This is a genomic window from uncultured Acetatifactor sp. (assembly GCF_948601915.1).
Lineage (GTDB): Bacteria > Bacillota > Clostridia > Lachnospirales > Lachnospiraceae > Acetatifactor.
Genome location: NZ_CAPDXS010000004.1, coordinates 1 through 57,671, shown reverse-complemented (window position 1 = coordinate 57,671; position 57,671 = coordinate 1). Strand labels below are relative to the sequence as shown.

Below are 57,671 nucleotides of genomic sequence, written 5' to 3'. Positions count from 1 at the left end.
GGCCTGACCCAGTTCGACCAATACGTGGACGAAGACACCGACACCGTGATCTATGCATTCAACAAAATCGTCACGCTCCTGCTTGGCTGCAATCCGAACACCATAGAGCTCCTGGGCCTGAAGCCGGAGCATTACCTGTACCTCAATGACAGCGGGCGGCTGCTTTTGGACAACAGGAAGCTGTTCCTCTCAAAGCGGGCCATCCAGTCCTTTGGCGGATACGCGGACGCACAGCTCCGTAGGCTCCAGAACGCCCTTGCAAGGGACACATTCCCCCAGAGCGAAAAGGAGCAGCACATCCTCAATTCCGTAAGGAACGCCATGCACGACTTCAACCACCGCTACAGGCATTTCGAAAACGGCAGCTTGGAACTCTTCATCGATAAAGCCATGAACCCGGAGCTTGACACGGAAATCTTCGTAAATGCCAGCATGACTCACTACCCGCTCAGAGACTACGAATGCATGTGGAACACCATGGCCAATGTAGTCCGGGACTATGAGAAAATAGGAAAGCGGAATAAAAAGAAGGACGATTTGCACCTGAACAAGCATGCCATGCATTTGGTTCGGCTGTTTATGATGGCACTAGACATTCTGGAAAAGGGCGAGATTCATACCTACAGAGAAAAAGAGCACAATCTCCTGATGGACATCAGATCCGGAAAATACCAGAAGGAGGACGGGACATTCCATGAGAGCTTCTACGAAATGCTCACGGATTTTGAAAAGAGACTGCACTATGCCGCGGAAAATACGGACTTGCCGGAAGAACCGGATATGGAAAAGGTGCAGGAGCTGGTGATGACTATCAATGAAAGAGTGGTTCGAGATGAAATATGAAGAATTCCAGGGGCCGGTGGAAGAGCTGGTCCTCCTGAAGCTAAGAGAAATAGAAGAAAAAGAGAACATCAGGGTGCTGCACGCGGTGGAGTCCGGCAGCAGGGCCTGGGGCTTCGCGTCCCCCGACAGCGATTACGATGTGCGGTTTATCTATGTAAGGGACAGGGATTTCTATCTTTCCCTGCGTGATACAAAGGATTTTATCGACTGGGAGCTGAATGAAGTGCTCGATATCAATGGCTGGGACATAAAGAAGGCGCTGCAGCATTTCCACAAGTCCAATGCCACTCTGTTTGAATGGAGCAATTCGCCGGTGGTATATTACACCACCGAGGAGTGGCGGAAGCTGTACAGCCAGGCGGCAGGGAACTATTTTGCCTGTAAGCCATCGCTCTACCACTATTACGGAACCGCCAATAAGAATTATCATGATTACCTGCTGGACAGCATGGTGAAGTACAAAAAGTACTTCTATGTGCTCCGGCCGATCCTGGCCTGCAAATGGATTGAGGAGCGGAAATGCCCGCCGCCGGTACTCTTCGAGGAACTATGCCATGCAGTCCTGGAAGATGGGATGAAGACGGCAGTGGAGGAGCTGTTGGCCAGGAAGATTCAGATGTCCGAATCGGACAAGGCGCCGAGGATGGAAAAAATCAACCAATATATAGAAGAAAAGCTGGCATACTATAAAGAGCTTGTGGAATCCATGAAGGATGACCGGAACCCGGATTGGGAACCTTTGGAGGCCGCGTTCAGAACACTGGTGTACGCCATGCGCTGATGGAAAAAGCGCAGGATGCGATTTATGACGCATAACGATTTCACTTGCCATGAACCAGACTGCATAACGCTGACTGGTTTAAGCGCATGATTACATTAGGCAGCATTCAATGTTATATGGCATATGCCCACAGGCAGCCCCGCCCTGCGATAATCAACGAATCCGATTTTGCAGCATACTATATAGTAATTTTGCGGTAATAGGGCACGCAGAGCCGTCCCTATTATCAGCTTAGGAGCAGAAGTATGTATCAACTTGATAAAAGGAGCAATTTCGCGTTTCCGCCCCAGTACCAGGACAGGATAGAAAAACGACAAACCTGCAGAAGCCGCTATTTCCCGCCCCGCAGTATCACATTCGCGGTAAAGACGCCGTCCCCATAAAGGAAGCGGCTGTACCCCCCGTTCCGCTCCGCAGTATGGCGCACGGCCTGCAGGCCCACCCCCTCCCCTGGACGCTTGGAGGAGAGGAACACGCCGTCCTTTTCCCGGATCTTCCCATCATAGGCATTCTCCACGGACAACAGCACCATGTGGCCGGAATGGAGACGTGCCTGTACCTTGGTCTGCCGTCTTTCCGGGGCAGTCCGCAGACCTGCTTCCATGGCATTTTCCAGCAGATTGGACAGCACGGAACAAAGGTCGGTCTCCGGTACAGGAACCTGGGGAGGCAGATCGAGCTCGATTGTGAGCGGGAGGCCCTGTTCCCGGTAAAACGCCGCGAAATACCCCGCCACGCCGTCCACGGCCATATTTTCGCATAGACATAGGCTGCCGTCCGGGATGCTGCCCTGGACTTCGTCAAGGTATCCCGCCAGGCCCTCCCAGTTCCCCTGGGCGGCGAAGCTCTGGAGGATGTGGAGATGGTGGCGCATATCGTGCCTGGCATGGCGCGTCTGCTCAATGGCGGCGCGGAGGCTGTCGTACCGCGCCTGCTGCATGGACAGGAGATGGTTCTCCCGCCGCAGGCGGTCATTGCGGTTCAGGCTGGATGCCATGAGGTAAAAGAGCACATAGAACGACAGGAGCAGGATCAGGAGAGCAAGGCTGAACAGGAGATAGAGCTGCCTCAGCCGTCCCTGTTCCAGAATCCACGGATTCCTGGGGACCATGGAAAGGTTCAGACCGACGAACAGAAGCGGCACGATCCAGAACACATACCAGGTCTGGGCAAAGGCTTCCTCTTCCAGAAGCTGCCTTGCGGCATGGGTGGTGGGATGCCATACGGCCAGGACGGACAGGCAGCATACCACGAGCCAGAACAGGGCGCCGCTTAAGGAAAGGGGCAGCACGGGCTTTCCCGGATTCAGGATGCCGCTCACCGCAATGGCGGCGCTGCCCAGGCAGCAGAACACGCCGCATACGGCAAGGAAGACGCTGACAGACTTCCACCGGGTGATCTGCAGCGTATGGATATAGAAAAAACCCATGACGGCAACGGCAGGGAAAAACAGCCAGACCGTATCCACATGGAAAAAGCAGCCGACGGCGCCGCCTGCCAGGCAGAGGAGGAGCGCCAGAGGGACAGCCACCGCTGTCAGGACAGCGGGACGTATCCGCAGATACTGCTTCATGGGCAGATAGGCCAGCAGCATGCCCGGCAGCAGGACCATCAGCTCCAGTACAGGACGTAAAAATTCCCCCATCTCTAATTCCCCTTTCCGAAGAGGAAATCGCCGAAAGCCATCCTTGCGGCTTTTGCAAGGTCGCGGCTGACAGGAACCCTCTTCCCGTCTTTCAGGACAAAGTCCATGCCGTTAAAATCCGCCACATGCCCCAGGTTCACGATCACGCCCCGGCTGCACCGGAAGAAGCATCCGTCCCCAAGGCTGGCGCTGAATTCTCGAAAGGTCTGGCGGGTCACGGTTTCCTGTCCGTCCGCCCTGTATATATGTATGCGGTGCTGGTGGTGCTCCGCGTAAAGGATCTCCCGGTAGCGCAGACGGACGGCGCCGCCCGTGGCATTCACCTCAATATACCTGTCGTCAGCGGGAAGCCGCCTGACGATCTCGTCGAACAGAGCGGCCAGGTTCCCGTCCGTCCAGGGCTTTACCAGATAATGGAACGCCCTCACGCGGAAGCCGTCCAGGGCATGGTCGGTGGAGGTGGTGGTGAACACCAGCAGGCAGTCCCTGTCAAAGCGGCGCAGCGCCTCGGCCGTATCCACCCCGTTCTCGTCCCCCATGTAAATGTCAAGGAACACCAGGTCGAACCGTTCTTTCTCGGCAGCGGCGAGGAACTCCGCGCCGGAACCAAAGCCCCAGACCAGGGCATCCAGGGAAAGGCGGGAAAGCTGCCCATCCAGCCCGTCCCGCAAGGTCTGCCGTTCTGACGCAATATCATCCACGATGGCGATTCTCATGGAAAGCCCCCTTTACTCTGAAAAATCCTGACTCCCGTGCACCCACTGTATCATAGCATAAAACGCTGAGAAAAGCGAGGGCCATCTATGAAATGGCTCAAAATGGCTGTAGGAGGGTTTGGGCGATTCGGGACGGATTTTAACGATTCGTGCCGCCATTATGGAAAAAACGGGGCGAATCAGTATACTGGAACATAGCGGCATGGACCTGTCATACAGCCGCGCTCCCCAATCGACTACCTTTTTGAGTAGTGGCTTTTTCAAAAGGGGTTTGATAGAATTTATACCAAACAGCACATACATCAGGAAGGGAAAGGCCATGAACAATACGAAACTATACCCATTCGAGCGGAACCGCTATTATTCCGGAAAGATGCTGACCTCCTCTGATTTCCAGGCGGAGCAGACATATTTCAACAACAAGAGAAGATTCATCAACAGCCTGATGTACGGCAGCGGCGTGGTCTGCGGGTTCGGCGTGTTCAGCTTGGACGACTTGTCCGTCCTGATCGAGAGCGGGGTAGCGGTGGACGGCGTGGGACGGGAGATCATCATGGAGTCCTCGGTGGTAAAGAAGCTGTCCGCCATGGAGGGCTTTGAGTCCCTGCACAGCAATATGGCCAGCCTCTGCCTGCGCTACAGGGAGGACCCGGTCCACGCGGTATATACGATGAATCCGGGCACCGGGGAGGACGGCCAGGAATATGAGTACAACCGGATCAGCGAGAACTTCCAGCTGTTCTTGATGGAGCGGGAGGCGGCGGCCGGCGGATACCGGATGGAGACGGAATTTCTGACGGACACTGTCCTCTACGAGGACCAGGACTTTACGGTGCGGCTGGTGATGCCGGCCACGGTCTGCAAGGGCAGGAACGTGCGGCTGGAGGCCCGGGTGGAGAAGCATTCCCCGGCCCAGAAGTCCCTGAGCTACCAGGGGACGCTGCAGGTTCCGGTGTTCCTGACGCCGGAGGGGAAGCATGAGGTGGAGGTGGGGTTTTCGGATGTGTCCCTTGTGGAGGGGGAGAGCCTGACGAAGGAGTACTGGCTCACCGTCCAGGACGTGACCATGCTGGACACCACTATCCTGCAAAAAAGCGGCACGGCCAGGGTGCATGTGAACGGAATCGCCCAGGAGCTGCCCTCGGGGTGCTCGATCCGGGTCATGCTGGAGGACTGCCGCCCCCGGGAGCTGGTCAGCCGGGAGATCGGCCGCATGAGCCTGGAGATGAAGAGCATGGGGGAGGTCCGGGACTACATACGCCTGGCGGATCTAAAGCTGGTGCGGACGGAGAACGCCTATATCATAGAAGATGTCATCGAGAGGGGCGTGAAGGCCTATATCACGGCGCCGGCCCAGGAGATGCTCCGGAACGAATACCTGGAGTATTTCATCAAGGAGCCCACATTGGAGAAGGAGAGGGACTTCTATCCGCAGCGCCTGCAGAACCAGAATTTCGTGGCTCCGGGCAGCCGGATACCGGAGGTGGCCACAGGTGTCCTGGAGATCCCCTTAGGAGAGTCGGCGAGGAAAGGGGACATCCGCTACTCCGGCGAGATCATGCATGGCCTGGGCAGCGGGAATGTGTACGTGAGCATCGGCTATGAGTACATCACCGACGACCCGGCCTTAGGGAGCAGCGCCAGGAACACGATCTACGGAAGCCCGCAGCTGTTCCAGAAGGAGGGCTCCATGGCGGTGGACGCGGAGACGGCGGTGCGGGTGATGAACGACAAGGGGAGCTTCGTGGTGGCCGTACAGCTCCTGGAGAATGTGGACTATCTGGTGCTGACCTACCGCTGGGTGGCGATCCGGTTCCCGGCAGGCAATGACCTGGGGCTGATGGAGGACCACAGCGGGAAGAGCATCAGCGTGGATACGCCTACGGTGGTGATGGGCACAAGGGAGAGCCATTATTTCCATGTGCAGTACAACAATATGGACAGCTGCAGCGTGGCCTATGAGCTGACGGAGCCGGGGAGCGGCGAGATCACATCGGACGGCGTCTACACGGCGCCCGCAAAGGAAGGGGTCTATGAAATCCGGATCTACTGCATCGATGTGCCGGTGATCTGCACCTATGCGTATGCCATCGTGAAGAAGAAAGAGGCATAGGCATAAGCGTTTCGGGAAATCAAAAAAGGAGAACGGCAGAGATGTTCTATCAATCACAGAGGATGAAGCTTCGATGTGTCCGCATTGTGAAAAAGAGCAGGACGAACGACATCGTCATATGTGAGGATCTAAATACATCGGCCCGGAATCTGTACACGCTGCTGGCAATCAAGGAACATCAGACAGTCAAGACCTATCTGGAGGTGTTCGAGCAGGCGCACCTTACGGCACAGGACTCCTATATCGACAGCTTTTCGGATCAGGGAGCTTTCTGCATGGTATTCGCCTATCAGCAGGAGCGCCCTCTGAAGGATTTCTATATGGGGGAGTCCTACACGCTGGCAGAATGCGAGAATGTGTGCATCAGCGTCATCATGGCCTGCATCACCTCCAATCTCCCCTATCCGGTCCTGTATCTGATCCTGGAACAGGGACAGCTTCATCTGGCAAAGGACCACACGGTCTGTCTGGGCCATCAGATCGACCTGGAGGAACTGGACCCCGCCAGGACCGAGCGGGACTGCGTGGTACAGTGCGCGTCCATCCTGCGGGATCTCCTGCGGCCCAAGTCCTCCCAGAAGGCATTCAGCTACAGGCTTCTGGAAAAGAAAATCGCCAGGAAGAGCTACCGGAAGCTCACGGAGCTGTACAAGGATATCCGGATCACGGCGGCTCCCGGGAAAAAGAAGGGCATCCGGAAACGGATCGCAGGGTGGTTTCGCAGGAATCAGGACGGGATGTTCCGGTTCCTGCTGTATCTGTGCGCCGTGCTTGCCTTTTTCGTCATCGTCTCCCTGCTCACCCAGCTGATCGTGGGGGACATTCCATGGCTGCGTCTGTTTTTTAACGGATTCGAGACGATCGGGACAGAGACGCTCACCAGGTAAAGGTTGAAAGGATAACGCGTTATGAAGAGACACATTCCATACATAGTGGCGCTTGCGTGGATGATGGCGGTGGCTGTCCTTGCCTTTGCGGACGGCCTGAGCTGGAGCAGGGAGAGGACCAGGTCCGCCTATCTGGACGGGTGCGCGGTAGGGGACCGGATCTATCTGGTGGAAAATATGGAAAGGGACGGGATCCTCTACGTGATGGATTCCCAGGGGACGGTGCAGGAGGTCTCTTTGGCCTCCGCTGTGGAAAAGGGCAGCTTTTTTGCCAGGATCGACTATGAGGAGGCCCTCTACGGGCTCATGGTGAAAAAGGCGGCTGGGCAGGATGCGGCCCTGCAGTACCGAATCGTGGAGTTCGACGACCAGGGGCGGGTGCTGGCGAAGACGCCGGAATTCACCCTGCATCAGCCGGGGACATTGACCGGCTTCCACGCGGAAGCCCAGGGGTTCTACCTGACGGCAGTGCTGGAGGGCCAGACATCCGCGGGAGCTTATTTCGTGGAGAAGGAGGCGCTGGAGAGCGAAGCGGCAGGGGAGCAGGAGCAGACGAAGGAAGAGGCGCCCTCTGTGAAGAAGCCTGTGCAGATGGGCTACAGCCCCGTGGAGCATACCCTGATCGAGGCCAGGTATGAGGATGGGGCATTCCTCTACCACCTGGACGACGGAAGCGGGGTGGAGGACTTCCAGGCGGGGGAGAAGCTCCAGGGGGCTTTCTGGTACAGGAGCCTGTCCATGGGGCAGATCATGAAGGTCCGCAGGGAGCGGATGCTCCTGTACGGCGCCCTGCTGATCGTAGGCTACGGGGTGCTGTGGCTGTTCTTAAGCGTTCTCCGCAACCGGAGCCATACCGTATACGCGATCGCGGTGGTGGAGCTGGCGCTGCTTGTGATCACAGTGGCGGGAGCGGTGCGGGTGCCCCGGATCCAGGAGAGGGCCAGGGAAGAGGAGGCGGAGCGGTTCGGCCATTACTATGTCAGGGCCCTGGCCGAGGAGATGGGGGATCCGGCCAGGTTCCACCCGGAGGAAGAGGGCTTTTACCAGGGGGCGGATTACCAGGCCCTCCAGGCGCAGCTGTCCAGGTTCGTCCGCCATGATGACATTTCCAGAATCTTCGTGGACATCTGCCTGGTGCGCAGCGACGACCACAGGATCCTGGTCAGCGTCAGTGGCAGGAACGGCCAGATATTCGAGGAAGTGTACGGCGTGGGCACAGGGAAGCTGATCCAGAGCCTGGTAGAGGGCGGGCGGGAGAACAGCATGCTGATCGGCATCGATGGGGAGGCCCACCAGGCAATCGGGGCAGCCGCCTCGGAGGATCTGACCCCGGCGTATGTGCTGGCCGGGATCGCCAGGCTGGAGGAGGATGCGGACGCTTCTTTCAGAAGCCGCATATCGCCTTTCCTCTACAGCGCATGCGTGTTCCTGATCGGCAGCGCTGTGGCGGTCTGGCTCCTGCTCCTGCAGGGCAGGGAGCTCAAGAGGCTGGCCGGGGCCATGCAGGCGCTGGCGGGCGGGGAGACCCAGATCAGGAAGGAGGCTGTCCACGGGAAAGACGTGGACTTCATGTGGAACAGCCTGATGGAGATCCGCAAGACCATCAGCAGGATCAACTATACGAAATACCGGATCTTTGAATCCTGTTACCGCTTCGCGCCCAAGAACATCGAGAAGATCCTGGGCAAGGATTCCATCACGGAGGTAAGCAGCGGGGACATGGTGCTTTTGCACGGGACCATGGCGGTGATCTCCGCGGCGGGAGGGGAAGACGGGGAGAGGGGGCCTGCGGAAGAGATCGGCAGCTTCGTGTCCCTGATTGAGGAGCATCAGGAGAGGAGCGGGGGCTTCTTCGTGTCCGGCCACTGCGGCCTGGATATGATGAAGATGCTCTTTCTGGAGGAGTCCAGGGACACGGCGGCTTTCGGCGTGGCGCTGATGCAGGATTTCGCGAAACGCGGGGAAGAGGGCCAGGGAAGGGAAAAAGCAGGGATCTTGCTGCACTATTCCCAGTATACATACGGCGTGGCGGGCACGAAGAAGCACAGCCTCCCCTATCTTCTGTCCCGGGAGATGGAGGAGCTGGAGCGGTATGCGGGATGGTTCCGGTCCCTGAACCTGCCGCTGGTGATCACGGAGAGCGTGAAGGACAGGGAGCATCTGGAGAGCCCGTTGCGCTATCTGGGGTATCTGTGGATCGCCCGTACCAATGAGCGGATCCGGCTGTATGAGGTGCTGGACGCCTGCCCCCTGCGGGAGGGGAAGCGGAAGGCCCAGACCGATCCGAAATTCCAGAAAGGGATCGAGCTGTTCTATCAGCATGACTTCTATCTGGCCAGGAACGCGTTCAACGAGGTGCTGCGGGAGAATCCGGAGGATGCCATGGCCACCTGGTATCTGTTCACCTGTGAGAGATATCTGAATGAGACAGATGTAAAGGGCGATGTGTGCAGGCTCTGGCTGCCCGGGGCAGAGGCGTAAAACGCGCGGCTTCCTGGATGCGAAGCTTCCATGAGAAAGGAGGGAAGGACCGGTGGGAGACAATCTGTTTAAGGTGCTGATCACATCCGCCAAGGCGAAGGTCACGCCATTGGTGACGAAGGTCAAGCTCTGGACCAGCTGGAATTTCATCCGGACCCGTGTGATCTCAAAGATCCGGGACTTCTTTGCCTCTCTTCTGAATGTCAGGCCCAGGCACAAGAAGGACTACTATGAAGCTTTTGGCTGGCTCATCAGCAGGCGCCTGGCCATCGCCCTGGTGGTGGTAGTGGGCGTGCTGAGCCTCTACTATCTGTTCAGCGTCCATTCCGTCCTGCCCTCCGGCAAGACGGAGAGGGTGAAGACCTATGCGTATGATTCCATCCTGCTGCGCTTTGCGGAGGAGAAGGTCCGCATCCTGGGGGAATCCGGCTATCTGGCCTATGAGGGCCAGGTGGAGAAGGGCAGCGTCACCGGGTATGGCACTCTGTATAATCCCCAGGGGGGCATCGTGTATCAGGGGAATTTCCTGAAGAACTGCTACCAGGGCAATGGCACCCGCTATTATGACGACGGCACTGTCATGTACGTGGGGGAGTTCGAGCAGAATCTGTTCCATGGCAGCGGGAAGCTCTATCGGGAGACCGGGAGCCTGGCCTATGAGGGGGAATTTTCCCTGGGGAAGCGGGAAGGGGAGGGGAAGCTCTACGATGCCGGAGGGAATCCCGTCTACACCGGCGCGTTCAGCCAGGATGGGCTTCTGTACAGCGCCCTGCTTGGGAAGAAGGTGTCGGAGGTGTCCCAGGCCTACCAGGGAAGGCGGACGCTGTATGAGTGCGGCCAGGACTTCGCGGTGGTCTTGGAGGACATCGGGGCCATGTACGCCGGAACCGGGGAGGCGCAGACCCTGGACGGGGAACGGACGGTGGAACAGGTGCTGGTATTGCAGGACTCTTTCCAGGGGGGAGAGAAAGCCTGCAGGGACATCGGCGAGCTGAGGGAATATTTCGGGAAAGAGGACTATGCGGGCAATGCCGCCATCACGCTGCCGGAGGCCGTGGCCGTGGGCCGGGTGACCTCCAGGGGCACGGGGATCGGATTCAGGCGGGAAGTGGAGATGGAGCTTTCTTCCGAATATGAGGACTATTACCAGGTGGAGGGATATGACCAGAGCTATACGGTGTATCTGTATTCTTTCCACAGGGACGGGCTGATCTACCATTTCATCTGCCAGGACAGGGAAGAGGGATTCTCCTTTTATACCATTGAGCGGATGGGAGAGGGGGCCGTATGAGGAAAAGAGCAGTCTGCCGCAGATGGCTTGCGCTTCTTTTGATCCTGTCCCTGGCGGGAGGGCTGTGTCCGGGGGGCATCCTGCGGGTGCAGGCGGCCCAGGGCCAGCTCCTGACCCTGGACATGGCGAAGAAAAGCGGCGTGGCCAACAGCCCGAAGCTGGAGAAGCTGGAAAGCGAGCTGAACGTGAAGGAGGCTTCCCTCCGCCAGGCGGTGAAGTCCATCCAGGTGAAGAAAAAGAACATGTCCACCTTTCGCTGGTCGCCGCTTCTGTCGTTCAAGTTCCCGGAGAAGCCGGACCTGGCGGAGGCCTATGAGTTCGAGTTCAAGCCCATACAGATCCAGGCCCAGATCGATGCCATAAAGCATCAGATGACGGACCAGAGGCTGCAGGTGTATGAGGATGTGTCCAATCTGTATGTGGACATGGTGATCCTGGAGGAGAAAATCGCTTTCCAGGAGGAAAGGCTTGCGGTCCTGGAGCGCACGCTCCAGAAGAACCGCGCCAGGCTCCTGACCGGGGAGGCGGCCCAGGGGGACGTGGATGCCATGGAGCGCTCCAGAAAGGCCCTGAACGACCAGATAGCCTTGGACCAAAGGAACCTGGGCGCGGACAAGAAGAAGCTGTCGGAGCTGATCGGCATGGACGTGACCACGGGATACCGCTTTGAGGATTCTTTCGTGTCCTCCCGCATGGACAGGAGCAGTCTGAGCGGGCTGATCGAGTATACCCTGGACCATGATGAGACTTATTATGAGGTCTCTCTGGACGCCACCACCGCCCTGACGGCGCTGCGGACGAACTACCAGCTCATGGAGGGGCAGTACGGCGGCAAGATGTCCTATATCTCCGATTTCGTCAACCAGGTCATCGCGGGACAGAAGATCAGCCAGAGGGCTTTCAAGAAGCAGTATGAGGAGTTCCTGCAGGCCATCGACGAGCCCTGGCAGGGGAGCGTGAGGATCCTGTTCATCCGGATCCCCAAGGAGTGGTTCAAGGGGCAGATCTCAGGCATCCGCTATGTGGAGGATGAGCCCTATGCGCTGTACGAGGCGGCGCTGGAATATCAGGATGCCCTTTTGGAGAAGCAGAATGAGGAGCGCTCCTTAAGGCAGCAGGTGGAGGAGAGCTTCAACAACCTGGTCAGCATGCGCAATGCCTATGACACCCTGTCGGAGCAGGTGGCCCAGGGGGAGAAGAGCCTCCAGGCGGAGGCGGCGCTGAACCGTATGGGAGAGCTGACCTATGAGGAATACAGCACTTCCCTGTCCGCCCACGAGGAGCTGCAGCAGGAAAGGCATGAGGCGCTGGGGGACTATTCCCAGGCCCTGTACTCCTTTGACCGCCTCACCTGTGGGGGCGTGACCGCGCTTTTGGAGGGGACGGCGGCCGACCTGAACGCGGGGGACGGCGGGGAGTCCTACGTGGAGGAGTACGCGGAGGGCGCGTATTACTATATCGAGCCGATCGTTGAGCAGCAGGAATTCAGGGCCGGGGTCAGCATTCCCTCTGACTTTGAAGTGGAGATTACGCATTTCGAGCTGTGGTGCGACCAGATACAGATCGGGGAGCGCACGGAGATCGGCAGCGCCATACGGCATCTGGGGCTCTCCGTGGACGAGGTGGGCGAGGTGAAGCTTCGGTTCTACAATAACGGCCAGTTCGTGGACGACTGTATCATCGACCCGGAAGCCTACAGCGGGCCCCTCTCCATCGTGAGGGAGTATCAGGTCAGGGAGCAGGAGGCGCTGCAGATCGGTACCTACACTGTGGAGAGCCACCCGGAGACCGGGCTGGTGGGCATCGCCCTTTCGCCGGAGCTGTCGGAGGGGATCGGCTACTACCGGATCCGGAACCAGGAGGGCAGTTATCTGTTGGGAGAGGAGCTTTTGCCCATCGATGCGCAGTTTCGGCATCTGTCCTTGGTGCAGGGGGGCATGGAAGAGCTGGTCATCGAGTTTTTCGACGAGGGTTCCGGGCTCCTGTATACCGGGTATTTTGAGACTGGCGGCCAGAAGCTGATGAAGATCCAGGAGGGAACATGAAGAACAGGAAAGTATTTTGGGCAAGCTGCATATTGCTGTGGTGCTTCTGGCAGCAGACGGCCCTGGGGAAGATCTTTGATGAATCCCAGGCGGTTCCCTATGAGACATTCCGGGCATCCCATACGGTGGAGGACGCTACGCTGTTCATCGGGACCTACCTGATCCATGTCCGGGGGCTGACGGATGAGCTGTATGAAAAGGCCCAGGAGAGCGCCTCGGATTCCAACCAGATGAATGTGTACTACAAGTCGGAGCTGGCAGGGGGCGCCTGGATGGACATCACGGACGCGGGGGGACTTTCCGACCTTGCGGGGGAGGGAACCGTGGTGGAGGAGTCTGAGCTTTTCCCTCTCTGGGTGACTTGTTACACGGGCGCCGACGGCATCACAAGGGACGCCAGGGACGACCATGTGGTAAATATCTTCAGCGAGCCATCCCCCTACGATCTCTACAACCTGGCGGAGCTGGAGCCGATCAAGATTCAGTACAGCAATGCGTTCTCAGCCGAAAGCAAAGGCGTGGACCGGTATTATTATGAGAAGCTGCGGGACTTCTTCAGCCTGGATTTGCAGAATGAGATCACCCAGGAATGCGATATGCAGCTTGCGGGGCTGCAGAGCTGCTATGAGAGCCTCCGGGCGCAGGGAAAGGACGAACTGGCGGAGATCGTCAGCACGCTGATGGGCAGGATCGATTCCAGGAGGAGGGCGGAGATCTTCTACAGGCTCTCCCAGATGGACGGCAATGAGCTCAGCGTCCTCCAGGACATCTGCGGCGGCTCCCAGTATTATGGCGAGGACGAGACGGAGGAAGAGGGGGAGGAAGGCGAAGAGGACGAAGAGGACGGGAACGGTGAGGAAGACGGGGACGATGAGGACAAGGACGAGGAAGCGTCCTATGGGTACGATGACGAGCAGTTCGTGGAGAACAATTCGGTCATAGAGGCCATCGGTACTGCCATCGAGAACTGTCAGGAAAGCTATATCAAGCACAGCGGCAACATGCTGGAGGAGGGCGATACGGTACTGAAGAACGCCGAGCACGCCAAGAGCATGGCTGTGGTGGGGATGGCTCCCCAGGGCTTTGGCGGGGGGATGGAGGAATTGCTCTTAGAGCTTAAGACCCTGTACCACCTGGAGGAGGATGTGGTGGCGGACGCGGACGCGGAGCTTGCCCTGCTGGAGGGGGAGCTGATCGCCCAGGCGGATGCGAAGTATGCCCAGAAGCTTACGGAGGGGGCCTGCAGCGCCTATCAGACCGCAGTGGCAGGCGGCTCCAGCCAGTCGGCCAGGAATCAGGTGCTGGAGGATCAGAAGGCGAAGACCGATGCGGCCAGGCTGGAGCTTCAATATCTGCTGCAGGCCAAGACCAAAAGGCAGCCTGCCGGTCAGGCGGTGGAATTTTCCTATCAGCGGATAGGGCATGCGGAGACGCTGTACGGGCAGCTGCGGGCGGACGACTATCGGTCCAAGGCCAGCGAGAGCATCGACGCCCATATCCTCTGGCTGAAGTCCCTGGCCCGCTCTCTGGAGGAGGGGGACGAGGCCTCCTCGGACATGGAGAAGCTGGAGGAGGAGAAGGCGAGGCTTTTGGAGGAGCAGGCCGGGGCCAGGGACCGGAACGACCTGAGCACGGCGAAGAAATATGAGGCCATGATCGCCCAGGTGGACCGGGAGATTCAGGCGGAGGAGCAAAGGCTCCTGGCCATCCTCTCCAGCGCCTCCGGCTCCGCGGCCCAGAAGGCCAGGGCGGCGAACCAGGCCGGCAGCAGCTCCGTACTGAACCGGATCGGCCAGATTAAGGATGCGGCCCTCCTGGAGATCGCCGAGGGGAATAAGGACAATCAGGAGAGCATCATCAGCAAGCTGGACGCTCTGTCCGCTTTGGGGGCGGAGAGCGCCATCGCGGAGATCCAGGAAAAGCTGCGGGCTTCCGACAATGATTTCAGGGAGGCGGAAAAAGCGGCGGAGCAGGCCATCCTGGACAGCAGGGAGAGCAGCCTCCATGGCAGGTATGGGGGCGGGGAGGCTTCCGGTGCCGGAGGCGGGACTGGAGCCGGGACTGGGACTGGCGCGGGAAGTGGAAGCGGCACAGGAACCGGGTCTGGCGATGGGACTGGTACAGGAGCTGGGACTGGCACGGGAAGCGGCGCAGGAACCGGGTCGGGTGATGGAACTGGCACAGGAAACGAGTCGGGAACTGGCGGCGGAAGCGGGGCTGGCACAGGAAATGGGCCAGGAACCGGGTCTGGCAACGGAACAGGGACTGGCAGCGGAAGCGGCACAGGAAACGAGTCAGGAACCGGAACTGGCACAGGTGCAGGAACCGAATCTGGCAATGGGTCGGGAACCGGCGGCCTGGAGGGTGAGATCCCGGGCATTTCCGCCCTGGACGCCCAGGCCCTGGAGGCCCTGATAGAGGAGGCCCTGGGAGCGCCCTTTGAAGAGCTGGACGACAGCCGGAAAGCGGCGGCGGTGGCGGCGCTGGACCGCATGGGCCAGGCCGGGAACCAGACGGCGGCCCAGATGGCGCTGACCTGGCTGAATGCCTGCGTCAGTGAGAAGAACAAGTATGTATTCCAGAAGCTGAAAGGGGAGGCAGGCGAGCATCTGGCGCTGGACACCGTCGCCTCCTGCACCGGCTACCGCTATGTGTACAGCGATTCCAGGATGGAGGTGACGCTGTCCAAAAAGCTCTCCGTATACCGCTTCCGTGTGAACCAGGACCAGGTGCAGCTTCTGGACGACATCACAGAGAAGCTGGAGGGGGCCGTAAAACTACAGGGCGACCATCCCTATCTGCTGGAGGCGGACGCCAGGCAGTATTTCAATTGTGAGGCAGAGTATATCCATGGGACAGAGTATGGGATCTGTCTTGGACCAAAAGAGGAGGGCTTCGTGGAAAGCATCATGGAAGCCCTCCGGGAAGGGGGATGGTGATATGGCAGAATATCCGATCATTGCAGATGTGAGTTCTTATATCGTCCGGACCCTGCGCCAGAAGATGTGTCCGGAACCCATACCGTCCCCGAATAATATAGAGATCTCTTCCCCGGCGGACCAGGACGTGGATTACATCCTGGGACTGTATCTGTACGATATCCGGGAAGAGAGCGATGTGACCCAGCAGCCCTTTATCCAGAAGGGCAGGGTACAGCTGCAGAGACCGCCGAGACCATATGGCCTGTACTATATGGTATTTATCAACGGCTCCTCCCAGATGGGACTGAAGGCGCCGGATATACAGAAGATTATTGGCAGGGTGGCGCAGATCGTCAATGACAACAGCTCTGTGCTTCCGAACCAGCTGCAGTCCTGGCTGGACACCCAGGAACCTCCCATTGTACTGTCTCAGGCGAAGATAAGTTTGGAGGAGAAGGTGCGGGTGTGGCAGGCAATCAACAAGCCCTATCAAATCAGTCTGTTCTACAAGGCGGCGCCTGTATTCTTGTCCAGCGAGGTGGTGATCGACACGCCTCGCGTGGTGGATGCCAGTTTCGGTCTGCATCTTACAGGCGGGGAAGGAGGGGAAGCGTAGCGAATGAATGCATCGGTGATTCGTTTCCGGTTGGATCTGTTGGTCAGGCTGATCGACACTACCACCGGCGAATCCGTGGAAGAGAGGGATGTCCGCTTTTTCAGGGACAGAGAGGCAGTCCGCCCTGTTGCAAGGGGAAGCGGCAATTACGCGTTCTTGGACTGCGGACGGACAGACTTTTGTCTGGAGGTCCGGGTGTATGGATTTGAGCCTTTCCGGATGCATGTGCGGTACGAGACACTGGATGAGAACATGCCCGTTATCGAAGCGTTCCTGATTCCGTCAGAGAACGCGCTGGGGAACCGTCCGGTGATCGGCTTTTCCGGAAATCTTCCGGGCATCCAGTCTATACAGGCGGTAAACGTGAACGCGACACATTGCTGTATCAGCGGCTTTGACGAGCGGAAGCGGATCATGAAGCTGTTCGGCATGCACAGGCTGGGCATGGATGGAATCCACTACGGCCTGATCCACCCGGACAGGCAGGATTACGAGCCCTTTGCGGTTCAGAAAGAGATTGCGAAAGACGCGGTGAAGATCGAGCAGCCTTTAAAGGAGCCGTTCTCCGTGAACGCGCCCATCTCCCGGATCATACTCGGGAGCGTGACGTCCGCAGGGGATTATTGTATCCGGGTCCGGGACGACAGAGAGCATCTTCTGCACCTGGTCCGGTATGTGGTGGATGAGGAGGCGAGGTTCCGGCTGGTGGATTTCCGGCATTGCGGATCCGCGCTTTTGTGAGGGGAGGGCCTATGGCAGAGATTGTAGTGACCGGGGCATCGGCAGTGTGCTCCTTTGGAACCGCGCCGGGAACGGTCTGCGGGGGTTCCCAGGCTGCCTGCATGGTGGGGGGAAAGCCAGCGGCGACCATCCAGGACGCCCAGCCGTCCAGCATCACTCCCTTTGGGATGTGCACCTCCCTTGCGAATCCCCAGGTGGCGGCGGCCACAGCGGCCGCTATGGGGGTGCTCACTCCCCAGCCCTGCGCATTGGTGCCCGCGGGCACCTGGGCGCCCATGAAGCCGGGAGTACTGGTCAGCGGGCAGCCCTGCCTTACCAGGGACAGCACGTTGATGTGCGGCAATGGAGGCGGCATGATCACCATCACCGATCCCGGCCAGGTAATGGCCGTGATATCATAAGAAACTAAAAAACAGCGGAACTTAAAATAAGGAGATAGAAAGATGGCAGAATATTTTACACCTGGAGTATACGTGGAGGAATACGACAATTCCCCCCGGAGCATCGAGGGTGTCGGAACAAGCACCGCCGGTTTCATCGGCTTTGCGGAGAAAGGGCCGACTGTGGGGGCACCGTCCCTTGTGACCAGCTTTAAGAGCTTCACCAGGCAGTTCGGCGGATTCTTAAGCGAGTTCACCTACGGAGAATACCGGTATCTGGCCAACAGCGTGGAGCAGTTCTTCATCAATGGGGGGACCAGGTGCTATGTGTCCCGGGTGATCGCGCCGGATGCCAGGGCGGCCAAGAAGGAGCTGGGAATCCTCTCCATAGAAGCCGCCAACGAGGGAAAATGGGGCAACCGGATTCAGATTTCCATGGGCACGGTGACCAGGCGGAAGATGCAGCTCATCGCCCAGTCGGGCAATGGCTACATCGCCAAGACAGTGGAGGGCTTCCGGGAGGGGGACCTGGTAGTGGCCGGAGGGGAGTACAACCGGATCGCCACCATTTATGACAATAGCGTCACATTCGAGAAGCCATTCGAGAACGATGTGGTGGACACGGGTATCATCCCCAAGACTGTGCTGTACCTGGTGACGGTGGATGTGAGCATCCGCTACAACGATGAGGTGGAGAATTACGGGGAGCTGAGCTTTAACCAGTCATCCCCCAACTACATTGGCTCCAGGCTGGCGGGAAGCGAGCTGGTGAAAGTCACTGTGGGCCAGACGGAGCAGATCGGCAATCCGGTGGAGGAAGTGTTCGGACAGGGCAACCCGGGCGGGATCTTCAATCTGGAGGACGGCTTTGACGGGACGATGAATCTGGTGACGCCCGCCACCTTTATCGGCACGGACGCAGGCCCGGGCAAGCGCACGGGAATCCAGTCTTTCCTGGAGAACAGCACGGTGAGCATGATGGCCATTCCGGGCATCACGGATCCGGAGGTAATCGTGGCCCTGATCGCCCACTGCGAGAGCTTGAAGAGCCGCATCGCGGTCTTTGACATGCCTGGGGATCTGTACAAGACCAAGGACTTGATCGAATACCGCAATATCATCGACTCCACTTACGGCGCCATGTACCATCCCTGGATCCAGGTCTTCGACCGGTCTTCCAACAAGACCGATTACATACCGCCCTCGGGGGCAGTGCTGGGCGTGTACTCCAGGACCGACATCAACAGGGGAGTCCACAAGGCGCCCGCCAATGAGATCGTGTTCTGCACCGGCCTGAAGGTGAACTACACCAAAGCGGAGCAGGACATCCTCAATCCGGAGGGCGTGAACCTGATCCGGGCCATCCCCGGACAGGGCATCCGCGTGTGGGGCGCGAGGACGGCCAGCAGCAACAGCGCGTTCAAATATGTCAATGTGAGGAGGCTCTTCATCTACGTGGAGGAGAGCATCAAGGCCAATACCAACTGGGTGGTCTTCGAGCCCAACGACACGGCGCTGTGGCAGAGGGTCAGCCTGACGATCTCCTCTTTCCTGGACAGCATGTGGAGGACTGGGATGCTGGCAGGCTCCACGCCCAGCGAGGGATATTTCGTGGAGATCGGCCCGTCCACCATGACCAGGGACGATATCATGAACGGCAGGCTGATCTGCAATATCGGCATCGCGCCGTCCAGGCCGGCTGAGTTCGTGATCTTCCGGGTGACGCAGCACACGGCGGAGTCCGGGGGCGGCACAGAGGCCGAGGGGCGCCCCGCGGCAGAACTATAGCTACCTGATGGCGAAAGAGCCGGTGATGCTATGAAATCAAAAGAATTGCGATAAAGGAGAGATGAAAGATGGCGACGTATGAGAACAGTAAGGGTCTTGCCTATCCTTTGACTAAAATGAATTTCCTGGTGACCGTGGACGGGGTATCGGGAACAGCGGCGTTCAGCGAGGTGACAGGGGTTGAGGCCACCGTGGACGTGATCGAGTTCCGCCAGGGCAATGCCAACAGCCTGGCTCCGGTGAAGATTCCGGGACTGGTGAAGCACGGGAATGTGACGCTGAAGATGGGATACACCCTGGACAGCGCTTTCAAGACCTGGGTGCAGGAGTGCGTCAGCGAGGTGAGAGGCGAGATCCCCCGCAACAATGTGCAGATCGAGATGATCGACATCAACGGAGGCGCCCCCCAGACGCTGGCCACGGCCATCACGGGAACCAGGGTGTGGGTCCTGACCAATGCCTGGGTGACCAAGTACAATGCGCCTGACCTGGACGCAAAGACCAGCGATGTGGCGATCGAGAGCGTGGAGATTGCTTATGAGGAGCTGGTGATTCCCAACTAATCTGGTGCATCCGGCCGGGCCGGACGGAAATTTGAAAGAAAAGTAAGCCTGTATGTCCGGATGCCCGCCATGGGCATCTGGGCGTATGGAATATGGAGGAGGTAGGGGATGGAGACCGTATATGATTTTACGCTTCCCAGGGGATATCTGGACAGCGCCGGAGAGCTTCACAGAAAGGGCAAGATGCGGCTGGCCACGGCGGGAGATGAGATCAGCGCCACCAGGGATCCGCGGGTGCTGAGCAATCCCTCTTACCTGACCATCGTGGTGCTGGGAAAGGTAGTGACCCAGCTGGAGGGCGTGGAGATGGTGACGGCCAACCTGATTGAGAAGCTGTTCACGGCAGACCTGGCCTTTCTGCAGGATATGTACCAGCGAATCAATGACATCGAGCCGCCCATGATGGAGACGGTCTGTCCCGACTGCGGGAAGGTGTACAAGGTGCCGCTAAATTTTACAACAGGGGGATGAAGCTGTATCCGGAGGAGGAGCTTTATCGGGAGATGGCATTCATCTCCTACTATTTCCACTGGAGCAGCGAGGAGGTCATGGCGCTGGACCACATGGCCCGCAGGAGATGGTGCAGCGAGATATCCACGATCAACAAGAGTCTGTCCCCCGAAAAGAAGTCCAAGGAGAAGAGCATTCTGGACATGAAACCCACGCGTTAGACAAAGAGAGGTTGACAGGTTATGGCATTGGCGCAGGCGAATTCCGGCAATATACTGGTCCGGAACTATGGGAACAATCCGGCGGTGAACTTTAACTTCCTGCTCCGGGTGGAGGGGATCTACGATCTGCCCTGCAGGTCCGTGCATGTGTTCCAGAAGGAGAACGAGTACGAGCTGATTCAGGAGGGCGGGCTCAACGACTATGTCCACATGCGCCGCAAGCCCATATCCAAGCCCTTTACCTTTCAGGTGGAACGGTATGTGGGGACGGATATCCTGGACCCGCTGGCCAATGGGACGGACCTGGCCCTGCCGGTGATCCTGATGGTGAACCGCTATCGGATCTACGGGGATTTCCTCCCGGTGCGCATGTATGTCTTTACCGGATGTACGGTGATGGCGAAGGAGTATGGGGAGCTGAACGCGGAGAAGGGGGGACTGCTGGTAGAGACCACCACCATCGCCTACAGGGAGCTGGTGTGCATGGAGAATGTGGCGGGGAGCTTCCTCATGGAGGATCCCTGGAAATTCGACAGCACCAGCAAGGCGGGCAACGGCAATCAGTCCGCCAACCGTTCCCGGGACGAGGACTCTGCCGCCCAGATGGAGGAGCGGGCGAAGAGATGGATGTTCGCGGGGGGAGACAGCGCCCTGAAAGTGCAGAGGGTAGGGGGGCCTCCTGGGGAGGAGCAGAACGCCCAGCCGGATTTCCGGGGGATGAACGGCAGCACCACGGACAGCGCTCATGCCCAGAGGGAGATCCGGAAGGCCCAGATGGAAAATAAGGCCCACAGATGGAGCTTCCACAAGAATGAGGAGGGGGCTTCCGCGGATGGAGCAGGGGCATCGCCGGATTTCCTGGGCTCCCATGGAAGCACTACGGAGAGCGCTTACGCAAAGAAGGAAATACGGAAAAGCGCTATGGAGGAAAAAGCGAAGAAGTGGAGCTTCGGCGCGGGAGAGGGAGGAGAGGACGGCGCATCGCCTGGCTTCCAGGGCTCCAACGGAAGCACCACGGACAGCACCTATGCCCAGAATGAGATGCGCAAGGCCGCCATGGAAGAACGGGCACAGAGATGGCCCCCTAAGCGCAGCGCGGTGGACACAGCCAGATTCCTCGCCGCCCAAAAGACGGATGCGCAGGATTCCTGAACATGCATGATAGAGGGGGATGATGATAGATGCTGACTTTGAAGGCGCCGCTGGAACTGAAATGCAATCCTGCCATGATTTCCTCCCACGAAGCATTTTATCATAGGATTACTGGAAATTACGGACTACTGTCCTCGGGAATCAATAGGGAAGATCTCCTCCATGTAGTCACCGCCCCTCTGGAGCTTTATCTGGAGGAGGGAGGGGGCATCCAGATTGCTGAGAACACCCGCATCCAGAACAGCCAGGAGACCAAGCTGGAGATCATCAACAATTTCCTCAACCGGATCGCGGTGATGGAGGAGGCGAACCTCACCTATCAGGACCGCGTCTTCATCACCGATGTGCTGAACAAGCTGGGCATCCGGGAGGTGGAGCGCTTCATGGGGGAGGTATTCCGCCTGAAGCAGGAGACCCGGACCACGGAGCGGCTGATCAGCCTCTACTGGAACCATCTGGAGGAGCTGAAAGACCGGGTGGAGGCCTATCACAGCCGGGAGAGGGAACGGCAGACCATAGAGGAAAGGACGGTAGACAGGCAGGAAAGGATCACCCTCTATCAGGAGATTCTGGACCGTCTGCAGACAGGCGCCATCTACCAGATCCTGAACAATTTCCAGCTAAGCCACAGCGGGAACAGCCGCTACGTCACAAGGCAGGAGCTTCAGGTCAGCGAGCAGAAGCGGGTGGCAGTCCAGATCCTGCTGCAGAAGCTACGCCAGGAGGTGCGGGGGGAGGCCTTGCCCTTAGTGTACCGCCATGAGGACGGGTATCGTCAGTCAGAGCCGGAGGAGGAAAGCGCCATAGAGGCATGGGTGGGCAGCCAGATCTCTTCCTCGGTGCTGCTGAACCTGATTGACAATCTGTACCTGAGCCTTTTTGAGCGCCAGCAGCACCGGGCCGATCTATGGCTGTCCATGGAGGATGCCCTGTACCAGTCGGCGGAAAATACCCTCTATCGGCTCAAGACCGGATTCCATGTCCAGTGGCAGGTTGCCAACAGACAGAACCTGTGGAACATCCGCCAGCAGCAGTTGAAAGGAATGGAGATTCATCTGGCCCAGGCCCTCCTGGAGGCGGGATGGGAGGCACAGGAGCGCTTTACCCTGCTCTGGAATCAGTACGGGGAACAGACCTGGCAGCTTTTGGAGGATGGACACAGAAGCGCCGAAATCGCCTATGGGGAGGGCGGGGACGCTTCCCGGGAGGAGCTTCTTCCGGGAATGCCGGAGAGGGAAAAGGCGGATGGGGAGCCCATGCCCCATCCTGCCCAAAGCGGCGGGAAAGGGGCGGAGGCGGGGGGAGATTCCAGGATTGATGCCCCGGAACGGGCAAAAGGGACAGAACAGCCCAGGGGCAGAGCGCTTTCAAAGAAGCGGGAAGAGGAGCTGGCGAAAGCCGCCGGGCATGGGAAGAGGCAGCGCCAGGAGCAGGAGAGCGGCGTAGGCGCAGAGCGGGCGAAAGCGGAGATCCATTTCCTGCCAGGGGAAGCCGCCATCCGGGAAGAGCTGCCGCCAGGGCAGCCCGTCAGGGAGCTGATCCGCCTGGCCCAGGAGAGCCGGGAGCAGTTCTACCGGGTGGTGCAGCAGTATCTGTCGGCGTCCCGCCTGGAATACCGGGAAAGCATGGAGACGTTCCGGATCCGGGAAGATTCCGGGCTGTTGGAACAGATCACGGAAAGGCTTGGGGACGCCCAGTCCCCGCAGGAGATGCCTGGGGAGAAAGACAGGGAACTGGCCCAGGCCGCCGAGACAGTGCTTTTGAGATGGCAGCCAGGGGAGCAGGAACAGTTCTTACAGGGGAAAAGGGCGGAAGCCTCCCGGGCAGAAGAACCCGGAAACAGAATGGCCCAAACCCCCAGGGAGGCCACAGGACAGGAAGCTTCGAGAGAGTCCGTGGAGCGGTTCCCTCCCCAGGAAGCGGAGAGCGCGCAGGCCATGGAGATCCTGCACAGGATCGAGGCGCAGGAGAACCATTTTTATCACCCGGAGGAGGGTTCTCTGCCAGGCGGGACATCCAAGGAGGAATCCGCGGAGGCGCTGGAGCAGCAGATCCGCCAGATCAACCAGCAGAATCTGGAGCGGCTGGAGCGCTTCCGGGAAATGCAAAAGGAATTGGCGCCCGGCCCCGGGAGAAGGCCCGCCGCCCAAAGGGACATGCGAAGGGACAGCCTAAAGGCCCTGCAGGACCCCCAGGGCCTGCTGCGGGAATACGAGGAGGAACGGCGCAGGGACGCCCAGGAGGAACAGGGCCGCGCCCAAAAGCTGATGGAGCTTCTGCCAGTGCAGACCCGGAGGGTCTACGAGAGGCTGGAGGAGTATCTGGGGGCGCAGAGGGACGGCGCTCCCCAGGGGCCCCAGGCGCAGGGCGCGGTGGGGATGCTGCTCAGGGACATCCGCCAGGCCCAGACTGTGCACCGGGAGACGGAACAGACCCGGGAGGAGGAGCTTCGCCGGATACAGGAGAGCTCCGAGACCGTGCTGGAGAGATGGGGGGAGGCGGCCTCCTCCGAGGCGGAAGCCGTTCGCACCCTCCGGCAGGAACAGGAGAAGAGCCGGATCGCCCTGTTCCATAAATCCACCCAGCAGCAGATTGACCAGGAGATGCTGGAATCTCTCATGGAGCAGAACCGCACCACCCAGGGGAAGCGCCTGGTGGACCATGAGGAGGTACAGGACCGGCAGACAGTGAGCCGGACCGTGCACCAGCAGACCCAACAGGTGGTGAACAGGGAGACCGAGGATATCACCGAGATGATCCAGAAAGGGGTCCGGCAGCAGATGGGAGCCCTTTCGGAACAAATCTACAGCAGGCTGGAGAAGCGTCTGCAGAATGAGAAGAAGCGTAGAGGTTATTAAGATATGAATGCAGTGGTACAGGACGCAGTGAGCAGTTTGACCGGTAATCTTCCCAAAGCCATCCTCTGCGTCAGGGACTTGTCCCAGGCCCAGGGCGGGGAGAAGGGGGACGCGGCGAAGAAAGCATCCGATCTCCAGAAGCGGCTTCTGAAGAGCACCGAGGATGCCCTGAACGGCCTGATGGAAGATAACCGCGGGGGAAGCCAGACATTCCGCTCCCTCACAGGCAGGAACGGTGTCATGGCGGGAAGCGGCTATCTGGCCCTGGAGGTCCAGTATAATCCCTCTTCCATCAGCATGAGCACCCAGGCGGGCAAGCAGGTCCAGTACTCCGGCGGAAGCCTGGGGCAGGGCGGCGCCAACCAGATCACACAGATCGTGCAGCCCGTGTCCACCACCATGAGCTTTCAGCTGGTCTTCGACGACATGAATCCCCAGGACGCCTTTGTGCTGGAGAACATGGCCCCTACGGCGGGGAACCTGGTCTCCGGTACGGCGGACGTGGCCAGGAAGGTGAGAGGCGCCTACTCCGTCCAGGCCCAGATGGACGGGCTCATGTCCCTTTTGACCCAGCCTGTGACCAGGAAGGTGATCTTCTACTGGGCGAAGATGTGCTTTCAGGGGGAGCTGGTCAGCGTGTCAAGCCGCTATACCATGTTCAACAAGGACGGAAATCCCATCCGGGGCATGGTGGACCTGACCATTCGCCAGGGAGAGGAGTCCGGCTTTGACGTGGCTTACTGGGATGAGGCTTTCACCAGGACGTTCGGAGACCCTGGGACAGACCAGATAAGCGGGAAAATGGGAATGGCCACGAAAGCCATGCAAAACAATCTGTTGAATATCCATCTGTAGGAGGCGCTTATGGATGCCACATCCATTTTGAAAAATGCCGCTCAGAGCGCGGTGGGGCAAATCGAGAAAGCCATGATAGAGATCATCGACGAGAGGGGCGGGGAGACGTCCCTGGAGGGGCCCGTGTCCATGGGCGGCGGCTCCCTGGCGGCAGGCCTGTCCGCCATACCCGGAGGCCTGGAGGGGTTCAGGGATGCCGCCTCCTCCGCGCTGAAGGCAGGCGTCTCGGCCGTGGGAGCGGCTGCGGCCTCCTACCTGGGCGGGCCCACCAGGAAATGCTTCTATGTGCAGTTCAATCCAAGCGAGCTGTCCCTGTCCGGCTACGGAGGCGGACAGGTGGCCAAGACGGTCTTTTCCGACCAGGGCGGCAAGATCAAATATGAGTCGGCGGCAGTGCACATCACGCTGAACGTGAAGCTGGTTTTTGACAAGGTGGATCCCCTGGAGGCTTTTATGTCGGATAAGCTCAGCGCATCCACCACGGCAATGGCCCAGGGCGCCGTCAGGAGCGCGCGCAGGGCTGTGGGCAAAAAGGATGACTCCGTGCAGAAGGAGGTGGAGGGGTTCATGGCCGCCCTGCGCTCCCAGCGCACCAGGCGCATCATTTTCCGCTGGGGGACCATGCATTATCCCGGGGTCCTGAACCGGGTGTCCTCCCAGTACACCATGTTCAATGTGAACGGGCAGCCCATCCGGGCGGTGGTATCCCTTTCTCTGGTCTGCGCGGACGAGGAGGTCTCGCCAGGGGACATGGGCATCTGGCAGCAGCACTATGAGGAGGCGTTCCAGGGGAAGGACCGCAGCTATGTGAAGGCGGCACAGAAAGCGGGAAATCTGCTGAATTTCAATCTGTAGGAAGGCGCGGGCTATGGCGGCATATACTTACCAGGAGCTGAAGAAAAAATATGAGGATTTTTCCTACCCGCTGATCCATGTCCAGATCGGCGGAAAGGATTTCTCCCAAAATAAGTTCGGGTTTCAGATCTCCGATGTGGAAGTGGAGATGACCAGCGGGTTCGAGGCAGCCATGGCCACTTTCTGGATCTACAACTGCTATGACAAGATCGCCTGCGCGTTCGAGTTCGACAGCCTGAAGAAATATGTGTGCATGGGTTCCGCCGTGATCCTGAGCATGGGCTACGGCACCCGGGTCAGGGAGATCTTCCGGGGCTTTGTCTCCCGGGTGAATTTCGTGTTCCGCCAGGAGGAGATCCCCGGGGTGGAGATTACGGCCATGGACATCAAGGGCATCATGATGGCGGGGAATTATTCCAGGCAGCTAAAGGCCACCTGCTATTCCGACAGCGTGAAGGAGATCCTGGGCAGGACGGCCTATGTGAGGCTGGAGTCCAGTGAGATCGTCACCAGACAGGAGATTTCGGACACCCCGGACAAGAGACAGGGGGCGCCCGGGGGAGGGGAATCGGCCAGCGACCGGACCATGGAGATGGTCTGCGAGAGCGATTACGAATTCGTGGTCAAGGCGGCCAAGAAATACAATTATGAATTCTTCTCCGTGGGAGGGACGGTGTACTTCCGGAAGGCCAAGAGCAATCAGGAGCTGTTGATGGAGGCGGCCCCGGGGGACGGGCTGAGAAGCTACGAGATTGGGTATGATTTCACCGGAATCGTGGAGAAGGTGGAGGTCCGGGGGATGGACGCCGGGAAGTCCAAGCTGATCAAGGCCTCCAAGAAGATGCAGAACAAGCTTTCCCAGGGAAACAAGGCGAAGCCCCTGATCAAGGATTCCCAGAAGGTGTACATCGACCCCACTGTCACCTCCAAGGAGGAGGCGGGGTATCGGGCGGATTATCTGGCGGAGGACATCTCCTACAGGCTGGGCACGCTGGAGGCGGAATTCATCGGGCTTCCGGAGCTGACGCCAGGCAGGTTCTTAAAAGTCAAGGGGCTTGGGACTGCCGTATCGAATACTTTTTATCTGGTGACGGTGCGCCACATCATGGACGAGAGGGGCTATATCACCAAGGTCACCGGGAAAGCGGCAGGCATGGAAAATGAAGAAGGGCATTCATAGGAAAGGGCGTAAGGGATGGGACTGTACGATGTGATCGACGATATTGCAGAGAAGCAGGTGATGAAGACCGACACCGGGGACAACCGGATCCTGGGGGTGGTCATCGGGCAGATCGTGAAGAATTATGACAAGGATATGCCGGGCCGGGTCTGCGTGGCCGTGCCGGTGCGGGACCAGAGCGCCAACGAGCTGCAGTGGGTGAGGGTGGCCATGCCCTCGGGGGGCTCGGGCTGGGGGCATTATTTCCTGCCGGAGGCCGGGGATCAGGTGCTCCTGGCATTTGAGCAGGGAAACATCGAAAAGCCCTATGTGATCGGCTGCATCCCCAAGGACAGCGACCAGATCCTGAAAAAGTCCGTGGACGAGGACAATCAGTACAAGAAGATCGTCACCCGCAACGGCAACACCCTCTATTTCGAGGACAACAAGGAGGGGGACGGGGAAAAGGACAAGATCCGCATCCTCACGGCGCAGGGCGGCCACCGGATTGAGCTGGACAATGAGAAGAAGATGATATTGCTGTCGGACCAAGACGGATCCAACCTGATCCGGATGAAGACAGAGGACGGCCAGATGGAGATCACGGCCCAGAAGAAGCTGACCATCAAGGTGGGGGACAATATCGAGCTGATTTTGAACGGCAGCAATGGGGCCGTCTCCCTGAAAGCGTCCAAGATCAATATCGAGGCCAGCGGCAACATGGACGTGAAGTCCAACAGCGCCATGAAGCTCCAGGCCGGGAACCTGTCCGTGGAGGCCAACGCGTCGCTGAAGTTGAGCAGCAACGGCCCCGCCAGCCTGGCGGGGACGCCCATCAAGCTGGGATAGGAGTGAGGAAGAATGCCAGAAAGAAGTTTTTTAGGAACGGGGATGAAATTCCCCCCGCAGATCAACCCGGCCACGGGACGCTTCGCCGTCTCGTCGGAGGAGGAGAGCGTGAAGGAATCGGTGTACCTGATTCTGATGACCCAGAAGACGGAGCGGTTCCTAAGGCCCCAGTTCGGCAGCGACCTGATGTCCTACACCTTTATGGACATCAACATCACCTCCGTCAACATGATGGTCCGCTCCCTGACGGAACAGATCCTGTCCAATGAGCCCAGGATACAGAGCGTGACGATCACCACGGACGAACAGGTCAGGGAGGGCTGCCTTTTGGTGAACATCGACTATGTGATCAAAAGCAGCCAGGAGGAGGACCGCCTGACCGTTCCCTTTTATCTGAATGCAGCACCTGAGGAAGAGGCCTATGAACCAGAATTATATGAAACCGAACCGTTTGAATGAATGGAAGATCGACAGCCGGACCGCCGTGGACATAGAGGAGCGCATCGGGGAACTGGCCGCGGCGTATGTGCCGGAATGGCATTTTGACAGGGAGGATCCGGACATCGGCTCCGTGATCGCGAAGCTGTTCGCGGGACAGATGGAAAACAATATCGGCCGCTGTAACCAGGTGCTGAACCGATACCACACGGAGTTCGTGAATTTCCTGGGGATCTCCCTGCTTCCGGCAAAGCCCGCCAGCGCCACGGTGCTCCTGGGGCTGGTACAGGACACCATACCGGGGGTGGAGGTGCCTAAGGGGACCAAGTTCCTGGCGGACACAGAAGAAGGGGAGGAGCAGATCGTATTCGAGACCACCCACAATCTGTATGTGACCAGCGCTACCCTGGACTATGCCTTTCTGACCCTGGAGGGGGACGGCAGCATCCTGCCTTTGAAGGGCAGGATGGAGGGGCCCAGGATCCTGGAGGAGGCTCCGGCCCAGGAGGAAGAGATTTCCGCCCAGGAGGGGGATGAGGGCGGGCTCCATGGGTTCCGGCTGTTCGGACACAGCCCGGACCTATGCTCCATCCACCGGAATGCCCTCCTGCTCTACCATCCGGCGGCCCTGGACGTGGAGGACAATCCGATCTATCTGAAGATCACGGGCAACGCGCCGCTCCTGGAGAGGATTCGGGAGGGGGCCTATGGGTTCTGGTATTATGCCCAGGAGGGGCTTGAGCCAGTGGAATCGGTGGAGGTGCTGCCGGATGGGGAGACGGTGGTGCTGAAAAAGGAGAAGAAGAACGCCGGCGTGGAGATGGAGGGGAGCAGGTCGAGCCTGCTGGTGATGAAGGCCATTGAGCCGGTGGCGGAGAACCAGGAGGTGACGGGCATCCGGGTATCCTCCCAGGGCCAGCCCCTCCCTGCGGACTTTGTCAACAATGGGGGCACGGATTTCGATGTGGACGCCTTTGAGCCTTTCGGGGATACATTGTCCCTGTTCCAGGAATGCTACCTGGGGCATGACGATTATTTCGCCAAAGCGGGGGCGGTGGTGGAGATCTCCATGGAGGTGTCCTACCGGGAGCACAGAATCCTGGACCGTGTGCCGGGGGAGGATGAGAGCCTGAAGATCATCAAGCGCAAGCCCCGGGTGATATGGGTGGATTCGGCGGCGGACGCAAGGGCGGAGGAGATCTCCCTGGAATACTTCAACGGACTGGGCTGGAAAAAGCTTGTGTGCATGCAGGAGGTGTCGGGCCTGTTCATGGGCGACCAAAAAGGGAAGATCACGTTTTCCTTTGTCTGCCCCCAGGACTGGCAGGGGACGGAGGCTGGGGCCTATCACGGAAGATGCATCCGGATCAGGCTCTTAAAATCCGACAACTGCTATATGCGCCCCTGCGTCCACCATTATCCCCATGTAGAGCGCCTGCGGGTGTCGTTCTCCTATGAGGGGCATTACATGGAACCCCAATCCCTTGTGTCCATCGCCGGGACCAGGAGGATCGACCTGACCAGAAAGGTGAAAGAGGGCCGGGGGTTCCCCGCGTTCTCCAGAGGGGAATACGGGGAGGACGCGCTGTATCTGGGATTCCAGAGGAAGGTGGAATCAGGCCCCATAAGCCTCCTGTTTAGGATCGAAGAGGGAATCCGGTTCGAGGGAGTGCAGTGCAAGTTCGAGTACAGCACGAAGAAGGGCTTCCGCCAGATGAAGGTGCTGGACCACACGGGAGATTTCTCCCGGTCGGGAACCGTTCTCTTCATGCCCCAGGCGGATATGCAGGCTGTGGTTTTGGAGGGAAAGAGGGCGTACTGGATCCGGATCAGCCGGCTGCATGGAGAGCCCGAGAGGAGAGAGGACACTTTGCCTTTGATCCGGGACATCTGCCTGAACGCGGTCCAGGCCGCCAATGTGGAGACCCGGGAGGAAGAGGACTATTATCTGGAGGAGATCAGGCCGGACCTTGCGGTGCCCCTGGGCGTGCCGGACATTCTGGACGTGGAGCTTTGGGTCAATGAGCGGGGGGAACACACCAAGGCCCGGATGCAGCAGATGCTCGCAGACCATCCGGAGTCCGTGCGGGCGGAGTACGATTACATGGGGAATCTGTCCTCTTTCTATGTGAGATGGCAGGAGACCGACCAGTTCCAGGAGGCGCCGCCCTGGCGCAGCTACAGGCTGGACCGCATGAACAGCCTTTTGGTCTTCGGGGACGGAATCCATACAGGTCTTCCCACGGTGCAGGACGATGTGGCGTTCAAGGCGCGGATCCGGTGCTGCAATGGGGAGAGAGGGAACGTGGGCCCCGGGCGGATCCACGAGACTCTGGGCAATCTGATGTTCGTGGACAGCATCCAGAACCCGGTAAAGGCCTACGGGGGAAGCAGCATCGAGAGCATGGAAAAGGCGCTGCAGCGGGGGGCGAACATCCTGAAATCCCGAAGAAGGCTGATCTCCGCGGACGACTATGTACAGGAGATCCTGAACTTCTCCGATGCCATCCACAAGGTCCGCTGCGTGGCCGGCAGGACCATAGACGGCGGCTTCCAGGACAATGCCCTGACCTTTTGCCTGCTGTTGAAGGATTTTGAGGAGGGCTCCTATTCTTTCTATAATGTGGCGGGGATGCTGAAAAAGCACTTGCTGGACAACTGCGAGCTGACCATCGCGCCCGAGGACCTGTGGGTGGTGGAACCTGTGTTCGCCCGGGTCTGTGTGGATATCTGGGTGGAGGTGATGCACATGGACGATGGGTTCGAGGTGCAGAATCTCCTCACCGACACGCTGACGGAGTACCTAAGTCCCCTCAGAGGCCAGCAGGGCCAGGGGTGGGAGATCGGCGTCCTGCCAAGGCGCTCCCAGATTCTGATGAAGCTGAATGTGTTGAAGAGCAAGGCCCTGATACGCAGGCTGGTGGTGACGGTCCGGTACACGGACCAGACGGGCGCCCATGAAGTGGATCTAAACGATATGGAGGAGAATCCTTATATGGTCTGTTGCAGCGGGAGCCATCGCGTGATAACGGCAGGGCGCTGACTGCCGGATCGAGGGAATATTGCCAGGGAGGTACGGTATGCTGAAGGACGCATATGAGGAGGACAAGACATACGAAGAGATGCTGGCGGAGGCGCTGATGCAGATTCCCCTGTATTCGGAGGAATGGACCAACCACAACCCCTCGGACCCGGGGATCACGATCCTGGAGAACCTGACAGCCTTTGAGGCGCTGCAGCAGAGCCGGATCCATGAGGTCACGCCGGCGGTGGTCAGGATGCTTCTGAAGCTCACGGGCTTTGAGGCCAGGAAGGGGCGGTGCGCCAGGATGCTTCTGTCCGCCGGGGGGATAAGGGGGGAGGAGGTCTTGCTGCCCGCCAACCAGCAGTTTTGGCTGGGGGATCTGTGTTACGAGACCAACCGGGGCATCCGGCTCTTTCCCTGTCATCTCACCGGGGCCTATCAGGTCCGGCAGGGCCGGATGCAGGACATCTCTTATCTTCTGGACAGGGAGGTGCGGGTGCCGGCCTGTGTCTTCGGCCAGGAGCCGAAAGCCGGGGACTGCCTGTATCTTGCGGCGGACGCGCTGCCGCCTCCCGGGGAGGAGCTGATCTTCCGCGTCAGGGTGGCGGACCGGCACGGCAGGAATCCGTTCGGGGAGCGGGGGGACAGCACCTTTGCCCAGCTTCGGTGGGAATGCCATACCGGGCAGGGGTTCGTGAGGATGCATGTGCGGGACGAGACCGGAGGGCTGCTGGTCAGTGGGGAGGTGAGGATGCGCCTGCCGGAGGCACCGGCCCTTGCCTGTCCGGAGGCGCCGGAGGGGATGTATGCCATCCGGGCCGTCCTGGAGCGGGCGGATTACGATGTGGCCCCTAAGCTGGTCCAGATAGACGGCTTCCTCTTTGAGGTGTGGCAGAAGGAGACGCTGTCCGCCTGCTATACGTTCAACAGGGTGGTCTCGGCCAGCCTGCCCAGGCGCCTTTTGGGGGACGGATATGTGACTGTGTTCTGCAAGGAAGAGAAGGGCGCGTCCTATCGGAAATACGAGCCCTGCCATATCCCGGGGAAGAAGGGGAGGTTCTTCGAGACCAGGGAGGATGGGGAAGGCCTGGTGACCTGGTTCTTCGACAGGCGCAGGTTCGGCTACGGGCCTGCCAAGGTGAAGAACGCGATCAAGATCGTGGTGTATCAGGAAAGCATGATGCGCCAGTATGCCCTGGGAGCCGTGCTGGGGTACGACCACCAGACGATCCGCCTGCCCATGGGAAATCTGGTGCCGGAATCTTTCTGCGTCATCGCCGAGAGGAAGGATGAGAGGGGAGAGCCGATCTATGATTTTGTCAGGCCGGGGCGTTACGGGGATAAGGACTTAAGCTATGACCTGTATGAGGACCAGGGAGTTCTGCGCATCGAGGACGCGGGGGATTACATCGGGGCCCGGCTGTATGTGGGAGGCTTCGCCGTCACCAGGGGAGCGGAGGGGAATATCAGGGAGGGCAATACGCTGACCGGGGTGGGGATCGCCCCGAAGCTGAGCTTCCACAATCCCGGCCCGGGGACGGGAGGCTGCAGCCGGGAGACGCCGGAGGAAGTGAAGAAGCGGTTCCTGGCAGATCTGAAGAGACCTTTCGTGGCGGTGACGGCGGGGGATTATGAGCGGCTGGTGATGGAGACGCCCAGGCTCTGCATCCGGAAGGTGCGGGCGTACATGAGCGGGAACGGCAACCTGGTGCGGATCGCGGTGATGCCCGGGACAGATGAGGCGTTCCCGGGGCTGTCGGAGGTATACCGCCAGGCTATCCGGAGGCAATTGGAGGAGAGGAAGCTCCTCACCACCCGGATCGAGATCCTGCCGCCGGTGTATGCGCCCATTGACGTCCAGGGCACGGTGTATGTGAAGCGCCAGTATGAGAACAGCCTGGAGCAGATCGAGGGGGCCATCCGGAAGTTCCTGGACTCCGTCCATTCGGAGCGGAACTTTGGGGAGATCCTGAGGTTCGATGAGATCTTTCAGGAAATCGAGTCCCTGGACTGTGTGGAATTCGTCTATGAGCTGTCCCTGTACCCGCGCAATTCCAGCTTGGCGAAGCTGGTGGAGGCGGACATCGTGCCGGAGGAGAACTGTCTTTGCTATGCGGGGAGCATCCGGATACAGATGGGGTAGAGATATCATGAAGTAAAGTCAGGAGGTGAGATGACAGTGGCAGGCGCATCATATTCCATAAACCATAATCGGATACGGAGAGGGCTGTATCCGGGGTTTGAGCTGAAGGAGGACGGCACCCTGATCCTGGATCCCAGGGAAGGGATACATATGCTGTATCTTCGGGCCATCGACGCCGGGGAGGAGAAGGCCTCCTGGGGGAGGCTGCGCTTCCAGGTATCCTGCTCCGAGGACATGGTGTATTATCTCTATGCGGCGGCTTTCGACCAGGACTCTTTCTACCGCAGGCAGCAGCCTGTGCCGATTGAGGATTTCCTGTGCGACGCCCAGGAGTCCCGGGCCATCAAGCGGCAGTTCCTGCAGGAGGCGGGCTTTGCCAGATATACCAGCCAGAAGGACATCCTGCTGTATGAGCTCCAGGGAAGGTATCTCTATCTGGTGCTGGAAGTGCAGGGAGAGGGGCAGTTCTCCATGAGGGGGATGCGGGTAGACAGGCAGGGGGATCCCTTTATGAACACCTTTCCGGAGGTCTACCGGGAGCGGGGCAGCTTCTTCCACCGCTATCTGTCGGTATTCTCCAGTATCTATGAGGATTTCCAGGAGGAGATCGAGGAGCTTCCAAGGCTCCTGGACTTGGATACCTGTCCTGCGTTCCTGCTCCCGGTGTACGCCTCCTGGCTGGGGCTGGCGGTGGGGGACAATTTCCTGGAGGAGCCGGTGCTGCGGACGCTGGTGAAGGAGGCCTTTTCCCTGAACCGGATGAAGGGGACCAAAGCGGCGCTACTGCGGATCGCCCGGATCGTGCTGGGGGAGGACGTGGTGGTGCTGGAGCGGAACGTGATGGGGGCTTATATCGAGAAGGAAGAGGTTCCGCAGATGAACCGGCTGTACGGCAGGACGGCCCAGGATGTGACGATTCTGGTGGGCAGGCCGCTGACGGAGGTGAAGAGGTCGCAGCTTCTCTTCCTCCTGGAGCAGTTCAGCCCTGTCCGGGCCAGGCTGCATGTGGTCTGCCTGAAGAGGGCCTGCGTCCTGGATTCCTATTCCTATCTGGACTGGAACGCCATGGTTCCCTGGCAGGGACAGGGGAGGCTGGACAGGGAGCAGGAGATGGACGGGGCGGTGTGCCTGGGATGATATTTATGGAACTGGAAACAGCATCTGCCGCTACAGTGCCCAGAACAATGACTGGCTGTGCATTTGAGACGGGCATTGTTCTGCAGGAAATGGTACTGTAGCGGCGGATGCGGAACTGGAATAAGGAGAATGCTATGACGATTGCAGAGACGAGAAGAGAAGGTATGGTGCAGCTTGACGTGGAGGGAAGGGTGGATACCAACACCAGCCCGGAGCTGCAGAAGAAGATTCTGCAGGCATTTCAGAAGGGAAGTACAGTGACCCTGAACCTGGAGGCGGTGGATTATGTCTCCAGCTCGGGGCTGCGGGCGCTTCTGATCGGACAGAAGACAGCCAGCTCCAAGGGCGGCTCCATGAAGCTGATCAATGTGCGGGATTCCGTGCGGAAAGTGTTCGACATGACCGGATTCTCCCAGATGCTGACCATTGAATGACGATATGATTCAGTTCGCGCATGTGACAAAGTGCTATGAAGGCGAGAAGGAACCGGTTCTTGAGGACTTCAGCGTTGTAATCGAGGACGGGGAGTTCATCCTCCTGACGGGTGAGAGCGGCGTGGGGAAAAGCAGCTTTATCCGGCTGCTGCTGGGGGAGATTCCGGCCACCTCTGGGGAGATTTCCGTGCTGGAACATAAGCTGGGCGCGCTTTCCCACAGGCAGCTCCCCTTTTATCGGAGAAAGCTGGGAGTGGTGTTCCAGGAGCCCCGCCTGATCGCGGGGCAGACTGCCTATCAGAACGTGGAGCTGGCCAGGCGGATCGTGGGCGGGACGAAGAAGGAGAACAGGCGGGTCATCACCTCCCTGTTCGTGCTGCTCGGAATCACGAATCTATACAACCGGTATCCAGAAGAACTGTCCGGGGGAGAGAGGCAGAAGGTCTGTCTGGCCCGGGCTCTGGTGAACTTCCCGGCGGTGCTCCTGGCGGATGAGCCTACGGGCAATCTGTCTCCCTGGGAATCCAGGGAGCTCATGAGGCTCTTCGAGCTGGTGCACCGGCAGGGGATCACGGTGATCGTGGCCACCCACGACAAGGAGAGCGCCAGAGGGCTTGCGTACCGGGAGATCGCGCTGGGAGATGAGGGCTTCGGGATTGGACAATGTCCGTGAACGCTTACACGATACGGAACAGGGACGGCATACGAGGAGGGAAAGATGGATAGAATGCAGGACATCACGCTGCAGGCCAGCGATGATACATTATATACCGTGCTGGACGCGATTGAGTCGCATCTGTGTAAGAACGGATGCCCGGATGAGGTCAAGACTGAGGTTTTGATTTCGGTGGAAGAGATTTATGTCAATATCGCCCATTACGCCTACGGAGGAAAGAAGGGGGAGGCCACTGTGCAGATGGAGGTCACGCAGAATCCGCGGATCTGCAGGGTGGTGTTCAAAGACAGGGGGGTTCCCTACAACCCGCTGGAGAAAGAAGACCCCGACATCTCGCTCTCGGCGGGGGAGCGGGAAATCGGGGGACTTGGAATCTATATGGTAAAGCAGTGTATGGACAAAATCACTTACCGGTATGAAGACGGGTACAATATCCTGGCTATTGAGAAGCATCTTCCGCTTCGGGAAGATATTCCTCCGCAGGAATCTCCTGGAACTGAAGATACTGATTCGACACATACCCTGTGATTTCAGAAGTCTGGACCAGGCTCCAGTCATCGCCCCGCTCCAGCACATAGCCGGTGGTGCCGGGATCTAGGTAGTCGATGATTTCGCCGTCCATGCCGGGCTGTTTGCGGACATGGAGCACGCTTCTGGTATTCAGGGTGACAAAGGAGTAGTAGACCGGCTCCGGCTCCATTGCCTGTGTTGCGGGAGGCTCTGCCGTCTCCTGGGGGGAGGCGTCCACCGCCTGGGAAGCGCCGGACAATGTCCCATCCTCCTCCTTTGCGGAGGCGGAGGCCGGGAAGATGGATCCGGAGGCGAAAGGGTTCTTCGCCAGGGAGGAGCCCAACAGGAACAGGGCGGAACAGATCAGGATGCCGGCCAGAATGTAGGAACCTGCGATGACATAGCTTGGGAATCTCTTATCCTTTTCCAATTTTCTCATAGTGTGTGTCTCCTTGCTTTGGCTGTATCTATGACTGTATTTATCATAGCATGGTTTGGAAAAAAAGACAACGAGAAATGAGCGGGACATATTAATGGAAGCGGGGCATTTCCATGGAGGAAAGGCATTTCCAAGGGAGAAAAGGAGCTAAGATGCGGGTGACGGACAGATTGATTCAGGATGCGAAGAAGCGGGAGAAAAGGCGGAGAGCGCCGGGGGACGAGGCGGAAGAGACTTATACCTATTTGCCCAGGACGCGCCAGAAAGCGGTGAACCAGGAGCCGGGAGCCTTTGGGTCGGTGATGGGGGATGGGATCAATACCAGGGGGAGCGTGTTCGATGAGGGCGCGGTCTTCCGGGTGGGAGGACGGCAGGAGGAGCAGGGATGACGGAGGGGGAGAGGGACATTGTTTGACAGAGAGCAGAAAAGCGACGCGTTTGACAGCTATGAGAGCTATATGGAGTATCTGTTCGCCTGCGTGAACGAGGCGATCAACCGGTATCTGCAGCGCCTGAAGGAAATCTACGCCACGGGGCAGGGGGACTACAAGAATGTGCTGTACCCGGATCTGGAGATCGCCCATGACACCTGCAAGGAGAAGCTTGGCCAGTTCAGGATGCGGGGGGAAGAGCGCCAGGGAGCCGAAAAGGCGGAGGAAACAGAAGAGACGAAAGGAACAAAAGACGGGCAGGAGAGCTTTGACCCGGCGCTGCTGGAGCTGTTCGGCGAGTATCTGGAGGAACAGGACCAGCGCTGGGAGGCAGCTACAGAGGGGAAGAGCGCGCCCGGGGAGCCCTGGAGCATAGAGGAGATGGTGGACTATATCCAGTCCAGGGCCGGAGCCGCCGCGGAGGCAGGCATCGCGCTGCCCTTTTATGAGATCTGCAGGAAGCTGGAATACGAATCCTTTACGGTGTTCTGTCTGGCCTGCGGGATCCTCTCCTCCACCCAGACCGACTATGCGGGGGTGTTCCAGGTCATCAACGAGAACGGCGGGCTGCCCCTGCCCACCATCGAGTCCGCGGCCAAGCTGTACTATGGAGAGGGCTTTTCCATCACGGGGGCTTACGGGGACATGTCCGTGTGCCTGGAGCAGCTTCTCCCGGTGCTGCATCTCCAGGTGAGGGATGCGATGCCCTTTTCCACGGTGATCTCCCCCGACAAGCGGATGATCGACTTTCTCTTTGGCAGACATCCCCTGCGCCTGGACGAGACTTACGTGCGCTTCATGAAGCTTCTGACCGAAGAGGAGGAGAGGCTGGATCCGATTCTGGCCAACCAGGGGGTCCTGGACGCCATGGAGATCTCCTATGGGGACGGCGTGGGAATCTTCTCCTATTATGGGGACGAGGGGAGCGGCAGGAAGTTCTTTATCCGGCATTTCTGCAGGAAGCAGGGGCTGCGGGCCATCTCCATCAACTGCAAGAAGCTGTTCGTGTATGATTTCAGCTTCGTGGATCAGGCCCTCTGGGCGGTGACCAGGGAATGCATCCTCACCGGGGCCTGCTGCTGCCTGGACGACCTGGTCTACCGGGAGGAGGAGAAAGACAAATTCTTCGGCTATATGGACCTGGCCTTTTCCAAGCTGAAAGACCACGGAATCCTGGTCTTTACCGTCAGCAGGGAGAAGCTGTCCATGCGGGAGATGACAAAGGAGGAATTCACCGAGCTGGAGCTCCCCACCCCCTCCAACCAGGAGCGGGAGGACTGCTGGCGGCATTTTTCCAAAGGCTATGCCCTGGAAGACGATGTGGACCTGCTGGAGATGGCCACCAAGTTCCTGTTCACCCCGGGCAAGATCAAGTCTGCCCTCCACCAGGCCAGGAGCTTCGCCGCCATGGAACAGAAGGAGAGGATCCCCAGGGCCACCCTTTTCAGGGGGTGCAATGAGCAGATGAGCTCGGAGCTGACCCAGAAGGCCACCAAGGTGAAGGCCAATTTCGGCTTTGAGGACATCGTCATGAACAGGGACCAGAGGGAGACCTTGGAACATGCCATCGACCAGATGAATTTCCGAAAGAAAGTGTACGACAATTGGAACTATACGAAGAAATACCCTTACGGCAGAGGCTTGTCCATCCTGTTGTTCGGGGCTCCCGGCACGGGAAAGTCCATGTGCGCCCAGGTGATCGCCCATGAGCTGAACCTGGAGCTGTACCGGGTGGATCTGTCCAAGGTCATCGACAAATATGTGGGCGAGACGGAGAAGTCCATCTCCATGATCTTCCGGGAGGCTAAGAAGTGCAATGTGGTGCTGTTCTTCGACGAGTGCGACACGCTGTTCGCCAAGCGCTCCGACGACGGGGGCAGCAACCAGGCTTCCAACAACAACAAGACGGCGCTGCTTTTGCAGGAGGTGGAGGCCTATGATGGGGTATCCGTGCTGGCCACCAACTACAAGCACAATATCGACCCGGCGTTCTTCCGGCGCATGAAGTACATCGTGGAATTCCAGTTCCCGGACGCGGACACCAGGGAGATGCTGTGGAAGACCACCATCCCTAAGGGGACGCCCCTGGGGGAGGATGTGGACATCCGGTTCCTGGCGGAGAAATTCGAGTTCGTGGGAGGAAATATCAAGAACTGCATCCTCAACGCTGCCTTTCTGGCGGCGGCGGACGGGGACGGGCAGGAGGTCTGCATGAAGCATTATCTCCAGGCCATCCGCTACGAATTCGTCAAGACAGGAAAAGTCTTCACCAGGTCGGACTTCGAGCCCTACGCCTCGCTGGTGGGGCTGTAAGGTTCAAAAGAGAATAATAACATCGGTAAAGTCGCGCAGCGATTTTAATAGGAGGAATGATATGCCATTAGGAGATAAGACATCGAACAACCAGCCCGCAGAACTGCAAAATCCCGTGAACGTAACCGCGAACCAAAATCAGATCCAGACTGAGAATTTAAATCAAAACAGGAGCCAGGGCGCGCTCCAGCTGTCCCCGGAGGAGATGGAGGAAGTAAAAGCCCTGAACCTCCAGACACAGGCCAGGCGGGAAGCGCAGCGTCAGGCCAGGGAGCGCAGGGAGAGCCGTATCCAGGCCGTGCGCCAGGGCTGCCAGATTATTATGCCGACGGTGGCTTTCACTACCAAGGGCGTGAGCGTCCAGGGAGAAACATATGCCCGAAAATCCAAGGAGAGCATCAGCGCCGGAAAGCGGAAGACGCGCCAGGGCTGGAAAATCTCCGCCCTGCACCAGAAGGAGGAAAACGCCAGGTTGGCGGAAGCCAGTGGCGATGCCTGGGAGGCGACTCTGACGGAGAACAAACGGAAACTGCTGGATAGCCGTCCACCCCAGGAGAGGGCGGCACTGGAGGCTCGGGTGCAGAAAATCGGGGTGTTCCTGACCGGGAATCAGGCGAAGGACGAGGAACTGCTACGGCTTTCCGAGAATCAGGAGGATATGGCCAGAGTCTGCAAGAACCGGTTCATGGAAATGAACCTGAATTTTGACCTGCGGACGGACCGGTCTTTCGCCCAGGCGTCCCCGGAACTGGAGGGGGTGGCCCAGAAGGTTCGGGAGATGAAGCGCCTGCTGAAGCAGTTCCCGCAGATTCGGGAGAGCCTGAGCGAGGATGACAGGATCGACTTTGACGCGAAGCTTGAGGTGGCCCAGGATCTGGCCAATTATTACGCCATACGGAAGAAGGTCGTCACCAATGCCCGCTACAGAAGCCACTATAATTCGGAGATTTCTTATCGGTATCATGAAAGCGACACATTGGAGGCAAAAAACCTTACCATGCTTTTATGGCAGGCGGAGAACCTGAAAAACAAGCAGGGCCTCTCCCCCTCTGCAGAATTCCTGACGCGGTTCCAGGCTTATCGGGAGACCACCCAGGACAAGGGGGAAGCAGAGGAGACCCGTGCGTTCAAAGCGATACTGGGAGAGCAGGAATCTGAGTCCGGCAAGAACGATCCCCGGATCGAGGACTCCAGGCATGCCGCCTATTTCAGGGAGCTTGTGGGGCGTGAGGATGACGCTGTCGTGCAGCGTCTGGAGCGGACGAACTACTATCAGGTGGCAGGGGAGCAGGAGGCCATGGGAGAGTCTTTCGTGAGGAGGATGGCCAATCTGCCCCGGTGGAGGGCGGTACAGCATGCAGATCCGGAATATGTCAGGAGCATGGTGGAGAATCTGGCCAGGGAACCCCAGAATGTCAATGACACGGAAGAGGTGGAGAGCTGTCGGCAGGCGAACCTGAAAGGAATGGGGCAGTTCAAGGATCTGTTGAAAAAGCAGATGAATTATCTGAAGAGAAAATACGGGAACGGCCTGATTCTGCTCTCCCCGGAGGAGCTTGTGCAGCATGGACATGAATTTAAGAATGATTTCACCAACATGCAGGGACTGGAAAGGTTCATCGATTATCTGAAAAGGCTTCCGGGCCTGTTCGACCCTCAGGATGAGAGCGATGTGGAGATGGAACGGCTGTATAACTATTACCTGCGCTGCGTTGCCATAGACACTGTGGAGAAGAGCGGCGTCCGGGGCCAAAGTACAGGCAGCCAGACCTATTCCGACTACAAGAGAAGAGTGGCGCTGGGGATAGTGGAGGAGGAGAGGAGCGCGGAAACGGTGATTCAGCTCAGCGACACCATGCACCTTGATATCCGCTGGGGCGTGGCGTTCGATGAGGCGGACGTAAAGGGAGCGGAGATTCCCGCCGCCCTCTCCCAACAGGATATGCGGGAGCGGATCAAAGAGCGGACGGGGGAGGCCGGCATGGCAGGCGGCCCGGACTGGCATCAGATGTTCCCGGAGACAGAGCATCTGTCAAGGGAAGAGGCGGCCCGGCGCTTTGTAGAAAAAGATGCGAAGGAACGGCTGGAAGGAAAAAGCATGCGGGAACTGTTCCAGGCGGCGGCAAAGACCATGGGCGGCATGTCAGAGGACGTTCTGGACAGGGAGGCCGAGGCCTATGAGGCATATGTCACACGCCGCGAAGAGTACAGGAGAGGCTGGGAGGAACGCCATCCGGGCGAGGATGTTCCGGAACTGCCTCTGACCGGGACGGAACGGAGCATGAGGGCGACCCTGGAAATGTACCGGCTCTATGCGCACTATGAGACTGCCCTCGATATCCGCAGACAGGCGTTACAGGAAGCGGAAAGGCTTGGCGACCAGGGGGATCTTGCACTGAGAAGAATGTACGAGCATCTGGCGGAGGATCTGCTTCAGGCGGCAGAGCATTACTCGAAGGAGCGGGGTAAGGTTCAGCTGTAACGGATGATCGGAACCGGACATTTCGTTAAAAGGAGAGAAAAAGATGGAGATTACAATCGTAAGAGAAGAAAACCAGAGCTATTTTGAGCCGCTGATGCCCCGGGAGCTGTGGGAAAAAGCGGATTTGGTCCTGGGCGCCATCGAGGAGGGGGCAGCCTGCGGGATACTGGCAGCCACCGAGGAGCCGGAGCATATCATGGCCTTGCAGTACCTGTTCGTGGCCCAGGAGTATCGGAGGAAGGGGATTGCCACCGCTCTTCTGGAGGGGCTCCATGAGATCGGTCGGTATTCCGGTATTGATTTGACGATGTGCCAATATGCGCTGAATGCGGAACAGGAGGATTTGGACCAGTGCCTTTCCAAGAACCTTTTTGAGCTTGATGAGGTCAGGACGCCGGTGTACCGGACGGCTTTCGGGGACCTGTCCCTTAAGTATTTCGGAAAGGAGCCGGATGAGGACAACCTGAGGAAAGCCGTCCTGCCCTTGTCGGAGGTGACGGCCAGGATGTGGAACCGTTTTGCGGAGAAGCTGGAGGGGCTTCCGAAGGACGAGGCGGGGGAGACAGAGCTGGAGGTCAAATATGTGTATGACCAGGATGCCAGCTTCCTGCTGTTCAAACAGGGGGAACCTGTAGGCTGCATCCTGTTTGAGCAATTGGAGGAAGATTTCCTGCTGTCCTATTTCTGCGTGCTGAAGAATGCCTCCCCCGGGGATATGATGAACCTGTTCCAGGCCAGCTATCAGAACCTGAAGACGCGCTGCAGCGATTCCTCCTGGATCTACATCAACGCCCTGACCCAGGCCACGGAGAAAATGGTAGGGAGCATGACCGACCAGAAGGCGGTGCTGCGGGGGCAGGCCGTGACCAGATATTACTATTATTGAGGTTTGAACTTTTGAGGTTTGAGCTATTAAAACAGCAGATGCCCATACCTGGTACTGATTTGGGTATCTGCGGAACTGGAATAGGAGGTGGGAAGATGCCATTGACCACAGATGAGCTGCAGAGGCTGGACAGCGTGCACAAAATGTTTTCCACAGCAGAGCAGGCCTACGAGATGAAGCAGAAAGATGATGCGATGTCAAAGGAAGCCAGGCGGCAGTGGAATGAGTACAGCCTGCTAAGGACCAGAGCGTCTAACGCTGCCAAGGCGGAAAAACGGGACAGGAAGGGAAAGATTGCCCAGATTAGGGAGAGCAGCAGGATTCAGATTCCTGCCTTGGCGTTTTCTCAGCAGGTCTTTGCCACCAGCTATAAAGAGAACATGGGTTCCACAAAGAGGAAAGTACGTTCCCATATCCGGGGGTCCAGGCTTCGGAAGAAAGAGCAGGACGCCAGGACGGTGGAAGAGTCCGAAAGGCTCTGGAATGCTGCGCTTGCAGACAGGATGAAGGGCTTAAGGGGACAGCCGGAAGGCTGTTCTGCAAATGACTTCAAGGCGCTTGGCCAGTTCCTGACGCAGGATGAGGGCGCAAACCAGGCGCTGCTCCCCGGGCGGATGGAGGAGGGGAACCTGAACCAGGATCAGATAAATGCCTGTATCAGCCAGTACATGAATCTGGACTTCGGTGTGGATCTGCGCACAGACGAGACTGTGGCCAAGGACAGCCTCCGGCTGGAAGAGCTGACCGGAAAGACCCAGGGCCTGAAGCATTTAATCGCCGAGCACCCGGAGATGACCGCACAACTCACAAAGGAAGATAAGCAGAATCTGCTGGCGAAGCTGGACCTGGGGGAGCAGATTGCGGACTATTATACCATCCAGAAAAAGGTGATGACGGATTCCTGGTACAGGACCCACTATAATTCAGAGATTTCCTACAGGTATCATGAAGGGGATACCCTGGAACAGAAGAACCTCACATTGCTTTTGTGGCATGCGGAATGGATGAAGGGCAAAGAGGAGTTCGGAGCGGAGAATGGCTGGCTGGAGCAGTATAGGGATGTAGTCCTGGAGGAGGAAAAGGATTTTGAGACAAAGGCAAGGGTGTCAATGAACAATACGCCCAAAAACGTTGAATTTCAGAAAAATGATGAAAAAATTGAAGATTCCCGTCATGCGGAATATTTCCGACAGTTCAATGCGCCGGGGAATGCCGTGCATGACCGTCTGACGTCCGATTATTATGTTGCGGGGGAATCGAAAAGGATGAAAGAGGGCCTGACCCGGAAGCTGTCCAATCTTCCCAGGCTGAAGGCAGTCCAGCACATGCCGAAGGCGCAGATGGAAGAGATGGTGGAAAACCTGGCCATGACGCCTGTCCATATCAGCGATCCGCAGGAGGTGGAGGTCTGCCGGCAGGCAAATCTGAATGGGATGAAGATGTTCAAGGAACAGCTTCGAAAGCAGATGAACTATGTAAAGCGAAAATACGGAAATGGCATTATGCTCATGTCCCCCCAGGAAATAGAGGAACACATCGATGATTTTAAAAACGACTTTACCAATATGCAGGGTATGCTTATGTTTATCGAGTATTTAGAGGAGCTGCCGGGGATGTATGACAAGAATGACCCGGCGGACCAGGAGCTGAAGCGGCTGGTGGACTATTATCAGACCGTTACCATAGCAGAGGGTGAGGCCAGGTCTCGGTACAATAATCCGAGGGATAATTTCAAAACCTTTTCGGACTATAAACATGGCATGGTCCGAAACGCGATGGTGGGTGACAGGACCAGAAGCGTGATGCTTCAAGCCGCGTCTACGGATCATCTGGACGTGCGCTGGGATACGTTTTTCGATGAGAATGACGTGCTGTTCGATGAGGTGATCAAGTCTGTGGAACGCATGCCCGCAGACAAAATGCAGCAAGTGGCGGGCGCGGAGCATTTTAACTGGAACTTTTTGGCTCCGGAGACCCGGCAGATGCCCAGGAGCGTGGCAATCAGGCACTTTATTGAGAAGGAATATTCCATCGCCCAGGAGAAGCAGGATTATGACAGCGATTTGGAGGGCCGCGTGCAGACGGTTGAGATGCTGATGACTAAAATCAATAAGCTTCGGACAGAAAACAGGAGTCAGGTCAGATTTCTGTACGACCAGATTTATACGGATATGGAAAAATGGCTGCGGGAGACCAGAGGGTATTGAGAATGCCGCGTGAATAAAGGAGTGAGGACATGGGAGACGCATATACCAAGGAAGCCTACAAAATCATCTATCAGCATCCGGACTGGCAGTCCACGGCCCAGGAATATGAAGACAAGTTCGCCGCCAATCTGTACCGCACCAGCTATGTGCAGCAGGCGGCCGCCACGGCGCTCAGCAAGCTGAGCCAGACATTGACCGGTTACTATCAGGTCAAAAGAGGGCTGAACGGGGAACAGGCCCAGGACCTTACGGCCCTGGGGGAGGTGGCGGAGCAGGTGGGCGGGCGCTCTCCTGACGACTGGCGCGTCTTGGAGGGCGCGCTGCTCCAGAGGAACAGCGGAAGCGGGGCGGGGCAGATCGGCCGCTGGCAGGAGGGGGACGAAGCGGGGGAGCAGGAGGCGGAGAGGCTGGGCGTGGATGCGGGCGCCTTTCTGTTCCAAAGGGACGCGGACCAGCTGAACAGGGAGAATATCCAGAATGTCCTTGAGGACGGGAATCTGCGGGAACAGATGACCATGCTCTATAACGGGATGTTCTTAAATGGCGGCAAGACCAAGGAGGAGATCGCGGAGAGCCGTTCCTTAAAGAATCTTCTCCTGAACATTACCGAAGCGGATGAGGAGCAGATGAGGGCCGGGGGGATGGAATCCAAAATCCGGTTTGACCTTTTGCGGGAGATGGGGCATTATGGGAAGGGGGAGGACTTGTTCGACACCTATTCCATGGCCAGGGACTTAAGGCGCGGGCAGGATTATCTGAAGCACAGAGGGAACGCGCTCACCAGATGGGCCTCCGGCATCAAGCGGGCGTTCCGGGCGGCATTTTCCAGCAAGTTCTCCCGGAGCAATAAAAAGAAGGAAGAGCAGGCCGGGCTTGGAAAGGAACATTACGAAAGGCTGGGGCTGGGCCTGTCGGAACGGGAGATGGCCAACGGCCTGGACGCGGAAGGCAATCTGAAGTGGAAGGAAGGGCAGGCTTATTTCCGGATGGATACGCCTGTGACGGCGGAGGGGATGCTGCAGACGGCGGGACCCTCAGGCACCACCCTCCGGATGCTGGGGGCCTACCGGCTGTTAGGAGCCAGCAAGAACGACCTGCTCTTCTTCCGGCTGGCGCTGATCGCCTGGATGGTGAGCAGCAGGGACCACTCCCTGTACGAGATTTTGAAGGGATCCCACAACGCTGGAGTGAAGGGCAGCGAGGACCTGTCGGAGGCCGCGAACATGTACCGGACCATCGCCCCCCTGGAGGAATCCCTGATCCGCCAGACCCTTGCGCCCAACGCGCGTTTCCCCCATGAGACGGTCTATTTGAAAATCATGAATGCCTATCTGCAGAAATACTCGGGCGAGAGCATGGTGGAGGACGAGAACGCGGAGGACATCTTTGCAGGGATTGGGGCATATGACACTGCGGTGGGCGTCTACAGCGGAGAGCTGTACTCTGTCATGAACACAGGCGGCAAGTATGGAGACTATGCCTCCCGCCTGGCGGCCTGGAAGCTTTCGAAAAAGGAAGTCTTGGAGGAGGACGAAGAGGAGCGGAAAATGCAGAGAAGGGCAAGGGCTGCGGTGGGAGAGATGGGCTTCGATGTGGCGAAGCTCAGCGCCCGCATCCTCCAGGAAGGGATGGAGGAGAGGGGCAGCCGGGACACAGGCGAAGGGGAGATGACGGATACCTATGACAGGTGGGGGCGGGGGGTTCGCTTCTTGGGCAGCGACCATGCGTTTCGGGGCACCACCTACCGGGGCGGGAAGCTGACCTCCGCCATGAGGAAAAGGGGGAACATCGTCACGGACTCGTTTTTGAGCACCTCCATGGCTCCCAATATCGCCATGGACTTTTATGAGAAATCCGGAGAAGGCGAAAAGGACAAGGCGCTCTTCCGGTTCCGGCTGGACGGAAAAGGTTCCGTGAACATTACCGAGCAGTCCATGGTGGAGGATGAGATGGAGGTCCTGATTCCTCAGGGAACTACCCTGCAGGTGCTGGGAGAGCCCAGGCCCGTCTATTACAAAAAACACACCCAGGAGATTCGGGAGCCGGACCAGCTATCCGAGTATGAGCTGGAGGACATCCAGCAGGATCAGCTGCGGGGAGAGAACGGCAACTGGATCAGATGCCAGCTTGTAGAGCTCCAGGAGATTGGAGGCCCCGGAGAAAAGAGACGGCAGCGGATGGCGCAGAAGCAGGAAAAGCACCGGGTGGAGCGGGAGAGGCTTTCCGCCATGAGGGAGGAAGCTGTCAGAAGGCGGCAGGCCTAAACCCAGGGCGGCCAGCCAGCGTGGACAGCATTGGAGCCAAGGTACAAGGGACATAAAAGGACAGCGCTGACAGCCCAGTGCTGAACGCATGGGCTTGGGGTGCCAGGGACAGAAAAAGGACAGGGACGGACAGGATGAAGACAGAACAGGATACCTACGGTTTTATGGAACTTTATTTTCAGGGGACGACGGAGGAGCCTTTTGCCTCAGCGGCGGAGCAGTGGAGCGCCTGGGAGCGTTTCGTGGATATGCTCTGTATGATCAGCCTGGTGATGAAGGAGCAGAAGCGCCCGGAGAGCCTGGGGAGGATCGGCTGCCTTTTGGAGGATGAGGCCCTGGTGAAGACCCTGGAGCCCGGGGAGAGGGCGGCATTCCCCTGCAGGAAGCAGGTGCGGGACATCTTCGAGCTTCTGCTGCGAAAAGGGCGGGGGCCTGAGGGGGCGGGGGCCAGTCTGCCCCTTTCCGGGTTCCTTTCGGAGAACCTGGAGCCGGTGGAGATGATGGCCTTTCTCCTGGCCGCCTGCGGGGACCGCAGCAGGAAGTACGAACGGATATTCGGCGTCCTGCAGGAGGAGAGGAGCGGCACGGCCAAGCCCACGGCGGGGCTGGTGCACGATCTGTGCGGCTTGTTTTTGGAGGAGGCGCAGAACATGCCGGGGCTCCTCCTGGACGAGGACCGCTTTCTCAACCGTTTCCTGCTGCAGCCGCAGCGGGACGATGCCAGGCTGTCCAGGCTGTCCCGCCCGATCAGCCTCAGGAAGCCGGTGGTCTCTCTGGTGTACGGCAATCGGAAGATGCTGGGCGGCATGGCGTACTGCGCCCAGGTGCTGGAGGAGGGGGATACGGACCTTGTCCTCTGCCACCAGGAGGCGCTGGAGCGCCTGATCCAGGTCTTCGTGCGGATGACGGTGCTGCGGGAGGACGGGGTCGTCCTGCTCCAGGGGATCCCCGGCACGGGCAAAAGGTATCTGGCCCAGGCCCTGGGGGATTCCCTGGGGATGGAGGCGCTGTGCATCCATGGGAGGAAGCTGCTGGCCAAGGGCCCGGAGGCGGTGGCCCAGGCCCTGGAGGAGGCGGTTTTAAAGACAGTGCTTGCAGGGCATATCCTGTATCTGGACATGAACGGGGTGGGGCGGGAGGCGGCAGGGCCGTTGGCGCAGGCGCTGGTGTTCTTAAAGGACTATGTGGGCAGGTTCCTGATAGGCGCAGACGCCTCCTGGAGGGAGGAGACGGAGATCCTGGGGCATGTGTACCGGATTGCCGTGGAGAAGCCGGGCGCCAGGGAGCAGAAAGCGTTCTGGGGGCATTTCGCCGGGGAGTACGGAATCGGGTTCGCGGAGGATGTGGATTTGGATCAGTTGGTGTCCCTATACGACCTGACGCCCGGGCGGATCCGGGAGACCCTTGCGTGCGCCATGCTGGCCGCGCCCATGGCGGGGGACGCCTTTCTCCTGGGGAAGCGGGGGCTGGAGGAGGAAATCCGGCATCAGTGCAGCGGCAGCCTGGGCCGGTACGCCGCCCGGCTTGACAGCCCCTTTGGGTGGGAGGACCTGCAGCTTTCCGGGGAGAGCAGGAAGCAGCTGGAGCATGCCTGCGACCGGATACGCTTTCGCAGCGTGGTCAACGAGGAGTATGGATTCGGCAGAAAGCTCCCCTATGGCAGAGGGCTTTCCATCCTGCTCTACGGGCCCCCCGGAACCGGCAAGACCATGACGGCCCAGGTGCTGGCCAATGAGCTTGGGCTGGACATCTACCGGATCGACCTGTCCCAGATCGGCAGCAAATACATCGGGGAGACGGAGAAGAATCTGGGGGCGGTGTTCGATGCCGCCAGGTTCTCCAACGCCATCCTGTTCTTCGATGAGGCGGACGCGCTGTTCACCAAGCGGACGGAGGTGGCGAGCTCCAATGACCGCCATGCCAACGCGGAGACGGCCTATCTGCTCCAAAGGATCGAGGAGTACTCCGGCGTGTCCATCCTGGCCACCAATGTGATGCAGAATTTCGACAATGCCTTTAAGCGGCGGATGACCTTTCTGATCCCCATCGAGCAGCCGGGGGAGGAGGAGCGGCTGGCTTTGTGGGAAAAGGTGTTTCCTGAGGAGGCTCCGCTGGAGAAAGGGATTGATTTTGGCGTGTATGCCCGGGTGGCGGAGCTGACTGGAAGCGGGATCAAGTCCGCGGCGCTCACGGCGGCCTATCGGGCGGCGGCGGAGCACCGCAGGATCGGCAATCAGGATTTGATCGGGGCTGTGGACCTGGAATACCGGCGGATCGGACGGACGGGAATCGATCAGGAACTGTACACCGCGCTATATATGGAAATGGGAAGGGGAGGAAGCCATGCCTGATACAAGATATTTTCGGCCGAAGAGGGCGGTGAAGAAGATGAAGCTGGCGCAGAGCCTGGGCCAGACAGTGTATCTGTGCGGCGTGACGGGACTTGGCAAGACCACGTTTGTCAAGGATTATCTGGGCCGGAGGAAATATGCCTATTATTCGGCTGCGGATTATGCCGACTGGGACCTCCAGATACCGAAGGAAGGCCAGGAGGGGATCATGGTCTTCGACGATCTGTATCTGCTCACCTCGCCGGAGCTGCGGGAGGAGATCTATCCGGTCCTGGAGGATCTGATGGAGCGCAGGGAGGTGTGGCTGATCCTGATTTCCAGATGCCAGATTCCCAGATGGCTCATGTCCCTGTATGTGAACCATCTGTTCTGCGTGATCGGGGAAGAGGATATGCTGCTGGAGAGGGAGGAGCAGGACGCTTATTTCGAGTCCTGGGAAGTATATCCGGGAGAAAGGATATCCGAGCGCATCTGGAAGGAGGCAGGCGGCCATCCCCTGGCGCTTCGCATCCTGGCCCTGGAGCTTCTGCGAAATGGCCTTGGGAGCAGGGAATCGGATGTGGACAATCAGGAAAGGGTCTACAACCACGCCAAGGACTATATGAGCAATTACCTGGAGACCCATGTGTACGATCAGTGGGACCTGGAGCTGCAGGAATTTTTGATGGAGCTGTCCGTGGTGGAGTCGTTCGATGTGCAGATGGCCCGGATGGTCACCGGCAAAAAGAACGTGGAGGAGCTTTTGGAGCAGGCCATGGAGACCGGGGATTTTATGGTGAACAAAGACGGGACCTATCGGTACAAGACCGCTTTCGCCAGATCCATGCATCGGCGCCTGATGCGGAGCGTCAAGGCAGAGCGCATCCATCGGATCTACTGCAATGCCGGCTACTGCTATGAGATGAGGGGCGACATCGCCCGGGCGCTCCAGGCCTATTCGGCCTGTCAGGATGAGGGCGAGATCTCCAGGCTGCTGATTACCAATGCCAGGGAGAATCCGGCCAACGGCCACTACTTTGAGCTTCGGCATTACTATCTGTCCCTGTCGGAGGATACGGTGCGGGAGAGCCCGGTGCTGATGTCCTGCATGAGCATGCTGCAGTCGATCCGGATGAACGTGGAAGAGAGCGAACGGTGGTATGGTGAGCTGGAAGCCTATGCCGCGAACCACACGGGAAGCGCCAGAAAGGAGGCGAAAAGCAGGCTCCTGTATCTGGACATCGGACTGCCCCACCGGGGGACCATACAGATGGTGGACATCCTCAAGCATGCCTATACCTTGATTCGGGAGCATCGGGTGGTGCTTTCGGAATTCTCCGTCACAAGCAATCTTCCCTCCCAGATGAACGGCGGGAAGGATTTCTGCGAGTGGAGCAGAAAGGATAAGGAGCTGGCGGCCAGCATCGGAAAGATGGTCTCCCTGGTGCTGGGAAACAATGGCAAGGGCCTGGTGAGCTTAGCCCTGGCGGAAAGCTTCCTGGAAAAGGGCATGGACAGCTATGAGGTCGTCTCTCTGGCGGAGAAGGGGATGATGCAGGCGGAGAGCGTGGGGAAGACGGAGCAGCGCTTCGTGGCCGTATGGCTCCTGGGGCAGCTCTCCCTGCTGCGGGGGCATGCAGAGGACGCGCTGGAGCGGCTTTCAGGATTCGAGAAGACGGCCATGCAGAAAAGCCCCAGGCTGCTTGAGAACATCAGGGCCCTGAAATGCTGGCTTTTCATGTACCAGGGGCGGATGAAGGAAGTGATGGACTGGATGAAGGAGGCGCCGGACGAGCATCAGGAATTCTGGTCCATGGAGCGTCTGCGCTACTTGGTGAAAGCCAGGGCGTATCTTCTGAACGGCAGGTACGAGCAGGCGGTGGGGCTTTTGGAGAAGCTTCTGTACTACGCGGACAGGATGGGCAGGACGTATGTCCGCATGGAGGCGAAGCTCCTGCTGGCCATTGCGCTGTATCATATGGGCTGGGGAGACTGGGAGAAGAACATGCAGGAATGCATCGCGGAGGCGGAGAGCTACCATTTCGTCCGTGTGATCTCCAGGGAGGGCGGCGCTGCGCTGAGGCTCCTGCGGGCGGGGGAATTTGCCTGGACTGACCGGAAGTACAAAAAGCAGGTGCTGGAGGAATGCCAGCGGATGGCCGACTTTTATCCCGCCTATCTGAAAAAGCATGAGGAGGGGAATGTGGCCCTTGCGCCCAATGCGCTGAAGATCCTGCGGCTGCAGGCGGACGGCTGTTCCACGGAACAGATCGCCAGCCAGCTGGGAATCACGAAGAACACCATCAAATACCACAACAAGGAGACCTATAAGAAGCTGGGAGTGACCAACAAGGCGGCCGCGATCCATGAGGCCAGGAACCGGGGGCTTCTGTGACGAAAGGGCAGAGATGGAAGGAAAGCGTCGGAAAGATAGCATTTGGAAGGAAAGAGCTGAAAGGATAGATTTGACATGAACGAATGGGAGAGCGCGCGGGAGCGGTTCCTGGAGGACTGCCGGGATGCCGTCAGGATCAGCCGCGAGAACCTGCGCCGTCTGATGGAGGACAACAAGGACACGGAGTACGGCAGAAGGCATGGCTTTGCTGCGATTAGGGACGCGGAGGAGTATCAAAGGCAGGTCCCCCTGTCGGATTACCGGGATTATGAGGAGGAGGTCGCCCGCATGGAGCAGGGGGAGGAGCGGGTATTGACTGCCTATGAGGTCAAGCACTATATCATGACCTCCGGGAGCACAGGCAGGCAGAAGAGGATTCCGCTCACAAAGGAGGCCCTGGGCCGCTGCATTTCCCCCATCTACTATGCCGCGTATGCCTGCATACCGGGCATGGATGCCGGGAAATATCTGCATCTGAGCGTGTTCCGGATGGAGCCGCCGGTTCCGGAGAGGGATACGATTCTGTCCGCGGCCTATTTCCGGGAGCTCTATGACAGAGAGAGCTTCCAGCTGGAGGAGCGGTATCTGGGCGGGACCAGGCTGCTCTTCTCCAAAGGGATGGGGGATGTGCCCTATGGTAAGCTGTGGGTCATGCTCTCTTCGCCGGAGATGGCGGGGATCCAGGCGTTCTTCCTGTATGACATCCTGTTGTTCTTCCGGTATTTTGAGGAGAACTGGAGGCGGGTGCTGGAGGACATTACATACAGGCGGATTCCCCGGGAGGCGCCTCTGTCCGATTCGGTGAGGGAAGCCCTCCTGGCGCTGCCTGTGCCGCAGGAGGGGTGGCTGGAAAGGGTGGAGAGGGAGTGCGCAGCCGGGTTCGCGGGAATCCTAGGGAGGCTCTGGCCCGGGGTGAAATTCGTCAGCGGCGTAGGGGGGAGCACCTTTGCGGCCCAGGAGCCCATGCTGCGGGCCTACTTGGGAGAGGTGCCGGTGCATTATTTCACCTATGCGGCCAGCGAGTGCATGATGGCGATCACCATGAGGCTGGAGAGCAAGGAGAATGTGCTGATGCCCCGCAGCGGGTTCTACGAATTCATCCCCTATGAAAAAGAGGGTGACGGGAGGCCCAGAACCATAGAGGAGCTGGAGACGGGGGAATATTATGAAATCGTAGTCACGAATTTCTCCGGCCTTTACCGCTACCGGCTGAACGATGTGGTGAGGGTGACGGGCTTCTGCGGCCAGGCGCCTGTGTTTGAGGTCTGCTTCCGGAAGAACCAGGCCATCAACATCGCCGGAGAGAAGACGGATCTGCAGACGATTTCCAGGGCGGTGGAGCTTCTGGCCAGGGAATGCAGGGTACATGTCCTGGAGTACAGTGTCTATGACGAGAAAGAACTGCTCCCCGGCAGGTATCAATGCTTTGTGGAGACGGAGGAAGGATTGGACGGACTGGACTGCGGGGGGATCCTGGATAGGATTTTGATGGAGCAGAATGAGGATTACCGGGATCTGCGGGGGCTGGGGCTGATCGGGGAGCCCTGTGTGCGCCGGGTGGAGAAAGGGACCCATCCGGAGTGCCGCAGGCGCTTCCTGGCGGGGCAGTCCCAGCTGAAGCCCCTGCAGTATCTCACGGATCAAAGGCTGATCGCATTTATGAAAGAAAGGATTTGCTGACCATGTATTTCGACCAGAAAATGCTCACCAGGGTCTATTACCGGGCGCTGATTCCCAATATGGCCGCCATCCTGGGAGGGACAATCAATGTCCTCTTCGACGGGATCCTGGTGGGCAGGAAGATGGGGGAGCTGGGGATCGCCAGCGTGAACCAGAGCCTGGCGGTGTATCTGCTCCTGTGTACGGTGGGCTCCCTGATCGCCTCCGGGGCGTTCGCGGAATCCGCGGCGGCCCTGGGGGAGAACAGGCAGGAGGAGGGGCAGCGGTATTACTCCCTTGGGCTGGAGCTGGCGGCTGCGATTGGGATATTGCTGTGCGCGGCGGGCTTCCTGCTGTCGGGGCCTTTGGCGAGGAGCCTGGGGTCCGGGGATTCCTGGGAGCTGGTGGAGACCTATATCCGGATCACGTTTTTGGGGGGCGTGTTCAAGATTCTCCTGTATGTGCCTTTTTTCTATCTGAGGCTGGCGGGGAAGACGGATTTGTCGGCGCTTGCCATGATGACCATGACGGCGCTGAACATCCTGCTGGACTATGTGTTCCTGTATGTCTTTGACTTTGGCATCGGCGGCGCGGCCTGGGCCAGCGTGCTGGCTACCATGGTGGCCTGCGGCATGAGCTTCGGGTTCCTCATCAGGCTGAAGGATGGCTTCCACTTCCGGCCTGTGCGCCCCCGCGTGGAGGAGGTCCGCAGGATCGTAAAGGCCGGGAGCCCTATGGCGGCCAACAATCTGTGCTCGGCCTTTCGGATCGTGCTGCTGAACCAGATCATGGACCTGGCGGGGGGCAGCGGCATGGTGGCGGCCTTTGCCGTGACCAACAATCTGAACGAGTTTTCCATCTGCATCCAGAACGGGGTGCCCCAGGCCGGTTCCGCCATGCTGGGGATCTATCAGGGGGAGCAGGATCCCCTGTCCGTGAAAAAGCTGTTGAAGATTCAGCTGGTCTGCGGATTCTGGCTCTCATCGGCCTTTGCCGGGTTCATGCTCTTAGCGGGAGGCCAGGTGGGGAGGCTGTTCGGCAGCTCTATGGACCTTTCGTTCGCGGTGGGATGCTTAGGGGTAGGCGTAATCTTCGGCACGCTCAACAGCGTGATGACTTATTATTACTATGCCACCATGAAGTCCGGCATGGCGAATCTGATCACGGTGCTGCGGGTGCTGGTAGTGACGGTGGCTGTGGCATGGTGGCTGAAGCCTTTGGGAGACGGGATCTTCGGCTTCTACTGGCTGGCGGAGCTCGTGACAGGGGCTCTGTGGATCGGGGCAGGGCTTCTGGTCACCAGGCGCAGATTCGGGCGGTGCAGCCTGTACATGCTGGACGAGACGGCATTCCGGGAGGGAAAGTGCATCAACTTCACCGTGGCCTGCGACAATGAGGCCATCTGTGAGGCCAGCGAGAAGATCCAGGACTTCTGCCAGGCCAATGGCTTCACGGAGGACCAGACCATGACCATCAGCCTGGCGCTGGAGGAGCTGATGGTGATCACCGCGGAGAAATCCATGCATCGTCAGGGCTTCATGGACGTGAGGATCCTGCGCACGGGAGAGGGCGGGATCCTGCGCATCCGCTCGGAGGGAAAGCGGTACAATTCCCTGGAGTACGCGGAGGCGGGTCTGGAGTATCTGGGGGTGAGCATGATCATGAAGATGGCCAAGAAGACGGAGTACCAGAATACATTGGGGCTGAATACCCTGATAGTCGTGATATAGGGGAGGGAAATCAGGAGCGGGCGTATGAGAAAACATTTGGTATTGAAGATTTTGACAGGATTCGCGGTTCTGGCTGTGCTGATCTGCGCGGCGTGCACCGGAATCGGGTACATCCAGTATCGGGCCTATATCCAGAAGCAGTATAACGATATGGCCTATCAGGTGGCGGAGACGTTCCTGGGATTCTTCGAGGAGGGGGAGCTGGAGCGCTATATCCATATGGCGGCTCAGTTCAAAGCGGGGGAGGTCCCCGGGGAGACGCTGGAGCGGGAGATGGCTTCCGGCCGGTATCAGGAGCTTCGGGGGCAGATGGACCGTCTGCGGGAGCATATGGGGGCCAACGACATTTATCTGGCCCAGTTGGATGTGGAGGAGCTGTACGACTTCTATCTGGAGGAGCTGGAGGGGACGCAGGATGCCTCGGGGGACGGGAGGAGCTGGAATCCCATGACTTATATCATGGACAGCTATGTGGAGCCTTACCGGTTCGGTGACATGGGCGGGCTGAGCCCGGCGTACATCAAGGAGGCAGTGGCCCTGGCCAGGAGCGGGGAGCGCTCGGACAGCTATTTCATCTCCGAGAGCATCTATGGCTACAACACTTCGGCGATCCTCCCGATCGTGCTGGAGGGCTCCACAGCTGCGGTGATCGGGGTGGAGATCCCCATGGCCACGCTGCAGAAGGCCCTGGGGGACTATGTGTCCCACTCGGTGTTGAGCATGCTGGTGGTGACGGTGCTCTGCCTGGCGGTGTACGTACATATCCTGTACCGCTCGATTATCGCCCCTATCAATCTGATTGCGGGGGAGGCCAGCAGCTTTGTGAAGGAGGAGAACCAGGTGTCCACGGAGCTTGAGAAGATTCGTACCGGGGATGAGATCCAGACCCTGAGCGAGACGCTCCTGAAGATGGAAAGGGACATCAACCATTATATCGACAATCTGACCAAGGTGACGGCGGAGAAGGAGCGAATCGGCGCGGAGCTGAACGTGGCCACCCAGATCCAGGCGGATATGCTGCCCAGAATCTTCCCGGCTTTTCCGGGTAGGCAGGAGTTCGATATCTTCGCCACCATGAATCCTGCCAAGGAGGTGGGAGGGGATTTCTATGATTTCTTCCTCACGGATTCGGACCATCTGGCATTGGTGGTGGCGGACGTGTCGGGAAAGGGGATTCCGGCGGCGCTCTTCATGGTGATTTCCAAGACATTGATCAAGAACCAGGCCCAGATGGGGGACTCCCCGGCCCAGATCCTGCAGGCGGTGAACGACCAGCTCTGCGAGAACAATGAGGCGGAGATGTTCGTGACGGTTTGGCTGGGGATTCTGGAGATCTCCACCGGGAAGCTGACGGCGGTGAACGCGGGGCATGAGTATCCGATCATGAAGAAGGATGGCGGAGAGTATGAGATGCTGGACGATCCTCATGGGTTCGTCATGGGCGTCATGCCGGGGATGCAGTATCAGGAATATGAGATTTGGATGCATAAGGGGGACAGCATCTATGTGTACTCCGATGGGGCGCCGGATGCGGTGAACGCGGAGGAGGAGCAGTTTGAGCGGGAGCGGCTGCTGGCATCGCTGAACCGGGTCCCGGGGGCGTCGCCCAGTGAGCTGCTGGGGCAGGTGAAAGGGGACATCGACCGGTTCGTGGGGGAGGCGGCGCAGTTTGATGACATTACGATGCTTTGCGTGCGGTATTGCGGTAGTTGAGAGAGTTTAAGACATGGAGGATTGGAGTAATGAAATCTGTTTTTGGGTGTAAGAAAGTGTGGATGAAGCGGAGGGCGGCGCGCGGCGCCAATAGGCGGAGAACGGGGTGTGCCATGGGGATTTTCCTGTCGGCGGCGTTGGTGTTCGAGATGCTGTCGGCGGGAGGGGTGACGGCGCATGCGCTGGAGAGTCGGGGGGAAGTTCAGATCGGAAGAGCACACGTCTGAACTCCAGTCACCAGATCTGATC

General features: G+C 58.7%; 42 protein-coding genes (1 of these 42 running past the window's edge). 39 read left to right on the top strand and 3 right to left on the bottom strand.

Annotated elements, in window-relative coordinates; translation table 11 throughout:
* Positions 1-843: the 3' portion of a nucleotidyltransferase domain-containing protein gene (locus tag Q2B33_RS01340; protein WP_300566981.1), read on the top strand. Its footprint begins 177 nt before the window's first position; only the last 843 of its 1,020 coding nucleotides appear in the window; the start codon falls outside the window, past its left edge; the stop codon is at positions 841-843.
* The gene (locus Q2B33_RS01335) at positions 833-1,624 is read left to right on the top strand and encodes a nucleotidyltransferase domain-containing protein (RefSeq protein WP_300566984.1); all 792 of its coding nucleotides are present in this window, start codon (positions 833-835) and stop codon (positions 1,622-1,624) included. Before Q2B33_RS01340 ends, Q2B33_RS01335 begins: the two co-directional genes overlap by 11 nt.
* 331 nt (positions 1,625-1,955) lie before the next feature.
* Here Q2B33_RS01335 and Q2B33_RS01330 read toward each other — a convergent pair whose 3' ends face one another.
* Entirely contained in the window at positions 1,956-3,269 is a 1,314-nt protein-coding gene (locus Q2B33_RS01330) for a GHKL domain-containing protein (protein WP_300566987.1), read from the bottom strand.
* A gap of 2 nt (positions 3,270-3,271) precedes the next feature.
* The gene (locus tag Q2B33_RS01325; RefSeq protein WP_300566990.1) at positions 3,272-3,985 is read right to left on the bottom strand and encodes a LytTR family DNA-binding domain-containing protein; all 714 of its coding nucleotides are present in this window, start codon (positions 3,983-3,985) and stop codon (positions 3,272-3,274) included.
* 319 nt (positions 3,986-4,304) lie between these two features.
* On the opposite strand from Q2B33_RS01325, the gene Q2B33_RS01320 reads away from it, so the two are divergent.
* From Q2B33_RS01320 to Q2B33_RS01195, 26 genes are all read left to right on the top strand, one after another.
* Positions 4,305-6,098 carry a hypothetical protein gene (locus Q2B33_RS01320; protein WP_300566993.1) on the top strand — a complete coding sequence of 598 codons (1,794 nt, stop codon included), beginning with the start codon at positions 4,305-4,307 and terminating at the stop codon, positions 6,096-6,098.
* A gap of 41 nt (positions 6,099-6,139) precedes the next feature.
* The gene (locus Q2B33_RS01315; RefSeq protein ID WP_296471639.1) at positions 6,140-6,985 is read left to right on the top strand and encodes a hypothetical protein; all 846 of its coding nucleotides are present in this window, start codon (positions 6,140-6,142) and stop codon (positions 6,983-6,985) included.
* A gap of 21 nt (positions 6,986-7,006) precedes the next feature.
* Positions 7,007-9,466 (top strand): hypothetical protein, encoded by a 2,460-nt coding sequence (locus Q2B33_RS01310; RefSeq protein WP_296471636.1) that lies wholly within the window; start codon positions 7,007-7,009, stop codon positions 9,464-9,466.
* A 52-nt stretch (positions 9,467-9,518) separates the two neighbouring features.
* On the top strand, positions 9,519-10,757 hold the full coding sequence (locus Q2B33_RS01305; RefSeq protein WP_300566998.1) for a hypothetical protein: 1,239 nt from the start codon (positions 9,519-9,521) through the stop codon (positions 10,755-10,757).
* Positions 10,754-12,802: a TolC family protein gene (locus Q2B33_RS01300; protein ID WP_300567001.1), complete on the top strand. Its 2,049-nt coding sequence runs from the start codon at positions 10,754-10,756 to the stop codon at positions 12,800-12,802. Before Q2B33_RS01305 ends, Q2B33_RS01300 begins: the two co-directional genes overlap by 4 nt.
* Positions 12,799-15,741, top strand: a complete 2,943-nt coding sequence (locus Q2B33_RS01295; protein ID WP_300567004.1) for a hypothetical protein — start codon at positions 12,799-12,801, stop codon at positions 15,739-15,741. Before Q2B33_RS01300 ends, Q2B33_RS01295 begins: the two co-directional genes overlap by 4 nt.
* A 1-nt stretch (position 15,742) precedes the next feature.
* Positions 15,743-16,339 carry a DUF4255 domain-containing protein gene (locus tag Q2B33_RS01290; RefSeq protein WP_300567007.1) on the top strand — a complete coding sequence of 199 codons (597 nt, stop codon included), beginning with the start codon at positions 15,743-15,745 and terminating at the stop codon, positions 16,337-16,339.
* A gap of 3 nt (positions 16,340-16,342) precedes the next feature.
* Positions 16,343-17,080 (top strand): hypothetical protein, encoded by a 738-nt coding sequence (locus Q2B33_RS01285; RefSeq protein WP_296471627.1) that lies wholly within the window; start codon positions 16,343-16,345, stop codon positions 17,078-17,080.
* An 11-nt stretch (positions 17,081-17,091) separates the two neighbouring features.
* A complete protein-coding gene (locus Q2B33_RS01280; protein WP_296471625.1) occupies positions 17,092-17,481 on the top strand; it encodes a DUF4280 domain-containing protein in 390 nt (129 codons plus the stop codon).
* Between the two features lie 42 nt (positions 17,482-17,523).
* Complete coding sequence (locus tag Q2B33_RS01275) at positions 17,524-19,248, top strand: phage tail sheath subtilisin-like domain-containing protein (protein ID WP_296471623.1); 1,725 nt, start codon at positions 17,524-17,526, stop codon at positions 19,246-19,248.
* 68 nt (positions 19,249-19,316) lie between these two features.
* Complete coding sequence (locus Q2B33_RS01270; protein ID WP_296471621.1) at positions 19,317-19,811, top strand: phage tail protein; 495 nt, start codon at positions 19,317-19,319, stop codon at positions 19,809-19,811.
* Positions 19,812-19,919: 108 nt separating this feature from the next.
* On the top strand, positions 19,920-20,282 hold the full coding sequence (locus Q2B33_RS01265) for a phage tail assembly protein (RefSeq protein WP_296471619.1): 363 nt from the start codon (positions 19,920-19,922) through the stop codon (positions 20,280-20,282).
* A complete protein-coding gene (locus tag Q2B33_RS01260) occupies positions 20,279-20,482 on the top strand; it encodes a DUF6760 family protein (protein ID WP_296471617.1) in 204 nt (67 codons plus the stop codon). Before Q2B33_RS01265 ends, Q2B33_RS01260 begins: the two co-directional genes overlap by 4 nt.
* Positions 20,483-20,503: 21 nt before the next feature.
* Positions 20,504-21,634 (top strand): hypothetical protein, encoded by a 1,131-nt coding sequence (locus Q2B33_RS01255; protein WP_300567013.1) that lies wholly within the window; start codon positions 20,504-20,506, stop codon positions 21,632-21,634.
* Positions 21,635-21,663: 29 nt separating this feature from the next.
* Positions 21,664-24,492: a hypothetical protein gene (locus Q2B33_RS01250; protein WP_300567015.1), complete on the top strand. Its 2,829-nt coding sequence runs from the start codon at positions 21,664-21,666 to the stop codon at positions 24,490-24,492.
* 3 nt (positions 24,493-24,495) lie between these two features.
* Entirely contained in the window at positions 24,496-25,347 is an 852-nt protein-coding gene (locus Q2B33_RS01245; RefSeq protein ID WP_300567017.1) for a hypothetical protein, read from the top strand.
* A gap of 9 nt (positions 25,348-25,356) precedes the next feature.
* A complete protein-coding gene (locus tag Q2B33_RS01240; RefSeq protein WP_300567022.1) occupies positions 25,357-26,202 on the top strand; it encodes a hypothetical protein in 846 nt (281 codons plus the stop codon).
* A gap of 13 nt (positions 26,203-26,215) precedes the next feature.
* Positions 26,216-27,382: a phage late control D family protein gene (locus tag Q2B33_RS01235; RefSeq protein WP_300567025.1), complete on the top strand. Its 1,167-nt coding sequence runs from the start codon at positions 26,216-26,218 to the stop codon at positions 27,380-27,382.
* Between the two features lie 15 nt (positions 27,383-27,397).
* On the top strand, positions 27,398-28,210 hold the full coding sequence (locus Q2B33_RS01230) for a phage baseplate assembly protein V (RefSeq protein WP_300567028.1): 813 nt from the start codon (positions 27,398-27,400) through the stop codon (positions 28,208-28,210).
* A 42-nt stretch (positions 28,211-28,252) separates the two neighbouring features.
* Positions 28,253-28,669 (top strand): GPW/gp25 family protein, encoded by a 417-nt coding sequence (locus tag Q2B33_RS01225; protein ID WP_300766043.1) that lies wholly within the window; start codon positions 28,253-28,255, stop codon positions 28,667-28,669.
* Entirely contained in the window at positions 28,632-31,691 is a 3,060-nt protein-coding gene (locus Q2B33_RS01220; RefSeq protein WP_300567033.1) for a hypothetical protein, read from the top strand. Before Q2B33_RS01225 ends, Q2B33_RS01220 begins: the two co-directional genes overlap by 38 nt.
* A gap of 37 nt (positions 31,692-31,728) precedes the next feature.
* A complete protein-coding gene (locus Q2B33_RS01215; protein ID WP_296471599.1) occupies positions 31,729-33,816 on the top strand; it encodes a baseplate J/gp47 family protein in 2,088 nt (695 codons plus the stop codon).
* Positions 33,817-33,852: 36 nt separating this feature from the next.
* Positions 33,853-34,953, top strand: a complete 1,101-nt coding sequence (locus tag Q2B33_RS01210) for a phage tail protein (protein WP_296471598.1) — start codon at positions 33,853-33,855, stop codon at positions 34,951-34,953.
* 134 nt (positions 34,954-35,087) lie between these two features.
* Positions 35,088-35,387 carry an STAS domain-containing protein gene (locus Q2B33_RS01205; RefSeq protein WP_296471596.1) on the top strand — a complete coding sequence of 100 codons (300 nt, stop codon included), beginning with the start codon at positions 35,088-35,090 and terminating at the stop codon, positions 35,385-35,387.
* Positions 35,388-35,391: 4 nt separating this feature from the next.
* A complete protein-coding gene (locus Q2B33_RS01200; protein ID WP_296471594.1) occupies positions 35,392-36,060 on the top strand; it encodes a cell division ATP-binding protein FtsE in 669 nt (222 codons plus the stop codon).
* A 45-nt stretch (positions 36,061-36,105) separates the two neighbouring features.
* Positions 36,106-36,591, top strand: coding sequence for an ATP-binding protein (locus Q2B33_RS01195; protein ID WP_296471591.1), 486 nt, complete (start codon positions 36,106-36,108; stop codon positions 36,589-36,591).
* Here Q2B33_RS01195 and Q2B33_RS01190 read toward each other — a convergent pair.
* The gene (locus Q2B33_RS01190) at positions 36,503-37,012 is read right to left on the bottom strand and encodes an SH3 domain-containing protein (protein ID WP_296471589.1); all 510 of its coding nucleotides are present in this window, start codon (positions 37,010-37,012) and stop codon (positions 36,503-36,505) included. The two genes, Q2B33_RS01195 and Q2B33_RS01190, sit on opposite strands and share 89 nt — an antisense overlap.
* Before the next feature lie 158 nt (positions 37,013-37,170).
* Here Q2B33_RS01190 and Q2B33_RS01185 point away from each other — a divergent pair, with 158 nt between their 5' ends.
* The 11 genes from Q2B33_RS01185 to Q2B33_RS01135 all read left to right on the top strand — a co-directional run bounded on the left by Q2B33_RS01185 (position 37,171) and on the right by Q2B33_RS01135 (position 57,422).
* On the top strand, positions 37,171-37,401 hold the full coding sequence (locus Q2B33_RS01185) for a hypothetical protein (protein WP_300567040.1): 231 nt from the start codon (positions 37,171-37,173) through the stop codon (positions 37,399-37,401).
* An 18-nt stretch (positions 37,402-37,419) separates the two neighbouring features.
* A complete protein-coding gene (locus Q2B33_RS01180; RefSeq protein ID WP_300567043.1) occupies positions 37,420-39,756 on the top strand; it encodes an ATP-binding protein in 2,337 nt (778 codons plus the stop codon).
* Positions 39,757-39,817: 61 nt separating this feature from the next.
* Positions 39,818-42,238 (top strand): hypothetical protein, encoded by a 2,421-nt coding sequence (locus tag Q2B33_RS01175; RefSeq protein ID WP_300567046.1) that lies wholly within the window; start codon positions 39,818-39,820, stop codon positions 42,236-42,238.
* Between the two features lie 43 nt (positions 42,239-42,281).
* Positions 42,282-43,124: a GNAT family N-acetyltransferase gene (locus Q2B33_RS01170; RefSeq protein ID WP_300567049.1), complete on the top strand. Its 843-nt coding sequence runs from the start codon at positions 42,282-42,284 to the stop codon at positions 43,122-43,124.
* A gap of 95 nt (positions 43,125-43,219) precedes the next feature.
* Positions 43,220-45,331 carry a hypothetical protein gene (locus Q2B33_RS01165; protein WP_300567052.1) on the top strand — a complete coding sequence of 704 codons (2,112 nt, stop codon included), beginning with the start codon at positions 43,220-43,222 and terminating at the stop codon, positions 45,329-45,331.
* A 29-nt stretch (positions 45,332-45,360) separates the two neighbouring features.
* A complete protein-coding gene (locus Q2B33_RS01160) occupies positions 45,361-47,595 on the top strand; it encodes a hypothetical protein (protein ID WP_296471580.1) in 2,235 nt (744 codons plus the stop codon).
* A gap of 164 nt (positions 47,596-47,759) precedes the next feature.
* A complete protein-coding gene (locus Q2B33_RS01155; protein ID WP_300815084.1) occupies positions 47,760-49,946 on the top strand; it encodes an ATP-binding protein in 2,187 nt (728 codons plus the stop codon).
* On the top strand, positions 49,939-52,320 hold the full coding sequence (locus Q2B33_RS01150) for a LuxR C-terminal-related transcriptional regulator (RefSeq protein ID WP_300783147.1): 2,382 nt from the start codon (positions 49,939-49,941) through the stop codon (positions 52,318-52,320). Before Q2B33_RS01155 ends, Q2B33_RS01150 begins: the two co-directional genes overlap by 8 nt.
* A 75-nt stretch (positions 52,321-52,395) precedes the next feature.
* Entirely contained in the window at positions 52,396-54,000 is a 1,605-nt protein-coding gene (locus Q2B33_RS01145; RefSeq protein ID WP_300565788.1) for a GH3 auxin-responsive promoter family protein, read from the top strand.
* 2 nt (positions 54,001-54,002) lie between these two features.
* Positions 54,003-55,709: an MATE family efflux transporter gene (locus tag Q2B33_RS01140; protein ID WP_300565786.1), complete on the top strand. Its 1,707-nt coding sequence runs from the start codon at positions 54,003-54,005 to the stop codon at positions 55,707-55,709.
* Positions 55,710-55,733: 24 nt separating this feature from the next.
* Positions 55,734-57,422: a PP2C family protein-serine/threonine phosphatase gene (locus tag Q2B33_RS01135; RefSeq protein ID WP_300565784.1), complete on the top strand. Its 1,689-nt coding sequence runs from the start codon at positions 55,734-55,736 to the stop codon at positions 57,420-57,422.
* Positions 57,423-57,671 lie beyond the last annotated feature (249 nt).

Coding starts and splice junctions, on each gene's coding strand:
- Q2B33_RS01335 (WP_300566984.1), top strand. CDS start 833: ATGAAATATGAAGAATTCCAGGGGCCGGTGGAAGAGCTGGTCCTCCTG.
- Q2B33_RS01330 (WP_300566987.1), bottom strand. CDS start 3,269: ATGGGGGAATTTTTACGTCCTGTACTGGAGCTGATGGTCCTGCTGCCG.
- Q2B33_RS01325 (WP_300566990.1), bottom strand. CDS start 3,985: ATGAGAATCGCCATCGTGGATGATATTGCGTCAGAACGGCAGACCTTG.
- Q2B33_RS01320 (WP_300566993.1), top strand. CDS start 4,305: ATGAACAATACGAAACTATACCCATTCGAGCGGAACCGCTATTATTCC.
- Q2B33_RS01315 (WP_296471639.1), top strand. CDS start 6,140: ATGTTCTATCAATCACAGAGGATGAAGCTTCGATGTGTCCGCATTGTG.
- Q2B33_RS01310 (WP_296471636.1), top strand. CDS start 7,007: ATGAAGAGACACATTCCATACATAGTGGCGCTTGCGTGGATGATGGCG.
- Q2B33_RS01300 (WP_300567001.1), top strand. CDS start 10,754: ATGAGGAAAAGAGCAGTCTGCCGCAGATGGCTTGCGCTTCTTTTGATC.
- Q2B33_RS01295 (WP_300567004.1), top strand. CDS start 12,799: ATGAAGAACAGGAAAGTATTTTGGGCAAGCTGCATATTGCTGTGGTGC.
- Q2B33_RS01290 (WP_300567007.1), top strand. CDS start 15,743: ATGGCAGAATATCCGATCATTGCAGATGTGAGTTCTTATATCGTCCGG.
- Q2B33_RS01285 (WP_296471627.1), top strand. CDS start 16,343: ATGAATGCATCGGTGATTCGTTTCCGGTTGGATCTGTTGGTCAGGCTG.
- Q2B33_RS01280 (WP_296471625.1), top strand. CDS start 17,092: ATGGCAGAGATTGTAGTGACCGGGGCATCGGCAGTGTGCTCCTTTGGA.
- Q2B33_RS01275 (WP_296471623.1), top strand. CDS start 17,524: ATGGCAGAATATTTTACACCTGGAGTATACGTGGAGGAATACGACAAT.
- Q2B33_RS01270 (WP_296471621.1), top strand. CDS start 19,317: ATGGCGACGTATGAGAACAGTAAGGGTCTTGCCTATCCTTTGACTAAA.
- Q2B33_RS01265 (WP_296471619.1), top strand. CDS start 19,920: ATGGAGACCGTATATGATTTTACGCTTCCCAGGGGATATCTGGACAGC.
- Q2B33_RS01260 (WP_296471617.1), top strand. CDS start 20,279: ATGAAGCTGTATCCGGAGGAGGAGCTTTATCGGGAGATGGCATTCATC.
- Q2B33_RS01255 (WP_300567013.1), top strand. CDS start 20,504: ATGGCATTGGCGCAGGCGAATTCCGGCAATATACTGGTCCGGAACTAT.
- Q2B33_RS01250 (WP_300567015.1), top strand. CDS start 21,664: ATGCTGACTTTGAAGGCGCCGCTGGAACTGAAATGCAATCCTGCCATG.
- Q2B33_RS01245 (WP_300567017.1), top strand. CDS start 24,496: ATGAATGCAGTGGTACAGGACGCAGTGAGCAGTTTGACCGGTAATCTT.
- Q2B33_RS01240 (WP_300567022.1), top strand. CDS start 25,357: ATGGATGCCACATCCATTTTGAAAAATGCCGCTCAGAGCGCGGTGGGG.
- Q2B33_RS01235 (WP_300567025.1), top strand. CDS start 26,216: ATGGCGGCATATACTTACCAGGAGCTGAAGAAAAAATATGAGGATTTT.
- Q2B33_RS01230 (WP_300567028.1), top strand. CDS start 27,398: ATGGGACTGTACGATGTGATCGACGATATTGCAGAGAAGCAGGTGATG.
- Q2B33_RS01225 (WP_300766043.1), top strand. CDS start 28,253: ATGAAATTCCCCCCGCAGATCAACCCGGCCACGGGACGCTTCGCCGTC.
- Q2B33_RS01220 (WP_300567033.1), top strand. CDS start 28,632: ATGAACCAGAATTATATGAAACCGAACCGTTTGAATGAATGGAAGATC.
- Q2B33_RS01215 (WP_296471599.1), top strand. CDS start 31,729: ATGCTGAAGGACGCATATGAGGAGGACAAGACATACGAAGAGATGCTG.
- Q2B33_RS01205 (WP_296471596.1), top strand. CDS start 35,088: ATGACGATTGCAGAGACGAGAAGAGAAGGTATGGTGCAGCTTGACGTG.
- Q2B33_RS01200 (WP_296471594.1), top strand. CDS start 35,392: ATGATTCAGTTCGCGCATGTGACAAAGTGCTATGAAGGCGAGAAGGAA.
- Q2B33_RS01195 (WP_296471591.1), top strand. CDS start 36,106: ATGGATAGAATGCAGGACATCACGCTGCAGGCCAGCGATGATACATTA.
- Q2B33_RS01190 (WP_296471589.1), bottom strand. CDS start 37,012: ATGAGAAAATTGGAAAAGGATAAGAGATTCCCAAGCTATGTCATCGCA.
- Q2B33_RS01175 (WP_300567046.1), top strand. CDS start 39,818: ATGCCATTAGGAGATAAGACATCGAACAACCAGCCCGCAGAACTGCAA.
- Q2B33_RS01170 (WP_300567049.1), top strand. CDS start 42,282: ATGGAGATTACAATCGTAAGAGAAGAAAACCAGAGCTATTTTGAGCCG.
- Q2B33_RS01165 (WP_300567052.1), top strand. CDS start 43,220: ATGCCATTGACCACAGATGAGCTGCAGAGGCTGGACAGCGTGCACAAA.
- Q2B33_RS01160 (WP_296471580.1), top strand. CDS start 45,361: ATGGGAGACGCATATACCAAGGAAGCCTACAAAATCATCTATCAGCAT.
- Q2B33_RS01155 (WP_300815084.1), top strand. CDS start 47,760: ATGGAACTTTATTTTCAGGGGACGACGGAGGAGCCTTTTGCCTCAGCG.
- Q2B33_RS01150 (WP_300783147.1), top strand. CDS start 49,939: ATGCCTGATACAAGATATTTTCGGCCGAAGAGGGCGGTGAAGAAGATG.
- Q2B33_RS01145 (WP_300565788.1), top strand. CDS start 52,396: ATGAACGAATGGGAGAGCGCGCGGGAGCGGTTCCTGGAGGACTGCCGG.
- Q2B33_RS01140 (WP_300565786.1), top strand. CDS start 54,003: ATGTATTTCGACCAGAAAATGCTCACCAGGGTCTATTACCGGGCGCTG.
- Q2B33_RS01135 (WP_300565784.1), top strand. CDS start 55,734: ATGAGAAAACATTTGGTATTGAAGATTTTGACAGGATTCGCGGTTCTG.